The sequence below is a fragment of the Clostridium sediminicola genome, from assembly GCF_050402865.1.
Taxonomy (GTDB): Bacteria; Bacillota; Clostridia; order Clostridiales; family Clostridiaceae; genus Clostridium_AF; species Clostridium_AF sediminicola.
The window spans coordinates 57,672-115,342 of the sequence record NZ_BAABMF010000006.1 but is presented as its reverse complement, the minus strand read 5'-3'; the positions used below and the strand labels follow the sequence as shown (position 1 = coordinate 115,342).

The following is a 57,671-nucleotide window of genomic DNA, read 5'->3' as shown; positions in this document are numbered from 1 at the left end:
GGTTTTAGATATATAGATAGTGTTAATTCTAATTACTGGAATAATTATTCCTATAGAGGAAATTTATTTCAGAGGATTTTTATTTATCTAGTGTTTTAAATGAATGATAGATATAGGAGGCGTTTAATGGTGAATGTTAAGAAATTTTGGAACAAAACATCTAAAAACTATGATTCTATGGTAAATTTAAAATATGCTGAAGCATATAACAAAACTATTAAAATCACAAAGAAATATTTAAAAAACACCGATATTGTCTTAGACTATGCATGTGGAACAGGAATAACTACAATAGAAATATCTAGAAATGTTAAAAAAATAAGTGCTATCGATATATCAGAAAATATGATTAGCGTTGCAAGAAAAAAAACTGAAGAAGAAGGTATTACTAATGTTGAATTCAATATTGCGGATATTTATGATGAAAAATTAAAGAAAGGTTCTTTTGATGTTATAATGGCTTTTAATATACTTTATTTTATCAAGGATATTGATAATGTACTCGCTCGTATAAATGAATTGTTAAAACCTGGTGGAACATTTATATCAGTTACAGATTGTCTTGGGGAAAAGAAGACTTTTTTAACAAGTGCACAATATTTATTAAGTAAATTAGGAGTTATACCATATATAAGAAGATTCAAAGTGTCTGAATTAAGGGAAACAGTCGAAGAAGGTGATTTTTCTATTATTGAAGCTTTTAATTTATATGATTGTCCACCAAATTATTATATAGCAGCAAGAAAAAAATAAAAACTAACAATAAAGATTAGAATTTAACTTAAGAGGAGGATTTTTATGAATGGAATGACATATACAAATTTAATAAATAAAACTATAGAGTTATATTTACAAAAGGATTATTTAAATGCATATAAGTTTATTACAGAAAATGCTGATAAAGTAAAAGGAATTAAAGCGCAAATATATAACTTTAGATACTCTATAGCAAGCAAAGCTGGTTTGAGTGAATTAGCAATGAAAATAATGAGAGAAGCAATCGTTGAAAAAGGGTATTGGTATTCATATGAGTATTTAATGGGTGATGACGATTTAAAACCACTATATGATTATAACGATTTTGATAAGTTAGCTAATATATGTAAAGAAAGAGAAATTGAAGCACAAAAGAATTCTAAGCCTGGTTTGAAAGTATTAATGGGTAATAACTCAGCTGTTAATGAAAAGTATCCTTTGATAATTGCGCTACATGGAAACGAAGAGAACATATTAATAACTGAAGATTATTGGAGTTCATGTGTGAAGAATAGCATATTAGCATTACCGCAATCCTCTGATATTCAATTTTATGATGGATATTACTGGAATGATGTAAAAAAAGGAACTGAAGAATTAAAAGAACACTATAAAGAGATTCTAGGAAATTATAATATAGATTCAGAAAATATCATTATAGGTGGATTTTCGGCAGGAGCTAGAGTATCATTATATGCTACGTTGAATGGTTCTATAAGAGTAAAAGGATTGATACTAGTAGGGCCATGGTTACCAGAAATTCAAGAGTGGGAAGAACTATTGGATGGATTAAAATCACAGGGGGTTAAATGTTATATTATCTGTGGTGATAAAGATGAAGACTGCTATGATGGCTCTAAGAAATTTGTTGATATGTTGAATCAAAGGCAAATACCTAACATATTTAAAGTAGTTAAAGATTTAGATCATGATTATCCAGCAAATTTTAATAAAGAATTAGAAGAAGCAATTAATTATATACTTGTTCTTTAAAGGAGAAAAACATATGGAAATAAAAAATCAAAAAGATTACTTTAATGACCAGTACAAGAATTGGTTAAATACAGTTGATGAAAATAAGATAAAAATCATGGATAAATCTATTAAACAGTTGAATATAAACAAAAATCACAAAGTTCTTGATGTAGCTTGTGGTACAGGAGTATTATATCCATTGTTAATGAATATTCCAGTGAAAAAGTATACGGGGCTTGATATTTCTGAAAAAATGTTAGAGGAATTTTCTAAAGAATATAATGATGCTGAAACAAAATTGGGTGATTTTGATAAGCAAATTAAACTAGAAGAAATGTATGATATTATAATTATTTTTAACAGTATTCCTCATTTTGAAAACTTAGATGTTGTTTTCGAAAACTCAAGAAATAACTTAAAACAAGATGGTAAACTATCAATAGTTCATGGTAGAACACGAAGGGGATTGACTGAACATCATAATAAAATTGGTTATAATCTTGGTAGAGATGCTATTCCCAAAGATGATGTTTTAGAAAAACTTTGTAATGATTATGGGTTTGAAATTGAAGAGATTATGGATGAGGAATTCTTTTTTTTTAGTTGTAGAAAACTAATTAGTGATTGAATATTATAAATTTCAATGATTAATGAACAAAAGTTAGGAGATAAGTGGAAAAATGATATCGAATATTTATTATAAGAAAAAGTTGGGAATTCCATGGATTTCAATGATTTTAGTATTAACTTGCTTTACTGTTTGGATTGCAACATCAGTAGATAACAATCTGTATTATGTTTTTGTAACAGCGTCTAAACCAAAATATTTTTGGCAGTATTTTTCTGGTACTTTTCAGCATACTTTATACCCGCGATGGTTTTTTTATGTCCATTTTTTAAGCAATATGTCTGTTATTTTGCTATTTGGAACAATTATTGAAAGGATTATAGGGTCAAAAAAGTATTTATTATTAAGTTTTGTATCAGGGAGTTTAGTGTTAATAACATATTATATTATTTTTGGGGACAAACTAAATTCTACCTTAGTGGGTATATCCGGGGTAGTTTGGTCATATGGTCCTGTTGTATTTTATATACTAATTCAAATATATAAACAAAATAAACAACAGGTAATACATGATAAATTATTTTATCTTATGATTGTTGAATTATTTTTTATCTGGATATTTATAACTGCATTAAGTTCTATATATACAGTTATTTGGCATTTAGTTGCAACTATTGTTGGTATAGTATTTACCATAATTTTAAAAGAAGATATTAGAGCAAGAATTACTGAAATTATAGAAAAAAATATACCGAACAAAAGATGTGGTTTTAGAAATAATAAAAGAATTATTTCTTTGGTAGGATTAATACCGCTAGGTGTAATTCTGATTATTATTACTTATTTAGGAACAGGGTTAGATAAAATGTTTGTAGATACTGTAAGTATATCACCTTGTAGCACAATAGAAGAAATAAATAATAACCAATCAATGATTGAAATAGAATTTGAAGAAGCCTTTTCAAAAGAAGGAATAACATCAATTGGATCAAGTTTTCATTCATCCACAAATAGTGGGATAAAATTTGAATTATTATATTCTGAGGATAGAAAAAAAGCAATGATTGTTTTTAATGATGAATTACCTAATGATTTTAGTGGAGAAATTCGATTTATTAATGGAAAATTCCAAAACAACAAGAGGTTAAAACAATTTAAAATTAAATTTGACTAGGTTGATATCATAAAAAAGGCTATATTATAGAAAATAAAAAAGTATATTTTTAAGAGAGGTTTTATAGATGTATAACGAAGAAAGATTAATAGAAGTAAAGGAAAAAATGGACACAACAAATTTTTCAGGAGTTGTCTCTATTAAAGTAGAAGATAAAATAGTATTAGAAGAAGCTAGAGGATATTTAGAAAGAGCTAATGAAATCCCTAATAAAGCTACTACTATATTTGGTATTGCATCTGGAGCAAAGTTATTTACTTCGCTTGGAATAATGCGTTTAGTAGAAAAGGAAATGATCAAATTAGATGATTTAGCTTTTGAATATGTACCATTTAATTATCCAACTTACGATAAAACAGTAACCATCAAACAATTACTAACTCACACTTCAGGAATACCTGATTATTTTGATGAAGAATTTATTGCGGATTTTGATAATTTTAGAGTAAGTGTTCCGTGGAACGATTTACTAAAGCCTTCAGAGTATCTTGAAATAATGCCGCATAGAGAAATGAAATTTACACCTGGTACAAAATTTTCATATAACAACAGTGCCTTTGTTTTTCTAGCTGTAATAATTGAAAAATTAACAGGGGATTATCATGAGTGGATTAAAAAAGAAGTATTAGAGCGTGCAGATATGAAAGATTCTGGGTTCTTTATGCTTGATCGACTACCCTCAAATTGTGCAAATGGGTACGTAGAATTAGAAAACGGTAAATGGAGAACAAATATATATAATCTACCTATAATTGGTGGTGGAGATGGTGGGATCTTTACTACAGCAAATGATCTTATTAAGTTCTGGGAGAATTTAATGGATGGAAATATTATAGATAAAGATCTACTTGAACAATTACTTACACCTCATGTAAAAGAAGAAAAGTTTGGATATGGTCTAGGAGTATGGTTAGCTAAAGAAGGTGAAGATTTTGTTCCATATATTATGGGAGAAGATGCTGGAGTATCATTTAAATCTTATCATAATTCGAAAAAAAATATTACATATAGTGTACTATCAAATACAATTGATGGAGCGTGGGAGATTACGCCTTTACTAAAATAAACGTTTAACTATAACCTTTCACTTTTATATTTAGCTTTTTATATGAGCGGAAAGTTAATTCTTGAAATATTTATGAGGAGGATTTACATGAGCAAATTTCATTTAATAAGTGGAAGTATAGAGCTATTGGATTCTGTAGAACCACTATGGAAAAAGTTAAATAAGTATCATGAGATTAATTCAAATCATTTTACTGAGAAGTTTAAAAGTTTTACATTTGATGTTAGAAAGAATAAGTTTATTGATGATAAAAACTTAAAAGTTAAAATTGATTTATTAAAGGATAATGAAAAGGACATAATTATAGGATATTGTATCAGCACAATAAATAAAGAACTATTAGGTGAAATTGACTCACTTTTCATTGAAAAAGATTATCGTAAATATGGTTTAGGAGACAGATTGATGAAAAGAGCAATAGAATGGTTGAACAACTATGGTGTAAAAAAGAAAATTATTGGTGTAGCTGAAGGAAATGAAAATGTTCTTGAATTTTATAAAAAATATGGATTCTTTAAAAAAGTTGTTATATTAGAGGAAATATAAGCAAATTAAATAAGTGATAAGTGACAAATTACAAGTGACAAGTCAAGAATATCTTCCTAAACTTGTAACTTATCACTTGAAACTTGTCACTAAAGACAGGGGTGATTGAACTGAGAGATATAATATTAGAAAAGCTAAATGAAATTGAAGAAAATTACGGAGTTAAAATCTTATATGCAATAGAGTCTGGCAGTAGAGCTTGGGGATTTGAATCATCAGATAGTGACTATGATGTTAGATTTATATATATTCATAAACCTGAGTGGTACTTATCCATTCTTGATAAAAGAGATGTTATTGAATTACCCATCAATGATTTACTAGATATAAGTGGTTGGGATATTAGAAAAGCTCTAGTATTATTTAGAAAATCAAATCCATCACTTCTCGAATGGCTTGGATCACCTATAATGTATAAGCAAGATGATAAATTTGTAGAAAAAATGAGAGAGCTAGTAAATGAGTATTTTTCATCAAAGAAATGTATTTATCATTATATGCATATGGCAGTGAGGAATTATAGAGAGTATCTACAAAAAGATATTATTAAAATAAAGAAATACTTTTATGTATTGCGTCCAGTAATGGCTTGTATGTGGGTTGAAAAGTATGGAACACAGCCTCCAACAGTTTTTCAAGAGTTAATGAATTCTTTAAATCTTAATGAGGAACTAATAAGAGAAATAAATACTTTGCTTATACGTAAAAAACAAGGTGAAGAAATGAATGAAGAGAAACAAAATGGAATAATTAATGAGTTTCTGGAAGATAGATTGAATTATTTTGATGAGTATGTAAAGAATATTCATTCAGAAAAAAATAGTGATATTGATGTTTTAGATGAGTTGTTTAGAGAAATTTTAAAAGAGGCCTGGTATTAAGGGGTACTTAAATGTGGACATTTTACTTAAATCAAATCAAGGAAGAGTATGATAGTATGAAGTTACTAGCAATATTAGGATGTTCAAAAAATGGAAATACAACTGAAATAGTTAAGTATTTTGAAAAAAGGCTTTTAGAAAATATTGAATTTGAATACCTATATTTATCAGACTATAAAATTGATTTTTGTACAGGCTGCCATAATTGTATTTTTACTGGAGAAAAATATTGCCCACATTATTTAGATGTAAGAAAAATTGAAGAGAAAATATTGAACTCTGATGGATTAATATTAGCATCTCCTGGATATATGTTTAGTGTAACTGGAATAATGAAAAATTAAAACCAAAATTTGGTGATATAATAATTTTTCATGTTTTTAGATCGCTTTGTAAGATAGCTCCTAATATATTAAGAGCCGATATAACATATTTTAAAGAAAAAAATGCATATGATAAAAGTACTAAATGGTATGTTCCAGCAAAAATACCTTTTATAAAACATTATTTTGCTAATTTAATGGTAAAAAAAATAGAGAAAGAAGTGTCTAAAATGGTTGATATAGAGGAGCTTGAAAAGGTAGATAAGAGATATATAACTCGTTTATAGTAATCGACTAATAGATTTTTTGTGTCTAATAATTATAAGTGTAACAATTAAATAATTTAATAAGGATAATAGTGTAGTTGAAATTTGGGAGGTTATTTATATGTGTTTATCTAAATTACCCAATATAGGTAAGGAATTAGAAAGATTATTAAATGAGGTTGGAATCACAAGTGAGGACGAATTAAAACGAGTAGGTAGCATTGAGGCAACTGCTAGACTTAATGCTATAGGAGAAGCATGTACTAATAAGTTATATGCTATAGAAGGAGCCATAAAAGAAACAAGATGGCATCAACTTCCAAAAGAATATAGAGAACTCTTAAAGAAAGAGTACTTAGAACGAATAGAATAGAAAATAACAGGTATATAAAATCTAACTAGATAAACTTTAATTTATGTTATATCATAATATGATAGATAACTGATCATATTTTAAAAAATCAAATAACTAAAAAGGGGAGAAAAAGATGTTTAAATACATAGTTAATGAAGATATAGAGCTAAGATTACTACAAATCAAAGATTCAGAAGAACTATTTCAATTAATGGATTCTTGTAGAGAACATTTAAGAGAGTGGCTTCCTTGGGTTGATGCATCAAAGAGTTCAGAAGATACGAAAGTATTTATTCAAAGTACTATGGATCAATTTGCATCAAATAATGGTTTTCAAGCTGGAATATGGTGTAAGGGTCAAATTGCAGGTGTTATTGGGTACCACGGAATGAATTTAGCGAATAAATCAACTTCAATTGGATATTGGCTTAGTGAAAAATTCGTAGGGAAAGGTATTATGACAAAAGCTTGTAAAGTACTTGTTGATTATGCTATTACAGATTTAAATCTTAATAGAGTTGAAATAAGATGTGCAGAAAACAACTATAAGAGCAGAGCTATTCCTGAGAGATTAGGATTTACAAATGAAGGGATGATCAGAGAGGCAGAATGGCTGTATGACCATTATGTTAATCATATTGTGTATGGAATATTAGCAAGTGATTGGAATTTATAGTAGAGGAGTGTTACTATGGCTTTATTTGGACCATCTAAAAAAGAAATTTGGAAGGAATTATCAGAAAGAATTAATGCTAACTATATTGAAGGTAGTGTACTTAAAAAATCACGAGTAGAGTATTCACATAAAAGTTGGACTATTTATTTAGATACTCATACTGTTTCATCAGGTAAAAGCAGTACTACCTATACTAGAATGAGAGCTCCATTTATTAACAATAATAAGTTCTGTTTCAAAATTAACAAGAAAGGTCTTTTATCGGGTATAGGAAAAGCTTTTGGTATGCAAAATATTGAAAGCGGATATGATTCTTTTGATAAAGATTTCATAATTAAAGGTAATGACGAGTTAGTTGTTAAGGATTTACTCCAAGATAAGAATATTAGAAATTTAATGCAAAATCAGCCGAAAATGAATCTCCAGATAAAAGATAGCCAGGGCGTATTAGGTCCAAGCTTCAATGAGAATGAAAGTGAATTATATTTTAAAGTTGTAGGAGTAATTAAAGATATAGATAGATTAAAAAGTTTATTCCAGCTCTTTATAAAAATTCTTGATAATTTTGAATTAAAAGGTATTACTTTGAATCATGCCCCAGAAGTGAAATTGTATAAAGATTAAAATTAATAACACAAAATATTTATTAGAGCATAAGAAATGGAGAAGAATAACATATGCCGTAGTTGCAAATATAGTAAGTTTTGCATTGGGAGTTGATATAATGATAGCTACATAAACCCAGTGCTTATAAATAACTTGAATTGGGATTAGTAATGAAAATTTCTCTGATTAGCGGGTCACCACGAAAAAAAGGTAACACGGAAATATTGTTAAGCTACTGTAAGGACAAGTTAGAAGAAGAAGGGTTAACAACTGAGTCAATCAATTTAGCATGTGAAAAGTTGAACCATTGCTTAGGATGTAATAAATGTACTGGACAGAATAAATGTATTCAGAATGATGATTTTAATAAGGTATATAATAAAGTATTACAAAGTAAGGGGTTAATTCTAGCAAGTCCGGTTTACGTTGGAATGCCAACATCACTTATGATGGCATTTATTCAAAGAGCTACTATGGTATCATTTAATAATGAGAGAACATTAATAGGAAAAATAGGCGGAGCAATAGCTATAGGTGGAGAAGCAGGACAGCTAGCTACTATAAAGGATATGACTCAATTTTATCTTGTAAATGAGATGATTGTAGTTGGTTCAGAATATTGGAATATTGGTGTAGCATCAAAAAAAGGAGATATAAAAATTGATACTAGAGGTAAAGAATATGTAGAGTCTTTTGTGAAAAATGTGAGTAGTATTATAAATAAACTGGAGGGTTAGTATGAAGAAAGGTAATATATTATATGTGAGAACTGATTATAAAATTGATGGAGCAAAAGTAACAAAATTAGATTTTGAAGATCATTTAAAGTATCTTGAAGATATAGCAAAAGAAAGATTTTTTATGGGTGGAGGCTTCACTAAAAAACTGGGTGGTATGATTGTTTTTGAAGCAAATAATATAGAAGAGGCAGAAAAAATATCAAATGGAGACCCTCTTATTTCAAGAAAGCTATATAGATATGAATTAGTAGAATGGGAAATGGTTATTTTATCTGAAGATTTATAAGGATGATTCATAATAAACTTATTGCCATTTTGGTATAAAGTATATATAATAAGTACAAGAATAGAATTAGTCCTAGAAATATAGGCATTTGAGGTGCAGAAATGAAAACACATAATCCTTTTTATGAATTTTCGTCAACAACAAAGAAATTATATAGTCTTATTCAGAAGAATGGACCGTTTACTAAAGGAGAAATTCTAGACAAGACTGGTTTAAAATTAACTACTGTAAATAGAGCAATCAAACCATTATTAGATTATAACTTAATTCAAGAAGTTGGAATCGCTGAATCTAGTGGCGGTAGGAAGCCGTTAATTTTTGGGATAAATACTAAAGGAAATTATGTGATAGGAATAGATTTATCAAGGACATATATTCAAGTAGTAATAACCGACTTTAAAATGAATGTTATCGGCAAAAGAAGTAAAGATATGACTGAAGATTTTAGTCCAGATATGGTTATTAATTATATAGGAAAAATGTTAAATGAATTAAAAAGCCAATATAATATTAAATGTACTGAGATAATAGGAGCTGGCGTTGGAACTGTAGGGCCTTTAGATAAAGAAAAAGGAATAATGATAAATCCTAAAAAGTTTCCATCTTTAGGTTGGGAAGGTTTAAATATTAAAGAACTATTGCAAAATGAATTAGGACTACCTGTAGTAGTAGATAATGGTGCAAATTCAGCAGTTTTTGCTGAACAATACTATGGGGTTGGAAAGGGATTCAATGGAATAGCTTATTTCAACTGTGGTATAGGTATTAGAACAGGGGTTGTTGCTTCAAATAAAATTATAAGAACCCATTTAAATTATGAAGACACTTTTGCCCATATGGTAGTAGACATGGATGGGGAAAAATGCTCTTGTGGAAAATATGGTTGTGTTGAAGCTTATGCAACAATAGCGGCAATTTTTAAAAAATTTATAAAAGAAGTTAAAAAAGGTAAAAAAACAAATATAAATACTGAAGTAGATGAAATTACATATAAAGATATTTGTAATGCAGCTGAAAATGGAGATGAATTATCTAGAGAGATTTTACGAGATGCAGCTACCGTTTTTGGTATAGGTTTAGCAAATTATATCAATATATTGAGTCCAGAAATAGTTATATTAAGTGGGCCATTGATACAATATTCTAATTATTTTTATCAAATTTGTGTAGAAAATGCTGAATCAAATTATACATTAACTCAAAATAATAAAATATTATTTAGCAAACAAGGAAAGTATAAACAGGATGCAATTTCTGTTGGTGCAGCAGCAACAATGATTGAAGAGATTCTAAATTAGCTTTATAAGCTATTTTTAGATATAGACTTTTAACCGTATTGGTTAAAACTATAAAAATTAATCATTTCATAGTTTTTTATTAATAAAAATGTTGAACAAACTTTTGACCAAAATGGAATAAAGATAAAGGAGGATATTACAATATGGAAAATGCTATAATGAAAATTATAAAAGAAGAGCGTGAAGTAAAGGTGTATGATTTTCCAAAAGAAGATTTAATATTAAGAGATTTTCTTGCGTTAGATCGTACTATTTTAGCAAATGAAAGAACTTTTTTAGCTTGGTTTAGAACTGCATTAAGCTTAATTGCAATAGGCTTAACACTTATTAAATTTAGTGATGATAGAATGTTTTTTATTGGTGGATTTATTCTATTGATTGTAGGTTTGCTTGCGGGTATAGTTGGAATAAGAAGGTATTTTAGAATGCGTAAAAGATTATCTGGAATAAAATTTTAAAATATTACGAAAGATTAGCAAACAATGATATAATTGCATTGAAATGATTTTTTTATAAAGTAATTTTATGAGAAGGTAAATAAGACAATGTCAGGAAAACAAAAGAAACTTAAGTTTATTGTTGTTGTAATTGTATGTATTTCATTAGGAATAGGATTTGTAATAAAAAATATTCAAGAATTTAGGTTATTAAAATCAAAAACAGAATCATTAAATGGAAATCATCAGGAAATTTATAAATATGAAAAAGCAAAAGTTACTCTTAAAGTAAAGTTAGAAAATGAATATAATAAAAAAGAATTAGTATCTTTATATAGTAGAAAAAGTATAGAAGAAATTTTAACAAAATTAATACCTAGTAAACAAAATATACTTCCTATTCTGGGAACATCTGAAAAGCTTAGTAGTAAGCAGAAAACAAATATGAGCCAGTGGAGAGATGACATTGTAAAGTTTGCACAAAAGAATCGTAAAGATGTGTTTATAAGTGGATCAAATAAAAAAAAGATAGCTTTAACTTTTGATGATGGTCCGGATAATATAATAACACCTATGATTATAGGTATTTTAAAAGACAATAATATAAAAGGAAACTTCTTTTTCCTTGGAGAAAAGATAGAGAGGTATCCTGAAGTAGTTAAACAAGCATATGAAAATGGGAATATTATTGCAAGTCACGGTTATTATCATAATGAGCTTACTAAGTATGATAATGATAAAATAAATGAGGAAATGCAAAGAACAACAACCTTGATTAAAGAAATAATTGGTAAGAAGCCTCTGTTTATTCGTCCAGCTTATGGAGATATAAATGATAGAGTTTTATCCGTTTTGAATAAAAATCAAGTTAAGACAATTCTATGGTCATTAGATGCTCTAGATTGGTCTTTAAGAGAAAGGGACGCAATTATTAAAAATGTAATAGATAATGTTAGAAATGGTGATATTATATTATTACATTCAAATGCAGATAAAATTGAAACTGCAAAAGCACTAGAGACAATCATTTTAGAATTAAAAAGTAAAAACTATGAAATTGTTGATTTAGAAACTTTATTAAAAATCAAAGCATATGAAAAATAATAAAACAGACCATTGATTGAAGAGCCAATGGTTTGTTTTTATTATTTTAGGACTTAGATCTATAGTCAGATGGACTCATATTTTTATATTTTTTAAATAATCTGCAGAAGTACAATTGGTCATCAATCCCTATCAAATATGAGATTTGACCAATAGACAAGTTGGTATCAGTTAAGAGTTCACATGCCTTTATTAGTCTAAAATTTATTAGATATTTTTTGGGTGTTACACCTGTATGTATTTTGAAAATATTTATAAACCTATTTATACATAATCCAGTTAAAGCAGCTAATTGTGAGATAGTGATTTTTTTAGAATAGTTTATGTGAATATAATTTATAACTAGATTCAATCTAGTACTTTGGTCATCTAAATTATTCTTATGAAGTATATGTTTTCTTGAGAGTATAGAGAATAGTTGAAGTAAAAATGAAGTTGAAAGCATTTCAAAGTTTTCTTTTTTTATTTGGATTTCATCTACTATCATATTTATTAAAGCAGGTACTTCATTATTTACCCCGACGTAAAATGTATTTCCAGTATTAAAATTTATTTTGGTGAATAACTCTGGAACACCATAACCAGTGAAATGTACCCAATAACATTTTATTAGCTGATCTTGTATTTGACCATAGTATTGTTCTTCACCAGGTCTATAGACAAAGATTGTTCCTTTTTGAATCTCATGATTTATACCATTTGATTTAACTATCCCTTTTCCATCATGAACATATACCATGAGATAATCATTTCTTCCATATTTTCTATGTCTTATAGTACGACCTTCATCAAATTCAAAATAACCAGCACTGTTCACTTGTAGATATTCATCTTCAGCTGAAGTTCCAGAATCATTTACTTTGGGGATACGATATGTAGAATAGAATTGCATGAATATCTCTCCTTTCAAATAGTGAAAAAGTCCATAATAATATTAACTTTATTTATTCATTATTTTTAAATTATATACTATGATATTTATATAGTCAAAAGGCATGTCACCTTGTAATTAACAGGAGGGTATATAAATTTATGTATAATAAAAATAAAACACCAAGAGAACGTGTCATGGAAGCATTAAGAGGGGGTTGTTCAGATAAAGTTCCTTTTACAGTATATGAAAATATGATTCCTCAATGTTCAACAGAAAGAGAGCTGAGGAATAAGGGGCTTTGTATAGTTTATAGAAAGCCATCTTATAATATATTACATCCTAATGTTGATATTAAAACTTATGGGTATACGAATGAGGAGGGAGAAAAGTTTGTACGAACTATATATAACACACCTCATGGCGAGTTGAGCACATTACAACAAGCAGGTATTAATACAAGTTGGACATTAGAGCACATGTTCAAATCTCCAGAAGATTATAAGGCTTTACGATTTTTTATAGAAGATAGTGTTATAGTACCAAACTATGCAAGTGTAGTAAAACTGGAAAAGCAGCTTGGGGAAGATTTTGTACTTCGTGATAAAATTTGTCTTGAGCCACTTCAACAATTAATATCTAAATATATGGGAACTGAAACATTTTGTTTTGAATGGATGGATAATCGTGATGAAATCATGAAATTTTATAATTCTTCAGTGAATATAGCTAGAAAAATTTATTCAGTTGTAGCTGATGGACCACTTGAATTTGCAAACTATGGAGGGAATGTGGTACCTCAAATTATTGGAGTAGATAATTTTGAAAAATATTATGTTCCACATTATAATGAAGCAGCAGAAATACTTCATAAAAAAGGTAAAGTTATAGGGTGTCATTTTGATGCAGATAATACTACTATTATGAAGAGTATTGCTAAGACTGAGCTCGACTATATAGAAGCCTATGATGCAGGAATAAGCCCGTCAGTTAAAGAGGCAAGGAAAGCATGGCCTAATAAAGTTTTGTGGTTAAATTGGCCAAGTACTTGGCAATTATATTCACAAGAAGATATTTATAATAGTACATTAAAATTAATTGAAGAAGCAGGTTCAAAAAATGGATTTATTATTGGAATAACTGAAGATGTACCAGAGGAAAGGTGGCAGCAGAATTTTACTACTATAATGGATGCAATTAATAAGGCATAAAAATGATATTAAATAATTTAATATGTTTTCTTATGTTTGATATTTGGGAAAATAGTGGTATAATAAGGATGTTATATGAGTAATATATTAAATTAATAGTGATAAAATGAAATGGAAGGAGTGGTGTATTATGAAAACATTAAATGTGTCTATTTTGATAAATGAATTGAATAAAAGCTACTCTGGGGAAAGTGTTTCATAAATATATATTTTAGAATACTGTATAATATATTTAAAAAACAGATTTATTTTAATGTCTATAAACCTTGGAGTAGCAAAAATGAAAATTTTTGGATTCTGGGGTATTTTTATTATATAGAAAATTTCAATTTTTTATATAATAAAAATGAAGGGGTGCAGGGGAAGTATTCCCCGCTTCTTTCAGGAGGGTGCTCAGATGCGTCAGCATCGTCGAAGGGAAACTAAGGTTCCCTAGCGAAGCGGCTTCGCCGCCCTTTATGCCTAAAATTAATTGGAGGTAAGTATGGATAATAAAATAAATCTTTTTCATTGGGGATTAAATAAATCCTTTATAAAGGAATACGAAGAAAACTACAAAGGTTATTATTTAGGCAGAGTAGTTGAAGAGCAAAAAAACTTATATAAAATAATAACTGCAGAAGGTAAAATGCTAGGGGAAATTTCAGGTAAAATCTCTTATAATGCATCTCAGAGAATTGACTATCCTACTGTTGGAGATTGGGTAGTTGTTGATAGATTAAATGATAATAATGGAAGAGCTATTATCAATGGAATATTAAAAAGAAAAAGCAAGTTCTCAAGAAAAATAGCTGGAACTCGAAGTGAAGAGCAAATCGTTGCGGCAAATATTGATACCTTATTTATTTGCATGGCATTAAATAACGATTTTAATTTGAAAAGATTAGAAAGATATATAAGCTTGACATGGAATAGTGGTGCTACTCCAGTGATTTTATTAACTAAATCTGATTTATGTGAAAATATTGATGATAAATATTCACAGGTTGAAAGTATTGCTTTAGGAATAGATATCTTTGTGGTGTCTTCTGTTGAAATGTTAGGAATTGAGCAGATAAAATTTTATATAAAAGAAGGAAGTACTATTGGATTTGTTGGTTCATCAGGAGTTGGAAAATCAACATTGGTGAATAGTATACTAAATGAGAAAAAGCAACTAACAAAGGAAATTGGAAATGATGATAAAGGACGTCATACAACTACTTATCGAGAACTTATCCCAACGGACTTAGGTGGAGTTATTATTGATACACCTGGGATGAGAGAAGTTGGTATGCTAGGAGATAATGAAAGTATTGATAATTCCTTCAAAGACATTGAAGAAATAGCTACTATGTGCAAATTTGCAAATTGTACTCATAAAAGTGAACCAGGATGTGCAATAAAAGAAGCTATTATTAATGGTGAAATATCTATACAAAGATATAATAATTATTTGAAACTCAAAAAAGAAGCTGAATTTATGGAAAGAAAGTCTAATAAAAATAGTCAACGATCTTTTATTAGGGACATTAAAAAGAAAAATAAAGCAAGACAAAAAATTAAATATTAATATCATCCAACCCCCATTTATGGGGGTTTATGTTTTATTTAGAATATTATGCATAAAAAAGCTATCTAAAATATTTAATCTGATTTATAATAATATTTGTATATTTATCAAAATATTATAATTAAAGATAGATAAATATTAATGAATAATATAATTAATGAAGGTGATTTCATGGAGATATCGAGTTTTGTGAAGAAGTTATTTGTAAAAATACCAGAAAAATATAAAGAAGAATTTGAAAGGGAAACAAGTTTACATAATACAAAAAATTGTATGCAATTTTCAAAAGTTGTTTTTTTATTTGAGGTAATTATTATTGCAGTGTCCTTTATGCCTATGCCGAAAACTTTTTATGGTACAACCTTGGAGTATTATAGAATTATGTATATTTTATTGGGTGTAATAATTTTGTTGTATATGTTTTTATTCAAAACTATACGAAATGGAAAGATAAAAAAACAAATAACTATACAATATATACATTTGTCATATGTAGTAATTGGATTATTATGGGGGTCGGGGATATCAATATTAGATCAAATTTATTATCATCAGATTATTGTTTATTTGACTTTTATTGTTGGTATATCACTTGTTATATTTATTAAACCTTATTTATTACTATATGTTTATACTGTGATACAAGTGCTTTTTATGAGTATGATTTATTTAATGGAAGACTCTAAGCTCCAAATATTTGGACATTGTTTAAATACAACAATTTTTATTACAATTGGTTGGTTTGTTTCTCGTCATCTTTATAAGGATAGATTAGAAAGTTTTATAAAAAGAAAGATTATAGAAGAAAAAAATGTAGAGTTAAATAAAGCTAATAAAAAACTGGAAGAGCTTTCTTCTCATGACTCATTAACTGGATTATATAATAGAAGAAAATTGAATACTATTCTTGATGAACAATGGGAGAATAGTATTAATAAAAATATTAAATTGTTTATGATTATGATTGATATAGATTATTTTAAGAAATTTAATGATACTTATGGTCATATTGAAGGAGATAGATGCATAATTGAAATATCAAATATTCTTAAAAGTTTTTGTAGAGAAAATGGTGGATTCGCAGCAAGGTATGGCGGAGATGAGTTTTGTTTAATTTTTCCGGGGATACAGAAAAATATATTAGAGAGTAAGATAATTTCTTTAAGAGAAAAAGTTAGAGGTTTAAAATTATATAATCAATTATCCCCAATTGATAAATACATTACAATTAGTTTAGGACTATATGTAGGTATGGCTGAAAAAAACATAGATCCGTGGAGCTTTGTAATAAATGCAGATAGGGATTTATATAACAATAAATTGAGAAGAAAATTTAAGTGCCAATAAAAATGCCAAATGGACCGCAAATTTTAGAAATTGTAGGTATATTTTACTGCAAAATAAAGGAATTAATATATTTTTGTGGTATAATTTATTATGTTATATGATTTTATGTAAACATACCATTATCATAAAGGAGTTATCGTCTATGATGGGAAAACGGTTAGAAAAGATAGTGTTTTTAATAATAATATTGATTAATATTTTATTTTTAAATGTAACATCAGTATTTGCAAAAGAAAATGTAGAAAAACATATACTTATTCTTAATTCATACCACCAAGGCTATACATGGACTGATAATATTGTAAAAGGTGTTAATAGTATTTTAAATGATTCCAATAATGTAATCCGTATAGAATATATGGATACAAAGATGATTACAGATGAAGAACACCTTAATAATTTGTATCAATTATACAAGCATAAGTTCAGAGATAGCAATTTTGATGTTATTATTGCTTGTGATAATGATGCCTATGAATTTTTGAAAATATATCATGATGCTTTATTTCAAAATATCCCCATAGTGTGTTGCGGTCTTAATATTTATGATGATTTTATTACAAATAAAAACAATTTATTTACAGGCATAGCAGAAAAAGTCGATGTTATTGCAACAATAGATTTAGCTTGTGATCTTCACCCTGATATAGAGAACATTATCGTGATATCAGATAATTCTACCTTTGGAGATATGAATGAAAAAATTGCAAAACAAGTAGTTCCTTCATATAAGGGTAAACTAAATTTTGATTTCATTCAAATTAGTACTATAGAAGAAATAATTGATAAGGTTAAAAAAATACCGAAAAATAGTATAATTTTGCAGACTGGAATTTTTAAAGATGAATTTGGAGAGCTTATTCCAGTTGAAAAAGGGAATAGGATTATACATGAAGCAGTTGATACACCTATATATAGTTATTGGAAAATGCATCTTGGTGGTGGAGTTATTGGTGGTAAAATATTAGATGGTTATCATGAAGGACAAGTAGTTGCGGGAATGGCAAAATCAATACTTGAGGGTAAAAGCGTTAGTGAAATTCCTTTTGTAGAAGAGAGTAGTACTCAGTATGTTTTTGATGATAATTTATTAAAAGAATACAATATTAAACACAAGGAATTACCAAAAGATAGAATTATTTTAAATTTACCTAATACATTTTTTGAAATATCTAAGATTCTAATGTATCAATTAGTTATTTTATTGATTATATTTCTAGTGTATATAAACTTTGCTAGATTTAGAGATATTAAAAGACTAAGAGTCGTAAAAAAAGAACTCAAGGAAGAAAAGGAAATTCTAAAATCTATTCTAGATTCAACTGGAGATGGTATATTAGTTTTAGATACTGAAAGAAATATTATACATAGAAATGATAAAGTAAATGAAATGTGGCAAATACCAAATGAATTTTTGGATGTAAAAAGAATTTCTTTATTGGAAGCTTATATTAGAGGTGTTGTGAAAAATGCAGACGCATTAATTAGTTGGTTTATCGCAGCTAAAGGAAGTACAAATGATAGTATTTATACTATAAACTTCAAGGATGGAAGGTCGTTTGAGACAGTATCTAAAGCATTTATTATTGATGGGAAATTAAGTGGGGATGTTTTAAATTTTAGAGATATAACTAAGAAAATAGAGCTAGAACAACTTGAAAAAGAAGTTGAAATAAAGGAAAAGTTGTTGGAAGAAGCTAAAAAATATGACCAAATGAAAGATCAATTTTTAGCAACTATATCACATGAATTAAAAACTCCTTTGAATATTATACTAGGAATCATACAATTAATTGAACAAGGTATGGCTGAAAAAAACAAAGTTCCTAATATGGAAAAGCTAAATAATTATAAGAATATATCAAAACAAAATTGTTATAGATTATTAAAATTAATTAATAATCTAATTGATATAACAAAGATAGATTCGGGTTTTATGAGTTTAAACTTAAAAAATTATAATATAGTTAGTGTTGTAGAAGATATTTCGTTATCAATAGTGGAGTATGCACAAAGTAAAGGAATTACAATCATCTTTGACACTGAGACTGAAGAAGAAATAATTGCTGTAGATGCAGAAAAAATGGAAAGAGTTATGTTAAACTTATTTTCCAATGCAGTAAAATTTACAGATGAAGGTGGCGTAATTAAAGTTAATTTATTACGTAAGCAGAATAGTATAATTATAAGGGTAAAGGATTCTGGTATAGGAATACCTGAGGATATGAGGGGAAAAATATTTGATAGATTCAGCCAGGTTGATTCCTCTTTAAGCAGAAATACAGAAGGCAGTGGTATTGGACTTGCTTTAGTTAAATCTATTGTTGAGTTACATAATGGAACAATAACGTTAAACAGTGAAGCTGGTACTGGGAGTGAGTTTATTATAGAAATACCTGTAGTTTTAGTAGAAGAAAGTGGCAGTGCTAAAAATGAGATTGCTGAAACTACAATAAATACAAATGTGGAGAACATAAGTATAGAATTTTCGGATATTTATTCGTAGGCAAAACTATAAAAGCTAGGTACAGTTCACAAAAAATAAATTTCATAAAAAACTATAATTTTATTTATATAAAATTATAGTTTTTTTGTCTTTGATTAATTTACAAATATGCATAAAAGGTGTAATATTACACTATAGATAAATAAAATACACTAAATATTGAGGCGGAGGCAAAGAATTGAATAGAGAAGAATTTATAGATAAAATTGATTCAAAGGTAAAATTAATAAGAAATGAGAAGGATTTTACTCAGGACAAAATGGCAAGAATAATCGGAATATCAAAAAAGACCTTAGTTCAGGTTGAAAAAGGCAGATCAAGTATTGGGTGGATGGGAGCTATTTCTGTTTGTTCAATATTTAAAGATAGTGAAATTTTACAAATGACTTTTGGTGGAGATACACAAGATATAATTCGTTGTCTTGCTTTTGATAACTATGAAGAAAATTATAATAACCTTTTAAGTGCAACGATGGGTGGTAAAATTTGGTGGAAAGAAGTGGAAGGTAACGAAAATTTTAAAATTCAAGTAAATATAGTAAGTAACCATTATAGAATTCTTGATAACAAAAATAGAAGAATTAGCTTTTCTTTTGATATTGATTATATAAAAAAAAGATATAGTGAACTATCTATGGGTGGAGGAGAAATATGATTACAGATTTGTTGAGCAGAATAATATTAGGAAAAAAAGATAAATTTATCTTTAAAGGTTATGAAAGTAGGATGATTGATTTTTCAAGAATTGAAGAAGAAATAGGGATTTATATACATATTCCATTCTGTAAAAGTATTTGCCCGTATTGTCCCTATAATAAGGTTGTTTATGAAAAAAATATGGCTGAAAAATATGTAGAGGCACTTCTAAAAGAATTCAATTTGTACAAAGATGAAATTCAGAATAAAAAAATCACTTCTATATATTTTGGTGGGGGAACGCCTACATTAGTTGCCAAGGAGTTAATAGAATTTATCCAATATATTAAAAAAACTATTAGTTTTGACGGTGATATTGGTATGGAAGTTTACCCTTCCCAAGTCAATACTAATTTACTAAATACATTAAAAGAGCTTGGGGTAAACATGATAAGTTTAGGGGTTCAGACCTTTGATGATGATATATTAAAGTTTTTGGGAAGAAATTACACTGCAAAAGATATAGATATAGCTATAAAATTAATAAAATCTTATGGCTTTAAATGTGTTGATATAGATATAATGAGTAATCTCCCAGGTCAAAGCATTGAGCAAATTGAATATGATTTAAAAAAAGTATATTCTTATGGAATAGATCAACTTTCTATATATCCATTAATAGTATTCCCATTAACTAATATGAGCAAAGTTATAAATGATAGAGGATTATCAAGATTTAATGAATTTCAGGAAATAAATATTCTTAAATTAATTGATGCAATTTCAAGTGAGTATGGTTATAAACGGAATTCTGTATGGACTTATGGAAAAGAAGATAATAACAGATATACCTCAGTAACGAGGGAGAGTTTCATAGGACTGGGTGCTGGAGCAAGTTCATTGTTTGGAGATTATTTTTATCTAAATACGTTTAATGTTGATGAATATATTAAAGCTGTTAATGAAAAAAAGAAGCCTATTAATCTAGTGAACGTAATGAATGAAAAAGAGAAGATGATATTCTGGATATTTTGGAGATGTTACGATGGGGTAATAGACGAAAATAGATTTAAAGAATTGTTTGGTAAAGATATGAAAAAAGAATTTAGATTATTATTTACCGCACTTAAGTTTTTGAGAATGAGTAAACAACAGCAAAATAAATTGGTTCTTACTAACTTTGGGCGATATGCTTATCACTATGTAGAAAAACAATATTCAATACATTACCTTAATAAGCTGTGGCAGTCATCTATGGAGAAGGCATGGATTGAGGAAATTAAGATTTAGTCAAAATTTAGGGATGGTTCACAACTTTTGGAGGGTTAATATGAGAAAAAGAGATTTTATATCATTAGCTAGTTTTGGTATTAAGACAATTTTATTTAAGCAGAAAAAGCCTATTCTTGGAACAATTATTTTGACGGATTATTGCAATTTAACTTGCAAGCATTGTGCTGTGAATAATATTAATAAAGTTATGCATTCATATGAGAGTATTCGAAAAGAGATGGAGGATTTTTATGATGAGGGTATAAGAATTTTGTTTTTCTGTGGAGGGGAAACAATGCTTTGGGAGGATAAAGATAAGAATATCCGAGATTTAATAAAAGAAGCTAGAGAAATTGGGTTTTATATAGTTAATGTTGTTACTAATGGGACTGTTGATCTGGATATTCCAGAAGCGGATGTAATATTTCTGAGTTTAGATGGTATGAGAGAAAAACACAATCTCATCAGAGGTGATACTTTTGATACTATTATGAAGAATTTAGAAAAAGCTAATGATTCTAATATTTGTATTTACATGGCGGTTAATAAGTTCAATTATGAAGATGTTGAGAATGTTGGTAAATTAGCTAATGAGCATCCTAATATAAATTCTATTTCTTTTAATTTTCATACACCTTATGAAGGTACTGAGAGCTTAAGTTTGAGCTTGGAACAGAAAATAAATGTAGTAAATATAATAAAAAAGATGATTAATAACAAGTTGCCAATATTTAATTTAAAAAGTGGTCTTGATGCATATTTGGATAAGCGATGGACAAGTCCATGTTACCAGTGTATAGTTTCTGAAAACGGAAAAAGATATGTGTGTGGTCGTTGCGTTGAGATTGATGGTTTATGCGAAGAATGTGGGTATTTATTTGCTACTGAGTTTTCTTTGTTGTTTAGTGGTAATATCAGAGCTATTTGGGATATGTTGAGAACTTATTTAAAGTATGTGTAGCTCTTTATATATCAGAAGAAGGATTTCTATGTATACGTATTTTGAAAATAAAGAAAGTATAATATAATATAATATAAGTCATAGAATGATAGGAGGATAATATGCTCTATATAATAATAATATTTGCTTTATTTTCTATTGCTATATTGATAAAAGATTATAAAAATAAATACATATGGATATTAATAACTGGGTTTATCGGATTAAGTTTAGCAATTTTTGCAGCAGTATTAGAGATATCAAGAGTTGGAAATTATTTTTATAATAATAATATATTATTTTATTATGATTACTTACTATATATGTATATTATTGAGATATTTAAAATAAGTTTTTCAGACATTACGAGGCTTATGAATATTGGGATATCAATGTACTTGATTACGGTTCCTTTATTTGTTTATGAGTTTATTAAAGGTAGTGATCGAGAAACCATATTCTGCAAGAAGAATATTATAAAAATATTAATTCTATCAGTGTTTCCTATAGCTATTGTTTGGTTATATGATGCAGAAATGGGATACAAAATTTTTATTAAAATTCATCAAGATAATTGGATCATTTCTTCAGGTCACATAAAACAAATAATAAAATTTGTTGATATCATTAATAAGTTGGTTGTAGAACTTTATTTATTTTATCCACTCTATGTACTTTTTCAGTATTTTATTGAAACTAAGATTTCTATGATTAAAAAGCAAGTACTTTCATTGGCAGCAAGCTTTCTAGTATTGAATATATCATTTAATATTTTCTTTCTATTTGGGCCTTTTGAAATAGCCTATACCAATCTATTTGATACAGGTTTTTGGATTTATAATATGAACTTATGTGATATACCTTTTTATTATTTTGATATTGTGCCAATTATATTTATTTTTGTTATGATAGTTTTACTAATAATATTGATGAAATACCGTATGGTAAGTAATTTTGGATTATTTAAAGAGAAGACTATGAATAGAAATATGAGAACAATGAATTCAAATATAAGAGATATGATGCATTCTCAAAAGAATATATTATTTAGTGTAAAAATACTTGCTGAACAAGCAAATAATAATTATGATAATGAGATTGGAAAAGAGGCAGTTAATGAGATTATAAAGCTTAGTAATTTTACATTAAGTAATATTTCAAGGGGGCTTAATTCTTTGAAAGAATTACAATATAGGCCTAGCTATCATAGAATAGTTGATGTTATAGAGATGGCGTTAAATGAAGTTCAGGTCCCTAAAAATATTAAGATTAAGAAAAACTATTATGAATATGAAGCATGTTCAAATATTGATTTTTATCATCTAATGAAGTCAATTGTAAACATAGTTCAGAATTCTATTGAAGCAATAAATTGTACTGATAAAGATGAGGGAATAATACAGATAGAAGTTAATGTAGAGAATCGATGGGTTTACATTGTGATTACAGATAATGGAATAGGCATAAAAAAACAATATTTAAAAAAAATATTTACAGAATATTATTCAACCAAATCAAAACAGAATAATTGGGGCATTGGGCTCAGTTATGTAAATAAAGTAATCAACAAACATTGTGGGCATATTTGGGTAACTAGTAAAGAAGGTGAATATACATCGTTCCATATATTATTAGATAGGGTCAAGGGGGAGCATGAAAATAATGTCAAAAATTAAAATTGTAATAGTAGATGATATGAAAAACATTGTAGATTATTTTAAGATGATTCTTAATAACGAACCTGATATGGAAGTGATAGGTACTGCAAATAGTGGTATAGAAGGAGTTAAAGTAGTTAAGGAACAAAAGCCTGATGTAGTGCTAATGGACATACAAATGGAATCAAGAATGGCAGGAATTGAAGCAATTAAACTTATAAAAGAAGAACTAGCTAATGTAAAAATTATTGTACTTACTATACACCAAGAAGATGAGCTTTTATTTGCAGCATATAGTTCAGGGGCTATGGATTATATAGTAAAAACAAGTTCAGTAGTAAAGATACTCCAGTCTATAAGAAATGTATACAATAATCAATTATCTCTAAGACCCGATATAGCAGAAAAAATACTTGGAGAATTTACTAGGCTTAGAAATGCTCAGAGTTCTTTAATCGAGACACTTAATATTGTGTCTAAACTTACTAATAGTGAATTTGAAATATTAAAAGCTGTATATAATGGTTGTAAATATAAACAAATTGCTAAGCAACGATATGTTGAAGAAATAACAATTAGAGGACAAGTAAATAAAATTCTAAAAAAATTCCAAGAAAAAAAAATGAAAGATGTGGTTAAGAAATTGAAGCAACTTAACTTTTTTGATATATATTATAATGATTAAATAAAGATATTTTTATTTTTGCCTTGATGAGTATATTAGATTTAATAAATCTTAATATTCATCGGGTTTTTTTTATTATACAAGGAATTCGTAAATTAAATTTTTTGGTGGATAGAAGAAGCGTATATAACATTGTTATATACAACATTTGTATAACTTTTTTGTTGAAAGTTCTGAAATGTTGTACAAAAGATGCTACTTACTAAAAGTACGAAAATTCTATAATATTAAGATATGTTTGAATTAATTTTTTAGGTAATTGAAATACTTTGCAATGGGATAGAGATAAAATAAAAATGAGATTAAAACATGAGTATAGAAGAGAATACATTGAAAACGATTCTTTTTGTAGTAGCTTTTATGGTTATAGTAAGGAAGAGATTAACAAATTATAATTATGGAATGAAAAATCTATCATAGATAATCATTCCACTATTTTTAATCACTTGATGGAATGTATTCCACTAAGTGGAATGTAAGATTTAGATAAATATAAATTTTGATAAAGAGGAGGTATAGAAATATTTAGTTTAAAATATTCAAATTTAGTTTACAAAGGTTAAAAAAACAAAAAACGGAAAGGGGATCAAAGTATGAATATGGAAATGGATGTATTAAAAACGATTCTTTTTGCAGTATTTTTATTGCTTTTAGGAGGTAAAATCAAAGGAAAGTTCAAAATCTTCACAAAATATTGTATACCTGCATCAGTTATTGGTGGTCTTTTATTTGCTATATTAGCTTTGCTTTTTAAGAATTTGGGAATTGTAACTTTTGCATTTGATAAAGGAATACAAAAACTATTTATGAATGTTTTCTTTGCTGCTAGCGGATGTGCTGCAGGATTAGGATTGTTAAAAACAGGTGGTAAAAAAGTTGGTATATTTGTTGTTTTAGCAGCGGCTTTAGCCTTTTTACAAAATTCCGTTGCAGTAGGAGTAGGAAAATTACTTAATGTTCAACCATTAATCGCATTAATGACAGGTTCAGTACCAATGACTGGTGGACACGGAAACTCAGCTGCATTTGCTCCAATTGCAGAAGGATTTGGAGCTACAGGTGCAATGAGTGTTGCAATAGCTGCTGCTACTTTTGGATTATGCGCAGGTTCAATTATTGGGGGTCCTGTAGGAAATAGACTGGTTTCAAAATATGGTCTTGCAGAGGCAGGTTCTAAAGATTCTATAGGTAATGCTGCTGCTGAAGTGGCTGCTGACACTCAAAGAGTTTTCTTGGACAAGAAAAGAACTACAGAAGCAGTATTTATAGTATTGGTATCAGTGGGTCTAGGGTCTTATATATTTGATTTAGCTAAAGTTGCGTTACCTAATGTTGTATTGCCAATTCATGTAATGTGTATGTTAGCTGGTGTTATCGTTCGTAATGTATATGATGCTATTAAAAAGCCGACTGATAAAGCTATTTATCAAGAAATTGATGTAATTGGAGAAGTTTCTTTGGGATTATTTGTAACTATGGCAATAATGAGCATGAGATTATGGGAATTAGCTGCATTGGCAGTACCAATGATGGTATTATTATTTGCACAAATCTTATTGGTTTACTTATTTGTTACTCAAGTTACTTTCAGAGCTATGGGTAAAGATTATGATGCTGCAGTTATGGCTGTTGGACATTTAGGATTTGGAACAGGGGCAGTGCCAGTTTCAATGACTACTATGAAAACTGTTTGTGATAAGTATTCATATTCAAGAATTGCATTCTTTGTTGTTCCTATCGTTGGAGGATTAATTAGCAACTTTACCAATTCTGCTATTATAACTGCGTTTTTGAATTTCTTTAAATAATAAAATTTATTTTTAATTTGGGGTAGGAGATACCTACCCTGTTTTTTTGCTAGATGGTTTATTTTTGCTGTTATATTAATTGTAACAATAAAAATAAGCTATCTAGAAAATAGTTAGCTTTAATAGTTAATCCATAAATATTTAGTAAGTTTTGTTATTTTACTGTGGTGCAAATCCACCCTCCTTTGCGCACACCCATGATGTGCAGATGAAAAAATAGCTAGGGTAGTCCAAACTTTACAAGGTATAAGGATTTGAGAAAGTTATCCTGCGTGGTGCCAACTACGTTACCCCTTTAAAATTTAAAATATAAAGCTATTAAAATAGTATTAGATTAATTCTAACATTATTTTTAATAGCTTTTTTAGGTTTTGATTAAAATATATCATTATTAAAGTAATTAGATAATGCTTTTAGTCTTTGTAAAGAAAAATTGTTGATATAGAATAAAGAATATTTTGTAATCTAAACATGGAATATGCGCTATATTTGTAAATAATTACTAAATTTAATCTTTACAGAGGAGTAGGAAAAATGATAATAAAATTTAATATAAAATCATTATTTATTATTTTAACGATTGTTGTATCATTAGCTGGTTGTGGTAAAAAAGACAAGGAACAATCAACTCAAGATTATTTAAATGGTGAAGTTAAAATGGAAACTATTCACTGGTGGGGAAATTATGGTGGTAGTAAGAAATTTTTGATAGAGATAGTAAACGAATTTAATCAGACTATCGGAAAAGAAAAGGGGATATTCATTCAGTTTAGAAACTATGAAGGTACATATTATGAAAATACCATTGAGGTTGCATGTAATGCAGGTGAAGGACCAGAATTGATTAAAGTCAATAATGAAATAAATAAGTTTGCGGAGATAGGATGGATTTTACCTATTGATGATATGCCAGGTGGTAAGGAGTTCTTAGCAACACATAATCAAGATGTTTTGTTACCGATAACTCATGTAGTGGAGGGAAAAACATATAGAGTACCTATAACAAAAATATCTTATAGAGTAATTTATAATAAAGATTTGTTCAAAAAAGCAGGAATTGTTGATGAAAATGGGGAAGCAAAAGAACCTAAAACATGGGAAGATGTTAGAGAATATGCGAAAATTATAACAGAACAAGGTGAAGGTGTTGAATACGGATTAGGAGTTCCTCTGAAATGGGATTATTATATAACTAATGGTATAATACCACAATCTGTTGCTGCACTAGGAATTGACCAAGGATTTAACATGAATACAGGAAGATATGAGTGGAGTAAATATAAACCAGTATTAAAAATATTAAGTGAAATTTATAAAGAGGGAAGCTGGTTTCCAGGAGCAAAATGGAATAGCAATGACGTGGTTAGGGTACAATTTGCTGAAGGAAAAATTGGTATGTTAACAGCTGCTAGCTGGGATGTAGGTGTATTCACAACTCAGTTCACTACAGATATTGATTGGGCAGTCGTAAAACCATTAGTAATTGATTCTAATAAACAATATAAAGAAGTTTTACAAACAGGAAGTCTTGTATGCATAGGGCAAGCTGCTGAATATAAAAAGGAAAAAACAATGGAAGCATATAAGTTTATAGTTAAAGCAGCGTTAGCAAAAGCTTACGAGACAGGAATGCATATACCATATTCAGATGATATTGAAGGGATAGTTATAAAACAACCAGAGACAGAACAACTTAAATCTTTTGCAAATACACCTAATTCATATTTTAGAAAACAGGTACCTACTACAGCTTTAAGACTAGAGGGGGATGACTATTCAGAAGTATTTACCAATATACTACTTGGAAAGATAGATATAGATAGAGGGTTAGATGATTTAGAAAAAAGATATAATGAATCATTAGATGAAGCAATAAAAGAAGGGTTAGATATAAATCTTTATATAGATAAAGATTTTGATATTAAAGTTAAATAATTTTTGTAATAAGTGATTAAAAAAATAGGGAGGATTGATATATCTTGAATCGTCCCTATTTTTTTAGATAACCTGTCTATTTTTCATTAAGCTTCCATGATTTCATAAAACTCCAGCTTACAAAATACAACAATCCAGTCACTATCATTGTAGGAAGGGTAGCCCCTAGTATAAAATCATACCTTATAAATACATAGTATAATGAAACACCTATAATCCATACAACAACAGCACCTATATTCAATAAAAGTTTTTCGTCAACTTTTGTTCTTACCTTGATGATAAAGTAATCAGTTAGTAAAATTGAAAATAATGGAGCAAAAACTGAGCCTATCGCATACAAGAAAAAGTCGTAATTTTCAATAGCAAATACTAATGATATTAATGTACCTATAACTGTCATAAATATAGAAACTTTCTTTTCATTAAGTTTAGGCATAAGATTTAAAAAAGTAACCCCAGCAGAATAAGCATCCATAAAAGTAGTTGTTATTGTAGATAAGAAAACAATTCCGAAGGCTGTAATTCCAAGATTTGCAGCTAACATAATAGCTGATGGATCTGGATTTTGAGTAACAATAGCAGCACCTAGACCAATAACGTACATCCATGAGCTTCCTAAAAAATAACCAATAAAACTACCGTAAGTACCAGCTTTTTCAGATTTTGCAAATCTAGTATAGTCTGCGATTAATGGTAACCAAGAAAGTGGCATTACCACAGAAAGTTCTAGGGCTCCTCCGAATGAAATAGAATTATCACCTATGCTACTAAACAAGCTTTGATTAGAAAATATAACTGATGCAAGCACAAGAGTTAAACCAAACAATAAAACAACGGCTATAACATTTAATTTCTTAAAACTTTTTATTCCAAGGAAAATCCAGAAGCAAATACATAATCCGATTAATATAATCCAAAGGGATATGTTATTAATGTTCCATAGAGTATCGCTTATCACATTTAAAGATAGAGCAGCTGATTTAATCATTATAGCTGTCCATCCCAATAATTGAAGTACATTTAAAATAGAGAATAAATAAGTGCCATATAGTCCAAAAGAAATTCTTGTTGAGGTAATCGCGGGTATTCTCTCACGAGTTCCTATAATTCCACCTAAAGCTAAGATTACTGTACCTATAAGATGTCCAATTATAATAGTTACTAAACCAATTTTAAAACCAAGAGGAGCAATAAATCCCCCAGTTAATATTTCAGCTATTGATATAGAAGCTCCGCACCATAAAAATGCTAAACTCCAAAAAGATAATTTGTTTTCATTATTTGCCATATTATATACCTGCCTTTTTGTATAATCATTAGAAATAATTTGTTTATTAATGTAAGCTATCTTTTAGCTTTAGAATTTTCATTGAATCTAATGTCTTTATCAATATATAAGCAATGATACTTCCAACTGTAGTACTGAGTAGAAAAGGTATAACAAAGAAAAATAAAGCAACTGATTTACCCATAAATAAGGTAGCAACAGGGTATGCGATAATCCCACCAATAATTCCTGTTCCCAGTATTTCACCAAATACAGCAATTAAATATTTTTTAGTATGTTTGTACAACATAGCTGCAAGGAATGCTCCAATCATAGAACCAGGAAAAGCTAAAAGAGAACCAGTACCTAAAATATTTCGCATTAATGAAATGCAAAATGCGATAGATACACTATAGATAGGCCCGAGAGTGATTGCTGAAAAGACATTGATGAAATGCTGCACAGGAAAACATTTTGAGGCACCAACAGGGAAAAAAATTAAACTTCCAGTTACGATGCCAAGTGCAGTTAATAGTGCTGAAAAAACTAATTTTTTGGTTTTCATAAGAAATTCTCCTTTTCAATAACAGGAGTTGAGAGTTAACCTTCAAACAAATATATCAATTAATATTTTAACTAAGGTAATAAGAGTGAAAGAGTTTTTATGGAAGTGAAATAAAAAAACACAAATCCGTAGATTTGTGTTAGAAATTACATTTTCATAAACAACGTCCTACGCTGGCATTATCCAGATCAGGTTAAGGGTCTAAGAATTTAATTCTTACTCTCAGCTGGAATTACCAGCTCCCCTGTGTTAAAATTTACTATTTTATTATAAAATTATCTTAGCATAGCTCATGATTTTAATCAAGAAAAAATTGCGAAGCGGTTCTAAACTATTTTAGTCGTCCAGGACTCACAGTTCCATACGTCGGTTACTATATCGTTATAGAATTCTGGTTCGTGGCAGATTAAAAGAATGCTACCTTTGTATTCTTTTAGTGCACGTTTTAGTTCATCTTTGGCATCTACGTCAAGGTGATTAGTAGGCTCGTCTAGAACAAGTATATTTGATTCTCTGTTTATTATTTTACATAATCGAACTTTAGCTTGTTCACCACCACTTAAGACTAGCACTTTACTTTCTATGTGTTTAGTTGTAAGACCGCATTTTGCTAATGCTGCACGGACTTCGTACTGAGTATATGAAGGAAACTCTTGCCATACTTCCTCTATACAACTATTATAATTAGCTTCTTTTATCTCTTGTTGAAAATATCCAATATGCTGATGGTCGCCTAGTTCAACTTCACCTGAAATGGCAGGAATTTCACCTAAAATACTTCTAAGTAAAGTTGTTTTTCCTAGACCGTTAGCACCAACTAAAGCAATTTTTTGTCCACGTTCCATAAGCAAGTTCAAAGGTTTAGATAGAGGTTCATCATATCCAATTACTAAATCTTTAGTTTCAAAAATTAGTTTATCTGGAGTTCGTGCAGGTTTAAAGTTGAAAGTTGGTTTTGGTTTTTCTTTATCTAGTTCTATAAGCTCCATTTTATCTAATTTCTTTTGTCTAGACATTGCCATATTTCTTGTAGAAACTCTAGCCTTATTTCTAGCAACAAAATCTTTTAAATCTTCGATTTCTTTCTGTTGCTTTTTATATGCTGCTTCTACTTGTTTTTTTCTAGCTTCATAAACTTGTTTGAAGTTATCGTAGTCTCCTACATAGCGATTTAGTTCCTGATTACCCATATGGTAAATTAGATTGATTACACTATTCAGGAATGGAATATCATGAGAAATCAAGATAAATGCATTTTCATATTCATTTAAATAACGTTTTAACCATACAATATGTTGTTCATCAAGGTAGTTTGTAGGCTCGTCCAAAAGAAGTATATCAGGCTTTTCTAGTAGAAGTTTAGCTAATAATACCTTAGTTCTCTGTCCACCACTCAATTCTTGAACTTCTTTATCTAAACCAATATCATTCAATCCTAAACCAGAAGCAATCTCTGTAACCTTAGCATCGATTATATAAAAATCATTATGATCAAGAATATCTTGGATTGTACCCATTTCTTCCATCAATTGTTCAAGTTCATCTGGGTTAGCATCGCCCATTTTGTCACATATAGTTGTAACTTCTTTTTCTAAATCAAAAAGATATTTAAAGGCACTTTTTAGTACATCCTTTATAGTTGTTCCACTTTGTAGTGATGTGTGTTGATCTAGATACCCAACTCTTACACGCTTAGACCATTCGATGGTTCCGTCATCGGGCTCTAATTTACCTGTAATTATATTCATAAAAGTAGATTTACCTTCACCATTTGCACCAATTAAACCGATATGTTCTCCTTTTAAAAGTCTAAAGGATACATTATCAAAAATAGCACGATCTCCAAAACCATGACTTAAATTCTTTACTGTTAAAATACTCATTATTTGATTCCTTTCTTAATTATATTTATGCTTTGCAATAGATTATTTTATTAAATTCTATGATTAACTAATTTAATAGAGATTTTATTAAAAACTATGTTCTACTAGATACTAATAGAAAGACACATATTAAATTATATAATAGTTACTTAGCATTTTAAAGAAGAATATATAGTATAATTTTATATAAAAACTAGTGACTTAAGCTACTTTAAAGTGACATTGGGGTAGTGTATACTAAAAATAGGAAGTATGTAAATTTTCTGGAGGAAGTAAGATGGGTGATGGGAGATATTATTCAACGCATCAATTTTGTACTATTATTTTTTTAACAATACTCATTATTTTTTTAATTATTAGTACAATGCTTAGCGTATATAGAAATTTTGGGAGCAAAGATAGTAAGTACGTTTTATCTATATATATTTTATCAGGAGCATTACTCTTTTTAAGGTTTGTAGAAGAAGTTATTATATCTGAATACATTGCATATATAATAAAAAATATTGAAAGTATGATTTTTTTGGTTATAAATTATATGTTACTTGGTTATTTGCTAAGGTATGTTATTAGTAACTACTACAAAATCACAAAAAAATTTATACAATTAGTTAATATTTTTTCATGTATGTTTTTTTCAATACTTCTACTAATGTCACTTTTAAATAGTAAGTTTATTATAAAAGAATATTCCTTTTTTTCAATTAGGTTTGGAATAGGATATATGATTCTTTTATATGTTGCTTTTTGGTTGATATTGATTTCAACTAGCTTTATTTTCCTTCGAAAGCCAGATAAAGATTTTGATACAAAACTTTTCAATAATAAGAAATTTTCTATTGCTATTTTTATTTTTTGGATAATACCGCTTTCAATTTATATCTTAGGAATATTACTCCATTCTTATAATATTATCGAACTTTTTATGTATTTGCTATTTTTGATAGGGTTTAATCTGATAGCTAATTATTTAAGACCTTATAGAATAACATCATCAATTTTTTATAATGTAAAAGACTTAATTCTTGATTATGTATTTATTATTGATATTAATGGAAGTGTAATTCATAAGAATAATAGTGCAGAATTATCAGAAGTTTTTCAAAATGTAAAGAAAATTGATGTAGATAATTTAGAACCATTATTTAAAAAGAAAATAATGATAAGAAGTTCATATAATAAAAAATTTATTAAATATTTAGATGAAGGAAGTAACAAATATTTTTCTTATAACATTAAAAATTTAAAAAATAAAGATGAAATAGTTGGCAGCATTATAACTTTTATAGATATAACCAAACTTATTAAAATGTTAGATAATTTAAAAAAACAACAATCAGATACAGAGAAAATAAATGAAAAATTGTATCATTACTCAAAAATCGTTTATAGATTAGAAAAGGAAAAAGAGATAAACATGCTTCTCGACCAAATAGCAGTTAATCAAGAAAAGTCAATGCATGAATTGAGAAATCATATACAGGAGTTAATTCAAGAACAGGATAAAGAAAAATTTGCTCTTGATATTGAGCATATAATTTTGGATGCTAAGAAAGATTTAGCAGATGTTAGAAGTGCTGTTTCAGCATATATGCAATATTATGGAGGATAGAATAATGAAAATTATAATAGCTGATGATCAAGTATTGTTAAGAAAATCAATAGGACAATTAATAAGCAGTGATCCTGATATTACTGTAGTGGACATGGTTGGAACAGGTAAAGATGCTATAGAATCTTGTAATAAGAATATGCCTGATATAGTTTTGATGGACATAGAAATGCCACATATAGATGGGATTTCAGCCTTGAAAATGATCAAAGAAAAGCACCCAAATATTAAAGTTATTATTTTAACCACATTTGATAATACGGATAATATAATAGAGTCATTTGTAGGAGAGGCGGATGGATATGTTGTTAAAGATATTGACTGTGAGGAATTAATAGCAACTATAAAATGTGTGAATTATGGACTTACTGTTATACACAACAGTGTAAAAAAAATTATGATTGATAGATTTAAGAAGATGAGTAGCAATAAGAGAGTATATACGGATATTCTTTCTTTAGAAGAAATAGAAATTATTAGATTAATTGTGATGGGAAAAAGCAATAAAGAAATTGGAGGAAGTTTTAATTATACTGAAGGTACAGTAAAAAATAAAGTGAGTAGAATATATGAAAAATTAGGCATAAGTGATAGATTACAGTTGGCAGTATATGCAGTAGAGAATGGTATTGAATAGAGGTATGATTGTGGATTATTTATTAAAGTATGAAATAGCTACTATATGTATTGTGCATATAATCGCTATTATAATTTCTATTATTGCATTTATGATTTTTTATATGAAAGTGAATAGAGACCAATCTTTGAAGGCTTTTTTAGTTATGCAGATTAGTATGATATTATGGATGGTTTTTAAGATATTTAAAACAGTAGCTCCTACTGAAAATTTAAGGTGGAGTTTTATTGTTGGTTATTATGCCTGTGCTTGTGTTTTAGAAATATCATTTTTGGAATTTAGTTATGCTTATTATAAAGGTAATAGAATTCCCAAAATGGTAAGAAAGTTTATTTATATCTTACCTATTATGCAGTTTTTGTTTATTTTAACTAATCCATATCATTATTTGTTTTACAGTAGCTATGATTTTTGGGGAGATAAGTTTGGACCTTTATTTTATGTGCATATGGTTCTTGAATATGGGTTTATAATTGTGGGGACAGTCTTTTGTACTTTTATGTTTAACAAACAGTTTAAAAGTAAGAATAGCTTATCTAAATATTTAATATCAGCTGCAATAATAATTCCGTTAATTATGAATCTTTTATATGTATCAAAGGTAATGCATAGATTTCTTTTTTCTTTAGAAATGTTTGTTATATTTGATATTACACCTATTGTATTTACTTGGTCGACGATACTCTTTGTATATGCAACCTTTAGGCATGATTTTTTTAATATTTCTCCAATTATGCGTCATGAAATCATTCATAAATTAGATACACCTATTGGAGTTCTTAATTCTACATTTGACGTTATTTATATTAATAAGAAGCTAAAAAGTACAATTGGGGATAGCCCTTATGAGAAATTGAATGAAATAATAAATAAATATGAAATAGTTAGTAAATTAAACAATAAAGAACATGAAGAGGAAGTTATTATTAATAATTTACGTTTGTTAATAAGTATAAAAACCATACCATCAATAAAAGAAACTCAACATGTTCTTACTGCAAGAGATATAACACCTTATAGAAGGGTAGAAGCAGAACTTATAAAAAAGCAGTCTGATTTGGTAGAAGCGAATAAAAGATTAGAAAATACTATTGAAACGCTAAAGGAAACTTCAAAAGCTGGTGCAAGAAATTATATAGCAAGAGAGTTACATGATATAATCGGACATTCCCTTGTTGTTACAATAAAGTTACTTGAAGTATCAAAACTTTATCAGAATAAAGATAGAAAAATGAGTATAGATGCATTGAATAATGCTATAAATTCAATTGATATTGGTGTAGCGGATATGAAATCAATTTCTGAAAAGGATAGTATGAAGACTTCGTATAATGGAGAGCTTTTAAAAAAAGATTTAGTTAAAATGCTAGACTATGTAAAAAGTGTAGGAATAAAAACTAATTTTAAATTTAAAGGAGCATTTCATAAAATTGACGAAAAGATATTTGATATTTCAAAGAAAGTGTGTACTGAACTTGTAACTAATGCTTTAAAGCATTCAAGTGCTAATGAAATATTGGTATCAGTTTCTATAAAAAATAGCAGTATAGATATAATGATTGTTGATGATGGTATAGGGTGTAATGAATTGAAAAAGGGAAATGGGCTTAATGGAATTGAACAAAGAATCAATCTTGTAGGAGGATCTGTATATTTTAATACATCAAAAAATGAAGGGTTTATTAGCAAAATAATTATTCCACAAATTTAGATATAGAAAAAATGACTAAGAGCATTTATTTGTTACTTAAGTCATTTTTTTTTTATAAATAAATGGCTGGTGGATTCAATGTAGTAACTCAAGATATATTGTAGTAACCTGGGGTTCTTTCTATAATTTTAGTAACGGTACCTAAATAATCCAAAAAGGAGTGTTACTATGACAATAGCTCATGAAATTGATTACAAAATTTATGGTGATGATATGCAGTTTGTTGAGGTTGAATTAGATGGTGGGGAAAGTGTATTAGCAGAGGCTGGAGCCATGATGTATATGGATCAAAAAATAAAGATGGATACTATCTTTGGTGATGGTAGTGGAAAAAGTCATGGAAAAGGTCTATTCGGAAAATTAATGGGAGCAGGGAAAAGATTAGTTACAGGAGAAGGTCTTTTCATGACAGTATTCTCTAATGGAGAAGGTGGAAAAGCTCATGTAGCTTTTGCAGCACCATATCCTGGTAAAATTGTTCCGGCAGATTTATCAGAACTTGGCGGAAGTATTATATGCCAAAAGGATGCATTTCTATGTGCAGCTAAAGGAGTATCCGTAGGAATTCATCTTCAAAAGAAAATAGGAGCAGGTTTCTTTGGTGGAGAAGGTTTTATTATGCAAAAACTTGAAGGTGATGGCCTAGCATTTTTACATGCTGGTGGAACAATTATGGAGAAAGAACTGGAAGCAGGAGAGATGTTAAGAATTGATACAGGATGTCTTGTTGCTATGTCTGAAAGTATAGTTTTTGATGTTCAGTTTGCAGGAGATATTAAGAGTGGTCTTTTCGGAGGAGAAGGATTATTTTTAGGCACGCTAAGAGGTCCGGGTAAAGTATGGCTTCAGTCATTACCGTTTAGTAGAATGGCAGACAAAGTTTATTCAGTAGCTAAGGGTGGCAAAAATAAAGGTGAAACAAAAGGTATGAGTAGTCCATTGGGAGAGCTTTCTGGTTTGTCTGATTTATTTGGTAATGATTAATTATTTAAAATATTAATTCAGAAAGAAAAGAGGAAAAATAATATGGAAAATGAAAATAAAAAAACAAATAAATGGATTAATGTAGTGGCATACTTACTATTTTTCGTGCCATTGCTAATTGATAGTAATTCAGAAGAATATAAGTTTCACGCTAATCAGGGTCTCAATTTACTTATTCTTAGTATAGCAATTAGTATCATAGGATCTTTTATTCCTATCATTGGATGGTTTATCATACTCCCTATTGGAGGAATACTTTGCTTCATTTTATTTATAATGGGAGTTATAAATGCTATTAATGAAACCAACAAACAATTACCTATGATTGGTAAATTTAGATTGATTAAATAATAATAAGATTGTTATTCTTTTGAACGGAGGAGGGAATTGTGAGAATAAAGTACTGGATTTTAAGCTTTGTAACTATCTTCATACTTTTTTTCACTTGGGCTGTAATGGACAGAAAATAGGAAAACTACAAAGAAGTAGATTATATAATAAATGCTAATGAAAACTTTAATTATATTGATGAAGATCAAATTTAAGGGAGATAATGATGAAGAGTCAAAAGGATTTAAAGAAGGATATAAAGAAGGTGTAGAGTTTTATTTTAAAATGGCAGAATAGTTATTAAAAGTAACAAAAAATGATAAAGCAAATAAAAAAACTGCGAAGATTCGCAGTTTTTTTTAAATCACATATTTATATATCATCAAATAATGAGTAAGACTTCCTATAAGTATAAAAATATGAAAAATCTCATGAAAGCCAAACTTCCAGATTTTAATTCTTTCTGATTTAGTTGCATAGAAAACGGCACCTACTGAATAGGATATACCACCAGCAAATAAAAGCATTAAACCAGCAGTTGGTAAAATTTTATAAAGTGGGTAAATAACAAATATAGCAGCCCAACCTAATATAAGGTAGAAACTTGTATATAACCACCTAGGAGCATTCAACCAAAGAAGTTTAAGAACAATTCCTATAATACCTAAAGACCAAACAACTGTTAATAAAATATATCCCGTTAGTCCTTTAAGAGTAATAAGACAGATTGGTGTATAGGTTGCTGCTATTAAAATATATATCATGCTATGATCAACTTTTCTAAGAATTTCTATAGTTTTTTCTGAAGCAATATACCAATGATAAATGGTAGAAGCAGAGTATAATCCAATTAATCCAAAAGAAAATACTATTGAAGATATAATTTTTATGGAATCCCCTGAATTAATAGAACTTATTAACAAAAATACTAGACCTATAGCGGATAAAACTATACCGAATAGATGTGTTATAGAATTTATTGGTTCCCTAATAATATTTCTCATATAAATACCTCCGAACGTAGTTATGAAAACTATGTGTTATCATATAAATATAATAGCAGTAAAAAATATAAAAGTCAAATAATTAAATACAGAAACTTTGACAGCTAGTATTCAATACTATATAATTTAAATAAGTCTTTCGATGATTTATTATGTGCAATTATAAATATTTTATTTAGATAAACAACTATCAGTTTTTTATGTTTATCTATAGATTATGGAGTGGTTTTATGGAAAAATACGAAAAGCTATTATCCCACGATGCTGTAAAAGTTAAAGATATTCCAAATATAGATTTATATATGGATCAAGTAACGGGTTATATGGATACAGCATTAGAAAAACTAAAAATAGATGAAGAAGATAAAGTACTTACGAAAACAATGATAAATAATTATGTTAAGGCTAAGGTCATTGATAAGCCAATAAAGAAGAAATATAGCAAAAATCATTTGATGGAGTTAATAATGATATACCATCTAAAGAATATTGTTTCTATCAGTGATGTAGATAATCTTTTTAAGATTGAAAAGGAATTATTAAGTGAAAGTAAAGAAAATAAGTTTGACGAAACTATAGTAAATCATACTGAAGATGTTTATAAAATTTTTCTGGATGTACAAGAGGAAGTTATTGAAGAGGCTAAAGAAAATTTTAAAAAATTTATCGAAACTGATATTAATATTAATAAAGATAATAATGTTAGGCATATAATAAAATTAGTTTTAGAAGCTGATATTAATAAACGATTAGCAGAATTGATGTTAAAAGAATTAAAAGTAGATGAATAAAATACTTAAGTAATGTGAAAAATCACACCAGTAAAAGTTTGGTGTGATTTTTTTATTAGAAAAAAACCTTTACAAAAGCCAAACAATATTATAATATATACCTATAGGGGGTAACGGTATATAAAAAACAAGGAGGAGATAAACATGCCGTCATTTTACATAAAAACAAATCGAGTATTTACTATAATCAGAAAATATGGCTTTATTTTTACTTTGGCTGTAGCGATTGGAGGGCTTTGGTATCCAAGGCTTGGATTGCTGGTAATTCCAGTAATGATAGGACTTATGCTTTATTCTTTTTTTAAAGGGAGATTTTGGTGCGGAAATATTTGCGCACATGGAAGTTTGTTTGATTCACTATTAATGCCTATTAGTAGGAATAAGAAAATTCCTAAATTTTTTAAATCTAAAGCATTAGGTATTGTATTCTTCATTCTGTTTTCTTATAAACTAATAAGTAAATTTATAAAAGTAGCTGCACTTTATGGGACTGCATCCTATTTTGATAAAATCGGAATGATTTTTGTAAGTAGTTATTTAATGGTTACTATTGTTGGAGGGTTGTTAGCAATAACTGTTAGTCCAAGAACTTGGTGTAATTTTTGTCCAATGGGATTTCTTCAAAAGATGTCTTATAAATTAGGTAAGAAAGCTGGAGTAACAAAAATAACTGATGAAAAAATCACAGCATCAAAGACAGAAATGTGCCATAAATGTGGTAAATGTGCAAGGGTATGTCCTATGCAATTAACACCGTATACTCAATTTTCAGATAAGAACCAATTTGATCATGAAGCTTGTATTAGATGTTCTACTTGTGTGGAAAATTGTCCTGCAGGAATTTTAACGCTTACTAATGAGACTACTGCATGTGTAATGGAAGAAAATATTGATATTAAAGGTTATGAAAATAGACAAAAGATTCAATCAAGAATTGAAAATATTAGAAATCTAAAAGATGACACTATAGAATATACATTTAAGTTTATTAAACCAGAGAAGGTTGATTATGAAGCTGGACAATTTATATTAGTAAAAATACAGGATAATCCTGAAATGTATAGAGCTTATTCAATATCTTCATATAACGAAGATGGTACAAGTGTAAGCGTAACTATAAAGAAAATGTCTCATGGATACGGAACTAATATGATTTTTGAAAACTTTAAAGTTGGAGATTTGGTACAACTTGAGGGACCAATGGGTAGAGAATTAGTTGTGGATAAAGAAAACGAAAAGATACTTCTTGTTGGTGGGGGTATAGGAATTACTCCATTTATTCCAATAGTAACTGATCTTATTGAGAATGAAAATAATGTCAAAGATGTTAAGTTAATTTATGGAGCAAATTACGAAAATGACTTTATATACTTAGACGAGTTTGAGAAACTCTCTGATGGAAGTGATAAATTTGAACTTGTGCAAGTTGTTGCCTTTGATGATAAATGGAAAGGTGAAAAAGGTTTTGTTACAGATTATATGAAAAAATTAGATCTTGATGGATACAAAATATATATGTGTGGACCGAAACCAATGATAAATGCATCTATGAAAACATTAAAAGATTTAGATGTTAACAAAAAGAATATATATTACGAAAGTGCGTAAAAAATATGAGCCTGTGGATTATAATTCCACAGGTTTTTATTTTTGAATAGGGAAACTTATACTTAAAGAGTTAATATAAATGATAGAATAGATATAAAGATCGAGGTGATTTTATGAAAAAATATGATGTAGCGGTTATAGGAGCAGGAGCTGGTGGTCTTACAGCAGCGTATACATCATTAGGATTTCAGAAGAAAGTTCTTTTGATTGATAAAAACAAACCTGGCGGAGAATGTACTTGGTCGGGTTGTGTTCCTAGTAAGGCCTTGATTAATATTGCTGAAGAAATTTACATGGCCAAAAAAATTAGTCCAAACCTAGAAGTAGATACAACAAAAGTCTTAGAAAGAGTTAGAGAAAGAATTGGAAAGGTTTATGAGGATGAAAATCCAGAAAAATTGATGAAGGATGGTATTGATTATATTAATGGCTTTGCCAAATTTATTGATAACAATACTCTTGAAGTAAATGGACAAAAAATAAGTGCAAAGAAAATAATTATTGCAACAGGTGCTGGACCATTTGTACCTCCTATAAAAGGAATAGATAAAATAAAATATTTAACTAATGAAAATATTTTTGAACTAAAAGAATTACCCAAAAGTATGGTTATATTAGGTGGAGGCCCAATAGGAACAGAATTAGCACAGGCACTAAATAGAGTAGGGGTAAAAATTGAATTAGTTGATAAAAATGATACTGTTCTCGCTAGAGAAGAGCCAGAACTTAGCAAATTGTTAACTGAAAGATTAAAAAATGAAGGAATTAATATACATACATCAACAAGAGCAGTTGATGTGAATTTAGAAGAGGATAAAATTTTGGTGAAAGCAATTAAAGATAATGAAGAATTTATTATCGAAGGAGAAAGTATATTAATAGCCTTAGGTAGACGAGTAAGAATAAGTGGAATGAATTTAGAGAAAATAGGAGTAATAACTAATAAAGGTGGTATTGAGATAAATAAATATTTAGAAACTGGGGTAAATGGAGTATATGCAATTGGGGATGTGACTGGTCCTTATAGATTTTCTCATATGGCAAATTATCAGGGGATATTAGCAGTTCAGAATGCATTTCTTCCATTTAATAAGAAGGCTAATTATGATAATGTTGCCTGGTGTACATATACAGAGCCAGAGCTTGCACGAGCAGGTATGTTAGAAAAAGAAGCAAGAGAAAAGTATGGTGATGAAATAAGAATTTATGAACATAGTTACGATAACATTGATAGAGCAAATACTAAAGAAAATAGCATTGGTCTAGTTAAAGTTATTTTAGATAAAAAAGGTAAAGTTCTTGGAGTTAGTATACTAGGTGATAGAGCGGGAGAAATAATTTCAGAGGTTCAAGTAGTAAAAACTCTAGGAATCAACTTTGCAAAATTAGCGGATGTAATTCATCCATATCCAACTTATGCAGAAGTTCTGAATAAAATAGGTAAGAAAGTGAAAGTGGATAATTTATTGAATAATCCTGTGGTTAAGATGTTTAAGAAAAGCAAATAACTCAACAGTGTCGCTAAAAAGAAATTATTGAAATACTAGAGAAAATTGATAACATAAAAATTGTGAAAAATAATTATAAACAATAAGAATTAAAAACATAAGGAGGGAAAAATAAATGAGCAGAAGTATAATACTTTATATTGCAGTAAGTTTAGATGGTTATATAGCAAAAGCTAACGGTGCAGTTGACTGGTTAGGTGGTGAAAGTGATAATCCAAATATTGATAATGGATACGAGGATTTTTATAAGACGATAGACACTGTTGTAATGGGTAGAACTACCTATGAGCAAGTTATCAATGAGTTATCTCCTGATGTTTGGGTTTATGAAGGCAAAAAGTGTTATGTGGCAACTACAAGAAAATCTGAAATTGATGATCGAGCAGAGTTTATAACAGAAGATATTGCTCTATTTGTTAATAAACTAAAAGAAGAACAGGGTAAGGATATTTGGCTTGTTGGTGGTGGTAAGTTAATTGATCAATTTATTAAGAAAGACCTTATAGATAAGTATGTTGTAACAATAATACCAACTATTTTGGGTGATGGTATTCCACTTTTCTTAAAGGAAAATCCAGAAATTAAACTTAGACTTGTTGAAACAAAAACCACTGATGGTATGGTTGAACTTAGTTATGTTAGAAGATAAGTTTTTATAAATTGCGAAGCAATTTATAGTTGTAAGTTGTAAGGTTTAAATTGTAAGTTAAGGACATCTTTCGTATGCGATAGCAAAAGAAAATCATCTATAACTTACATCTTACAACTGAAATAAGGGAATTCCATAATGGAATTCCCTTAAAATTGTATTACATGGTTAAATCATTATATAAGATAGTTCATTTTACCATTTATCGTAATGTACTGCTTTTTCATTATATTTATCTTTAGTAGTTTTTTCTTCAGCTGGATAACCAATGGATATAATTGAAAGAGGTATAACTTGCTGAGGCAAATCGAAGATTTTGCTTATTCCTTCAACAACATCTGAATCTGGATAAACACCCAACCAAACTGCACCAAGCCCTAATGAATGAGCGGCAAGTAGAATGTTTTCAGAAGCAGCTGAACAATCTTGTATCCAGTAAGCTTGATATTTTACCTTTTTAAGGTTTCCACAAACTATGATTGCAACCTTTGCTTCTTTTAGCATATTAGAATAATGCTGAACTTTTGTGATTTCAAATAACTTTTCTGAATCTCTAACAACAATAAAATCCCAAGGGTGTTCATTTCCAGCAGAAGGAGCACACATTCCTGCTTTTAACAGTTCCTTAATTGTATCGATGGATACATATTGGTCAGTATATTTCCTAATGCTTCTTCTTTCATAAATAGCTTTTAATGTTTCCATATAATCGCCTCCGAAAGTATTGTTTGTCTTTATAATAAGTATATCACGTTGTTATTATTTATGGAATATTATAAGAAAACAGAAATTGGTAAATAATGAAAATCTCGTTTAAAATAGTTACGAGTTAAATGTTTCAATTTGAAGTAAACTCTTTGGCAGTTTTTAACGTCTAATAAGTAAGAGCTTTAAAGTTATGGGAAAAGGAGGACATCCCTTGGATTTAGAAGAAAAAGTTATAAAAGCAAAAAAAGGCGATGATAATGCATTTTATGAATTAATTTCAGAGAGGAAAGAAATATTGTATAGAACTGCTTACACTTATGTAAAAAATCGAGATGACGCAATTGAGATTCTGGATGAAACCATTTATAAAGCGTACCTATCATTAAAAAAATTAAAGGATCCAAAATTTTTTAATACCTATCTCACTAGAATTTTAATAAATACCTCACTTGATTATATGAGAAAAAATAAAAAGGTTAATATCGTAGAACTTCAAGATAATATTCCTATTGAAAAGTCTAATTTAAGTTTTGAAGAAAAACACGATTTAAAGGAAGCAGTTAATAAACTTGATGAAAAATATAAGACTATTATAATACTTAAATATTTTCAGGACATGACTATACAAGAAATTTCAAATGTTCTTTCATGTCCATTAGGAACAATAAAGTCACAATTACATAAAGCTCTTAAATTATTGAGAATTGAATTAAAGGAGGGCGAAATCATATGAATGAATTTAAAGAGTTTGAAGAGTTAAAAGAAGATTTTAATAATATCGAAGTTCCTCCACATGTAGATTTAGTTATTGAGAAATCAATAAAAAGGGCAAAAGATTATAAGAGAAGAAGATTTATAAAAAAATCATTTATTGCCGCATCTTTAATGATTTTTATAGTAGCTGGTGCAATGGGTTTTTTAAAGGCACCTAATTTTAATAAATCTAATATTACATTAAAAGGTAAATCAAATGACTTAGAATTAGCTGAAAGCTTGGATAATTCAACTAAAGAAATAGACCCGTTACCAACAGTAGATACTAAAGAAAATTTAATTGCTTTGTTGGATTCTATACCCAGTAATTACGATATTGGGATGAAGGATATTCTTGAAGAGAGTTCTAATTTAAGGGGAGATATCTCAGCAGATAAGAGCTATGGAACAGCTAGTGATGATGTTTCCTTTTCAAATATATATTCAAAAACCAATACACAGGTAGATGGGGTTGATGAAGAAGATTTATATAAAACTGACGGCAAATATATTTATAAGGTGGTGCCTTTTGGCGATGAATCAAGTTTTAATATTATAAAAGCATATCCAGCGGAAGAGATGGAGAACATCAGTAAGGTTACCTTTGAAAAAGGATTTATTCCTAGAGGGCTTTACTTAGAGAATGATAAGGTTGTAGTAATAGGAGATTATTATATTGAAGAAAAGCATGCTCCCAAACCACCGTCTACCCATAGTCTCAGCGAAATAAAAGCTTATGTATATAACGTGTCGGATAAAAGTAATATAACAAAGATAAAAGAAATTTCCATGGAAGGTTATTATGTTTCTTCTAGAATGGTGGAATCAGTTGTTTATATAATTACAAATAAATTTATTGATAAAGAAAATTTGAATAATTCTACTGGAAGAATAACTCCTGAATTTTATGATAGTGATTCTAATAATCCAATAGTTAAAGATTTTTCTTGCATTAAATATTTACCGGATACAATAACACCGAATTATATTAATATTGCATCCCTTAATTTAAATGCGCCTAATGAAACTATAAAAACTGAAACTATTTTAGGGTATGGTAATGATATATTTTCATCTGCTGAAAATCTTTATATCTCAGGTACAAGTTCTGATAAACAAGGAAATGAAAAAACCAATATTTATAAATTTATTTTAGACAAAGGAGATATAAAATTTATAGTTGAAGGAGAAGTGCCAGGTTCAGTTTTAAATCAATTTTCAATGGATGAATATAATGGGTATTTTAGAATTGCAACAACCAATTATAATTACGGAAAGTTATTAATAGATGAGGATAATCTCATTGATTCTAATAAATCATTAAAGAATGATATTATTACAAATAATTATATGAAGAATAATATGTATGTTTTAGATAATAAACTTGATGTTGTTGGTAAGATAGAAGATCTCGCTAAGGATGAAAAAATTTATTCAGTAAGATTTATGGGAGATAAGGCTTATATGGTAACTTATAGGCTCACTGACCCTCTATTTGTAATAGACATTTCAATACCAACAAACCCAAAAGTTTTAGGGGAACTTAAGGTGCCAGGATTTAGCCAATATTTACATCCATATGATGAGAATCATATAATAGGCTTTGGATATGATACTTCAGCAAGTAATGATAATGGGAGAGAAATCACAAGAACTGAGGGTATGAAAATGACTCTTTTTGATGTAAGTGATCTTAGTAATCCAAAAGTTCAATTCTCCACTAAAATTGGTGATAAAAACACAAACTCAGAACTTAGCTATGACCATAAAGCTTTCTTGTTTTCTAAAGAAAAGAATTTAATTGCCTTTCCTATAAACAATGAATATGGTGATGGTTTCCAAGGTGCATATGTTTATAATGTGAATTTAGAGGATGGTTTTACACTAAAAGGTAAAATCACTCATACTAATGAAAAAGAGTTTAATAAGAAATACTCCAATTCTAAACTTGGAAGGCCTTATTGGGCGCATTTAATTGGAAGGATATTTTATATTGAGGACACACTTTATACTCTTTCAAGAGAGTCAATTAAAGCATCAAATATAGAAACTTTAGAAGAAATTAAGAATTTAGAATTAAATCAATCCCCAGAGGGGAAGCGGGTTATCACAGAAGAAAATTAATTTTATTATCCTATGGATATACAAAAGAAGACCAATCCAATTAATAGATTGGTCTTCTTTTGTAAATTATATATTACAACTCATATATATCAGAATATTTATCATTCAAGTAATCAATAAAGTATTTTGCTTTTAATTCTTCACCAGTGATTTTCTTTATAAGTTCAGCAGGCTTATACACAGAACCGTATTTATGCACATTTTCTGTCAACCAATTGTGGATATCTACCATGTTTCCTTCTGATAATTGTGTATAAATCTCAGGGATATCTTTTTTCATAACACTAAGCATTTGAGCTCCATATAAATTACCCAATGCATAACTAGGGAAATATCCAAAACTACCATCTGACCAGTGCATATCTTGAAGTACACCTTCAGAGTCTGATTTAGGTTCAACTCCTAAATACTCTTTATATTTTTTGTTCCAAGCTTCTGGAAGATTTTCTACCTTTAGCTCATCATTTATAAGCATTTTTTCTAGTTCGTATCTAATAATTACGTGAAGGCTATATGTTAATTCATCAGCTTCTATTCTAATTAGAGAAGGGGTAACTTTATTGATACCTTTATAAAATTGTTCTAGAGATATACCATTAAATTGAGGAAATCTTTTTTGAGCCTCTGGATAAAAATATTCCCAGAATTCTTTTGACCTTCCTAAAATATTTTCATAAAATCTTGATTGGGATTCATGAATTCCCATGGAAGTTCCTTCGGCTAGACCTGTACCTTTTAGTTCATCTGCTATGTCCTGTTCATAAATTGCATGACCACCTTCGTGAATACATCCAAATAAAGCAGATCTAAAATCATTTTCATAATAGTGAGTAGTAATTCTAACATCATCTTTGCCAAAGTTAGTAGTGAAAGGATGCTCTGATTCATCAATTCTTCCTCTATTTCTAAAATCATATTTCATTTTTGTTAAAACATATTTTGAAAATTCTTCTTGATCTTTTTTAGGGAATTCTTTAGTAAAGAAAGCACTATTTATATTAACTTGTGAGTTTTCGATTTTTTTTAATAATTCAACAATAGCATCTCTAACTTCACTAAAAACTTCATCTAGTTTTTTTACTGTGATTCCAGGCTCAAACATATCTAAAAGAGTATCGTATTTGTTTTCTTCAAAACCAAGATATTCTACGAACTTTTTTTTATAGTCTACCATTTTTTCTAAATGAGGTTTGAATACATTGAAGTCATTAGAATTTTTTGCTTCTTCCCAAGCGGCGGAAGAGATAGAAGCATCTATTGTATATTGAGTATATATGTCTTCCGGAATTTTCTTTATTTGATTAAATTCTTTTTCTATCTTTTTAATCATAGCTAGAGTAATGTCATCTAAGTTTTTTTCAGTATTAAAATAATCTATAAATTCTTTTACCTTATCATCTGTGATTAATTTATAATATTCTCCACTTAAGTAACCTAGTATTTCGCCTCTATAAGCTTTTCCCTTTTTAGGAGTGTTAACCATAGCATCCCAACTTAGTACTGCCATAGTACTATTTAAATATTCAATTTTTGTAACATATTCTTTGAATTTTCCTAACATAAATCATTCTCCTAACCAATTTTTTTAGTTCACTGTTAACAGCGCACTGTCAACTAAAGTAGTCATAGTATTATTCTACATCAAAAAAATAAAAAGTAAAATAATAGCGATGTTTTAAAAATTTTAACAATTAAAAATTATGAACTATTCCCTAATTTTTATAAGAATTAAGGGAAAACTAAATAGAAACTAATTTTTAAAAATATAAAAGGAGATGGTATTTTGACAAAGCTTTATCCCTTTAATAGCCAATTCGATTTACCTTATTTTCCGGGTGTTTTAGTAGAGGATAATGAAGGCAGAGAGATTGATAGAGAGGATCATAAATTCTACAATGTATTTGTAAATGGAGATTTTATCGGTAGAAAAATTTTACTTGCTCAAAATGATAACATTACTGACATGAGTAGTTATTTGACAGAAAATAATTTTTCGAGATTTTCAACTACAGTTGACGGAAACAATTATTATATTATAGAACCTGATAGTGTTATGGCAAAACAGATGAAAAAGCAATTAGATGTTTATTTAAATATTAAATAAGTTGCCTAAAAATTGACAATAATATTTAATTTAAGTTATAATTATATTAAATATTATTGTCAATTAACTTGAAAATGATATACAAAAAATGATCATAATTTAGTTCGTAAGTTGATTAGTTTATTTTATGTAAAAAATTGACGTAACGGAGTGTGATTTTATGAATATTATGTTAGCTTTGATAATAGCAGCTTTATGTATTTTGTTATTTATTACGGTTCTTCTTTACATAAGTGATGAAAGTCGCATGAAAAGTTTCACCATATTTGCCATAGGGGGAAGCATAGTTTCTATAACGTGTTTTTTAAAAGTTATAGACATTGAATTGTTAAATATTATATTTTTAGAGCTAATAGAAAAAAAACTATTTCTAGTTGGAGCTTTAGTTGCTTTTTTCGGAGTATATAAATATGGCAAGAAGTATCAAAAAGAGAACAAATTTTTAGACATTTTTATACTATGTACAGCAATAATATTATCTATATTAGAGGTGGCTTTAATTCATAAAAATAATACCTTTGATTTAATATTTGGAATAGCATGTGTTATTGGAACTCCATTCATATATTATTTTTTAAGAAAATCCATAATAGGTAAATATATTTCAGGATTCTCTTGTATGCTTTTAGGGGTTCTTTATATATTTTTTGGAACTCATGAAGTATGGCAAGAATACTATGCTTTACAGTATCTATTAAATGCTATTATATTTATATTAATAGGTTTAGGAATGATAATATCATATTTTGAAGAAGTTAAAATACAACTATCCATAAGTGAACATAGTTTTAAGGTGGCTTTGGAAGCTTTAAACGGAGGATTGTGGGAATGTAACCTTTTAACGCAGACTATAAGTTTACCAAAGGATATATTAGAGTTAATTGGATTTGATAACAAAGAGACAAGCATAAAAGTAAAAAAATTAAAAGAGTTTATTTATAAAGGTGATTTAGAAAAGTTCGAATTTAGCTTGAAAACAAATAAATTAAGTAAACTAAAATATTATAAGGAAGAATTCAGAATTAAAAGCCAAGGTATCGAAAATAAATATTTCTTATTTAACGGAAAAGTTATCCTAAATAAAAATGGGAAACCTATAAAAATATCAGGATTTGTTACAGATATTACAGAAAGAAAAGAGAAAGAAGAAAATAGATATAATTTAGCATATTATGATCAAGCAACTTTACTTCCTAATAGAAATTATTTTGAACAAGAATTCTTTGAAAATATAGATAAAGAAAAATATTTTACTATTTTTTCAATAGGGATTATTGGATTCAAAAATGTAATTAATGACCTTCAAGAAAATAGACAACATGAATTATTGAAAGGTATTATTGATATTATAAAAGAAATTTTACCAACAGACAGTGTAATTGATAGATATCAGGAGAATGAGTTTGTATGTGTGATTTATAATAATAATTATAAAAAATTAGATAAAATAATTAATAAAATTTTAGATAATATAAATAATTCTAGAACAATAATAAATAATGGATTTAAAGTAAAGCCAGTAATAGGAATATCACTTTTTCCGCATGATGGCTCAAATCCTGAAGAAATAGCAAAAAATGCTACTTTAGCTATGCATAAATCTTTAGAAGAGGGAAAAAAATATAAATTCTTTGACCATACAATAAAAGATGATTTGATAACAAAACTAGAACTGCAAGATTTATTATATAAAGCTGTAGAAAAAAAAGAATTTCAAGTATTCTATCAGCTTCAAATGAATAGTAGTGGAAACAGTTTTATGGGTGCTGAAGCTTTGGTAAGATGGAATAATGCTGAAAAGGGTATGATTTCTCCAGGTCAATTCATACCTATTGCTGAGACAAATGGTTTAATAGTGGATATAGGAGAATTTGTACTATGGGAAGCATGTTTCACTGGTAAAAGATTACATCAAAGAGGACATAAAAGTTTTTGTGTTTCTGTTAATATTTCTTTGATTCAACTAAGGGATAATAATTTTGATAAGCTTGTTAAGAGCATATTGAAAAAAACTGGATTTAATCCTAATTGTTTAATACTTGAAATGTCTGAGCGTGTTTTTCTTGAATCTATGGAAGAATGCATAAAAACTTTAGAAATACTGAGAAGCATAGGTATAAGAATAGCAATTGATGATTTTGGTAAAGGTGCTGTACCTTTAAGCTATCTTTTAAGTATCCCTATTGATATTCTCAAAATTGATAAATCTTTTATGTTGGGATTAACGAAAGGTTCTAAAAAAATAGCAATTATAGATTCTATGATAGGTATTGCTAAAAAATTGAACTTGTTGGTAGCAGTACAAGGGATAGAAACTGAAGAGCAAATGAGTATAATACAAAAGTTAGATTGCGATATAATGCAAGGATTCTTATTTAGTAAACCAGGGGTTAGTATTGATAATAAAATGATTTAATGATAATCAATCATTTGCTAAAAGACCATCCAATAAACAGATGGTCTTTATTTTTGGTTATTGAAGCTTATTTAAACCTACATGTATTAATGCCTTTTTAATTTGTTCTAGGTTATTACCAATACTGCTTTGGATTGCAGCAGTAATTGTACCTTCAACTATAGCAGCATCTACAATTGACACTTTTTTCTGTATTTCAGAATCTAAATATTCAATGGCCATTTCTGCATTCATTAATGCGCTACCTAAATCAAATATGATTAATACACCATCTTTTGAATACACTTCATTTATTGAACTAATGATTTTCTCGATATCTGTACCAATTCTGCCATCTAAAGTTCCGCCTGCTGAGGCCATTGGTACATTTGGTGCCATTTGACGTGATAATTCTATCAAACCTTCTGCAATTTTGCTACTATGAGATACTATTACTATACCTACCATGGATACCCTCCCTAATTAAAATACTGAAAAACTATAAAATCATTTTAGGGATTCATATACGGTTTCAAAAATAATATAACTTGAAGTAGCCCCTGGATCTTGGTGACCAATGCTTCTTTCACCAAGATAACTTGCTCTACCTTTCTTTGCAATAATTTCTTTTGTATGCTGTACTCCTTTATATGCTGCTTCTTTTGTAAGTTTAAGTGATTCTGTTGATGAGAGATTATTGTCTACTGCTGATTTTAAAGCTTCAAGGGCAGGTTCTATAGCATCTATCATAGTTTTATCACCTAATTGAGCTTTACCTCTCATTTTTATTCCGGCCAAAGCTTCTTCAAGTATTACTATGAAATCATTTATTGTTAATTCGCTTTTACCAGCAACAGCTACACCAGCTTTCATAAATGCTGTACCATAAAGGGGGCCAGAAGCACCGCCTACGTTTGAAATCAAAGCCATTCCAGTTTTCTTTAGAATATTACCTATATCTTTTCCATCATCATTTTTGATTTTTTCAACTACAGCGGAAAATCCTCTACTCATATTTAACCCGTGGTCACCATCACCTATAGCTGCATCAAGCTCAGATAAGAAAGCTTTATTCTCTATTAACTTGTTATTTACTTGTATCAAAAAATCTATAACTTCTTTGCCTGAAACACTCATTGCAATTCCTCCAGTTTTATTTTATTACTTTGAATGCAGGTGTATTTGCTGTCTCATCTAACAATTCTTTCAACTCGCTGTCTAGTTTTATAATACTTATTGAAAAACCTGCCATTTCTAGTGCGGTCATATACTCACCGACAAAAGTTTTATGAATCTTTATTCCTTTTTCAGAAAATATTTCATTCACTCTCTTGTTTACAATATACAATTCCATCTGTGGAGTAGAGCATAATCCATTTATCAATACAGCTATTTCTTCACCTTTTGAAATAGGCATATCTTCTAATATTTTTCCAACTAGATGGTTTGTGATTTCGTCTGAGGTTTTAATTTCTTCCCTATGAGTTCCTGGTTCACCATGAATCCCCATACCTATTTCCATTTCATTTTCTGTTAATGAAAAGTTTGGCTTTCCAGCAGCAGGTACAGTACAAGAAGTAAGTGCCATACCCATACTTCTTACATTTGAGATTACTTTTTCTGCAACTGATTTTACTTCTTCTAAGGAAGCACCTTTTTCAGCTTTAGCTCCAGCTATTTTATGAACAAATATAGTTCCAGCAATACCTCGTCTACCAGATGTGTATAAGCTATCTTCAACGGCAACATCATCGTTTACGATAACAGATTCAACTTTCATATCTTCCATACTAGCCATTTCTTGAGCCATTTCAAAGTTCATAACATCGCCACTGTAGTTTTTGATTACCAATAATACACCTTCTCCGCTATCTACTCCTTTTATAGCTTCTAAAATTTGATCAGGTGTTGGGGCGGTGAATACTGATCCTGAAACAGCAGCATCTAACATACCTTTACCAATATATCCAGCATGAGAAGGTTCATGACCACTTCCTCCGCCGCTAACTAGCGCTACTTTCTCTTTAATAGGTGAATTTTTTCTAACTAGAACATTTGTATTATCTAATTTTCTAACATATTCATGGTGGGCAGCTACAATACCTTTTAACATATCTTCAACTACTAAATTAGGATTATTGATTATTTTTTTCATTCCAATCCTCCTTAAAGTATTATTTTATATTATTTCTACTGAACAGCATTGATATTAGTAATAATCACAATTGTTTAAATAGTTCAACAATTCCATGTTATCATATAACTTAATTCTCAATCAAGTAAAGAACTATTGAATTAGATAGTAAATTCATGTAGACTTTTCACATAGAAATTATTTTGAATTAATTTGAAGGCAAGGTAAAAAAGCTTTCGTCAGTAATAGTGTGAGGGAAGGAGGGGACCATGCAAAGTGTAGATGATATCATTATAAAAAAAGCAGCAAACGGAGACAAGGATGCTTTCAGGATAATTGTTGAACAGTATAAAAATCTTGTTTTTGGGGCTTGCTATAAAATTGTTCAGGATCCCCATGAGGCTGAGAATCTAGCTCAAGAAACCTTCTTGAAAATATATAAGGCACTTCCTCAGTATCGGTATCAGGGGTTTAAAACTTGGGTGATGAGGATAGCTGTTAATAAGGCTATTGATAGCAAACGAAAGATGAAGAAACTAAAAGAAAGAGAAATGAACAATGTAGAAGTCTTGGAGTATATTGAAGATCCTAAAATGTCAGTAGGAGAACAACTTGTGAAAAAAGAAGAAGCATATCAGCTAGCTTTATGTTGCAAGGAACTTCCAGAAAAATATTCAACAATAATCAATCAATATTATATGGAAAACAAGAGTTGCAAAGAAATATCTATAGAACAGAATATTAATATAAAAACTGTTCAAACGAGACTTGTAAGAGGAAGAAAATTATTAAAAGATAGGTTAGAGGGGGTGATTTCTAAATGAAACAACGTGAAAACTTAAATAAAATACATATAAATGATGGTGTATTGCTTAAATATTTTAGTCATGAAGCAAGTGAGGAAGAAGAATCTATTGTTGAAGAATTGTTGTTAAATGATGATGAAATCCTTGAGAAGTATGTTTCTATGTTAGAATCCTCAATAAATACTGATGAATATCTTTCACATAACTTCACTGATAAAGTAATAGAATCTGTGATTATAAGAGATAGAAATTTGAAGAAAAACAGAAGAGTAAACTTAATTACTTATTATGTAGCTGTTGCTAGTATTACAATCATGTTTTCAGTTACCGGTGTGTTTGATAGAGTTTATTCAGGCATAAATTTTAATGCTGAAGCAATTGAAAATAGTTATGAAACTCAATCAAAAACAGATATTAGTAATAAAAAATGGACTGAAACATTGGCAGACAAAACGACAGTTTTTATAGATAATTTTAAAATAATAGGAGGTAAAGAGGGTGAATAAGAGAAAAAGTAAGTTTTTAACATTTTTATTTTCGTTTATACCAGGATTAGGCCATGTGTATTTAGATCATTCTGCAAGAGGAGCGATTTTTTTCATGGCTGCAGTGGGGGATGTATTGTTAACAATTTTTTTAGGTATAACGGGATATTTTTATGAGCCGATAACATTAGTAGCACTACCAGTGATTTGGTTAATCGGACTAGTTGACAGTTTTATATTAGTAGATAAAATAAATATGTCAGCTGATATTAATAGAGCATCAGGAAATCAAATGAGTGTATTTGATAATAATGGATTTAAGAAAGAATCAAATACAATGAGTACAAAAGTACTTTTATCTACATTGATGTCTGTTGTGCCTGGTTTGGGTCATATGTATTTGGGCTTAATGAAGAGGGGAATTCAATTAATGGCCGCATTCTTTATAGCTTGGTACTTTGTAAATAGTTTAAGGGTATCAGCATTTATGGTCTTAATACCAATCGTTTGGGCATATAGTGTTTTTGATGCAATGCATAAAGCTTCATCAGAAGAAGAATTGGAAGATGAAGATTTATTCGCTACTATACCTGGGCTAACAAAGAATATGAGCAAAATTATTGGTTATATTTTGATTTCAGTTGCCTTTATAATGGTTTTCCAAAGCGTTGCTATACCATTAATATCTGACTATATAGGATATAGGTTGGGTGAATATTTCAGAACAATAATCATAGCACTTGTTTTCTTTATTGGTGGAATCAAGTTATTAAGAGATACGAAGAAAGAAGACAAAAATACTGCAATTTCTGAAAGTGTAATTGAAGAGGAGAGTACTGAAAAAGAAAATGAACCAAATAGTATGAATGAAGAAGATACTGAAATCATAGAGACTATAAATGCGGTAGTGTTAGCAGATTCTCCTGGAGTGGATAGTACTCAAATGATTAATGTTGAAGATATTATGAATAGAATAGAAAATGAATAGACTTAATAAAAAGCTGACGTTGACGTCAGCTTTTTATTAAGTTTTAGGTATTTTAGTTATTGACGCATAAAAAAAAATATGATATTCTTTATTAGACGACCGGTCTAATAGGAGTTGATATTTTGAACAAAAGAGAAGAAATTATTACGATTTCAGCAGATCTTTTTCATAAGTATGGTTATAGCAATGTAGGTTTAAAAAAAATACTTGATACGGCAAATATTCCAAAAGGAAGTTTTTATCACTATTTTAAAAGCAAAGATCAACTATTGATGGAAGTTATCAATTTTTTTGTGGAAGAAATGTTTAGTATTTTAGAACAATTTCCTCAAACGATTGATGGATTAAAAAGTTTTTTTAACGCTTATTTTGACAGATTTGAATCTTTGAATTTTACAAGAGGATGTCCAATAGGAAATTTTGCACTTGAATTATCTGATGTTAATGAAGGGGCAAGAGATTTAATGGAAAAATGGGCTAATAGATTAAAAGAGCATATAAAAAAAATTCTAGTTTCTGAAGGTTATGAAATTGATGAATGTGAAAGTATAGCTTCTTTTATGGTTTCTGCTTTTGAAGGTGTATTATTAAAGGCAAAAATTGAGAAAAATAAAAAGCCTTTAGATGAGTTTACAAAGTTTATTTTCGATAAAATTTTAATTAAAATGGAGGAATAGAAGATGAATATTAAAGAAAAAATAACTAAAATTTTGGATGAGACATCTCTAATGAGAATTGCAACAATTAGTTTAGAGGGAATGCCAAAGGTTAGATCAGTCGATTTTGCAAGAGATTTAGAAGACGAATCTAAAATATATTTTATGACTTTTAAGAACACAAATAAAGTAAAAGAACTTTCTTCTAATAATAATGTGCATATAGTTGTAGATAAAGAAGCAAATTCTATAGAAGAATTAGCACAAGTGTTATATTTAAAAGCATCTGGACAAGCATTTTTGGTTGAGACACAAGAAGAAGCACAAAAAGCTATGGGATTTATTATGAAGAAATATCCATACCTAGCTAATTTGCCAGGAGATCCAAGTATGATGGCATTTTATAGAGTTGATTTGAAAAATGTATTTGTTACAGATAATAATGTACAATTTGGACATACAGAAGAGTTAAGTTATTAATAATTTTTTCCTAAAATATATTTAATCTCAGCAAAACTTTTAGATTACTAATTTTATATATTAAATAAAAGATTTTAAAAATTAACCTTGCAAATGATAACCATTTTCATTTATAATGTAATTAAGCTAATGAATGGTTTATTTTCTAGGAGATGATGAGATGGTAGGTAAAATTATTACATATTTAGTAACGACACTTATTATTATCTATACAATATATATTTTAGTGAAAAATTTAAAACAAAAATTTAAGGGTAAATGTGGAAGCTGCAGTTCATGTCCTCATGAAGATAATTGCCCATCTAAGAAAGAGTAGTTCAAAATGACAAAACACCAAACGGTTATATAATGACCCTTGGTGTTTTTGTTTGCTTTTTATATAAAGTTGAATTATAGTTATCTTATAAATATCATTTCAAAATGGAATTTAAATTTACTATAGTTATCGAATCCTTATCAAACTGGACTAATCCTTCATTTCTCATTTTATTCAACTCTCTGGATAATGAAGTTCTTTGTATACCCATTCTTTCCGCTAAATCTTTTTTTGTCATATTTAATTTTATATTATTAGATTTCTGAAGGTAGTATTCATAAGTCAAAAAATCTGTAATTGATTCTCTGATAGATTTCATATGTATGGATTTGATTTTACTTGTGAGAATAATAGTTTTATCTGATATTTCTTTTAGGTAATTAATTAAGAAATTTTTATTTGCTTGGCAAAAAGTTAAAACTAGTGATTTATCGATATGGAGGATTTTAGTATCAACCTTTGCAATAATGGTCATAGGATAAAAAGGTGATTTGGCATATAGCAAGTTACCTCCGAGTATTTCACTTTGAGAAAATTCAGAAACAGTGAGTACATTTCCGTTAATATCAACTTTCTGAACAGTTATCTTTCCCTTTAATATCACATCTAGTGTTGTACATTTTTCACTTTCGAAATGAATCATAGAGTTCTTTTTATAAAAGGAAATTTTATATTTATCTATATTAAATAAT

58 protein-coding genes and 1 riboswitch (1 of these 59 only partly in view) are annotated in these 57,671 nt (G+C 28.6%); of the genes, 47 read left to right on the top strand and 11 right to left on the bottom strand.

Features of this window, described 5'->3' with window-relative positions:
• Positions 1–126: 126 nt before the first annotated feature.
• The 16 genes from ACQ3F0_RS12210 to ACQ3F0_RS12135 all read left to right on the top strand — a co-directional run bounded on the left by ACQ3F0_RS12210 (position 127) and on the right by ACQ3F0_RS12135 (position 12,057).
• Positions 127–753, top strand: coding sequence for a class I SAM-dependent methyltransferase (locus ACQ3F0_RS12210; protein WP_428865542.1), 627 nt, complete (start codon positions 127–129; stop codon positions 751–753).
• A 45-nt stretch (positions 754–798) separates the two neighbouring features.
• A complete protein-coding gene (locus ACQ3F0_RS12205) occupies positions 799–1,749 on the top strand; it encodes an alpha/beta hydrolase (RefSeq protein WP_428865541.1) in 951 nt (316 codons plus the stop codon).
• 13 nt (positions 1,750–1,762) lie between these two features.
• Complete coding sequence (locus tag ACQ3F0_RS12200) at positions 1,763–2,359, top strand: class I SAM-dependent DNA methyltransferase (RefSeq protein ID WP_428865540.1); 597 nt, start codon at positions 1,763–1,765, stop codon at positions 2,357–2,359.
• Between the two features lie 52 nt (positions 2,360–2,411).
• Positions 2,412–3,473 (top strand): rhomboid family intramembrane serine protease, encoded by a 1,062-nt coding sequence (locus ACQ3F0_RS12195; RefSeq protein ID WP_428865538.1) that lies wholly within the window; start codon positions 2,412–2,414, stop codon positions 3,471–3,473.
• 67 nt (positions 3,474–3,540) lie between these two features.
• Complete coding sequence (locus ACQ3F0_RS12190; protein WP_428865537.1) at positions 3,541–4,539, top strand: serine hydrolase domain-containing protein; 999 nt, start codon at positions 3,541–3,543, stop codon at positions 4,537–4,539.
• Between the two features lie 87 nt (positions 4,540–4,626).
• A complete protein-coding gene (locus ACQ3F0_RS12185) occupies positions 4,627–5,085 on the top strand; it encodes a GNAT family N-acetyltransferase (protein WP_428865536.1) in 459 nt (152 codons plus the stop codon).
• A gap of 101 nt (positions 5,086–5,186) precedes the next feature.
• Entirely contained in the window at positions 5,187–5,966 is a 780-nt protein-coding gene (locus tag ACQ3F0_RS12180; protein ID WP_428865535.1) for a nucleotidyltransferase domain-containing protein, read from the top strand.
• A gap of 11 nt (positions 5,967–5,977) precedes the next feature.
• The gene (locus ACQ3F0_RS12175; protein ID WP_428865534.1) at positions 5,978–6,310 is read left to right on the top strand and encodes a flavodoxin family protein; all 333 of its coding nucleotides are present in this window, start codon (positions 5,978–5,980) and stop codon (positions 6,308–6,310) included.
• A gap of 366 nt (positions 6,311–6,676) precedes the next feature.
• Complete coding sequence (locus ACQ3F0_RS12170) at positions 6,677–6,928, top strand: TfoX/Sxy family protein (protein WP_428865533.1); 252 nt, start codon at positions 6,677–6,679, stop codon at positions 6,926–6,928.
• A gap of 115 nt (positions 6,929–7,043) precedes the next feature.
• Positions 7,044–7,586 carry a GNAT family N-acetyltransferase gene (locus ACQ3F0_RS12165; RefSeq protein ID WP_428865532.1) on the top strand — a complete coding sequence of 181 codons (543 nt, stop codon included), beginning with the start codon at positions 7,044–7,046 and terminating at the stop codon, positions 7,584–7,586.
• Positions 7,587–7,601: 15 nt separating this feature from the next.
• Complete coding sequence (locus tag ACQ3F0_RS12160; RefSeq protein WP_428865531.1) at positions 7,602–8,210, top strand: DUF3137 domain-containing protein; 609 nt, start codon at positions 7,602–7,604, stop codon at positions 8,208–8,210.
• A 152-nt stretch (positions 8,211–8,362) separates the two neighbouring features.
• Positions 8,363–8,929, top strand: a complete 567-nt coding sequence (locus tag ACQ3F0_RS12155; RefSeq protein ID WP_428865530.1) for a flavodoxin family protein — start codon at positions 8,363–8,365, stop codon at positions 8,927–8,929.
• Position 8,930: 1 nt separating this feature from the next.
• Positions 8,931–9,218, top strand: a complete 288-nt coding sequence (locus tag ACQ3F0_RS12150) for a YciI family protein (RefSeq protein ID WP_428865529.1) — start codon at positions 8,931–8,933, stop codon at positions 9,216–9,218.
• Between the two features lie 101 nt (positions 9,219–9,319).
• Positions 9,320–10,516: an ROK family transcriptional regulator gene (locus ACQ3F0_RS12145; RefSeq protein WP_428865528.1), complete on the top strand. Its 1,197-nt coding sequence runs from the start codon at positions 9,320–9,322 to the stop codon at positions 10,514–10,516.
• Between the two features lie 143 nt (positions 10,517–10,659).
• Positions 10,660–10,974, top strand: coding sequence for a DUF202 domain-containing protein (locus tag ACQ3F0_RS12140; RefSeq protein WP_428865527.1), 315 nt, complete (start codon positions 10,660–10,662; stop codon positions 10,972–10,974).
• A gap of 87 nt (positions 10,975–11,061) precedes the next feature.
• A complete protein-coding gene (locus ACQ3F0_RS12135) occupies positions 11,062–12,057 on the top strand; it encodes a polysaccharide deacetylase family protein (RefSeq protein WP_428865526.1) in 996 nt (331 codons plus the stop codon).
• A gap of 46 nt (positions 12,058–12,103) precedes the next feature.
• On the opposite strand, the gene ACQ3F0_RS12130 is transcribed toward ACQ3F0_RS12135, so the two are convergent.
• A complete protein-coding gene (locus ACQ3F0_RS12130; protein WP_428865525.1) occupies positions 12,104–12,949 on the bottom strand; it encodes an AraC family transcriptional regulator in 846 nt (281 codons plus the stop codon).
• A gap of 140 nt (positions 12,950–13,089) precedes the next feature.
• Here ACQ3F0_RS12130 and ACQ3F0_RS12125 point away from each other — a divergent pair, with 140 nt between their 5' ends.
• The 11 genes from ACQ3F0_RS12125 to ACQ3F0_RS12075 all read left to right on the top strand — a co-directional run bounded on the left by ACQ3F0_RS12125 (position 13,090) and on the right by ACQ3F0_RS12075 (position 28,478).
• Entirely contained in the window at positions 13,090–14,139 is a 1,050-nt protein-coding gene (locus ACQ3F0_RS12125) for a uroporphyrinogen decarboxylase family protein (protein WP_428865524.1), read from the top strand.
• Between the two features lie 484 nt (positions 14,140–14,623).
• Positions 14,624–15,691 carry a ribosome small subunit-dependent GTPase A gene (gene rsgA, locus ACQ3F0_RS12120; RefSeq protein ID WP_428865523.1) on the top strand — a complete coding sequence of 356 codons (1,068 nt, stop codon included), beginning with the start codon at positions 14,624–14,626 and terminating at the stop codon, positions 15,689–15,691.
• Positions 15,692–15,862: 171 nt separating this feature from the next.
• The gene (locus ACQ3F0_RS12115) at positions 15,863–17,038 is read left to right on the top strand and encodes a GGDEF domain-containing protein (protein ID WP_428865522.1); all 1,176 of its coding nucleotides are present in this window, start codon (positions 15,863–15,865) and stop codon (positions 17,036–17,038) included.
• A gap of 142 nt (positions 17,039–17,180) precedes the next feature.
• Positions 17,181–19,544 carry an ABC transporter substrate binding protein gene (locus tag ACQ3F0_RS12110; RefSeq protein ID WP_428865521.1) on the top strand — a complete coding sequence of 788 codons (2,364 nt, stop codon included), beginning with the start codon at positions 17,181–17,183 and terminating at the stop codon, positions 19,542–19,544.
• Positions 19,545–19,722: 178 nt separating this feature from the next.
• Positions 19,723–20,199: a helix-turn-helix transcriptional regulator gene (locus ACQ3F0_RS12105; protein WP_428865520.1), complete on the top strand. Its 477-nt coding sequence runs from the start codon at positions 19,723–19,725 to the stop codon at positions 20,197–20,199.
• Positions 20,196–21,470, top strand: coding sequence for a coproporphyrinogen-III oxidase family protein (locus ACQ3F0_RS12100; RefSeq protein WP_428865519.1), 1,275 nt, complete (start codon positions 20,196–20,198; stop codon positions 21,468–21,470). Before ACQ3F0_RS12105 ends, ACQ3F0_RS12100 begins: the two co-directional genes overlap by 4 nt.
• A gap of 40 nt (positions 21,471–21,510) precedes the next feature.
• Positions 21,511–22,413 carry a radical SAM protein gene (locus ACQ3F0_RS12095; protein WP_428865518.1) on the top strand — a complete coding sequence of 301 codons (903 nt, stop codon included), beginning with the start codon at positions 21,511–21,513 and terminating at the stop codon, positions 22,411–22,413.
• Between the two features lie 101 nt (positions 22,414–22,514).
• On the top strand, positions 22,515–24,068 hold the full coding sequence (locus tag ACQ3F0_RS12090; protein WP_428865517.1) for a sensor histidine kinase: 1,554 nt from the start codon (positions 22,515–22,517) through the stop codon (positions 24,066–24,068).
• Positions 24,055–24,735, top strand: coding sequence for a response regulator (locus tag ACQ3F0_RS12085; protein WP_428865516.1), 681 nt, complete (start codon positions 24,055–24,057; stop codon positions 24,733–24,735). Before ACQ3F0_RS12090 ends, ACQ3F0_RS12085 begins: the two co-directional genes overlap by 14 nt.
• Before the next feature lie 593 nt (positions 24,736–25,328).
• A complete protein-coding gene (gene gltS / locus ACQ3F0_RS12080; RefSeq protein WP_428865515.1) occupies positions 25,329–26,543 on the top strand; it encodes a sodium/glutamate symporter in 1,215 nt (404 codons plus the stop codon).
• Positions 26,544–27,077: 534 nt separating this feature from the next.
• Positions 27,078–28,478, top strand: coding sequence for an ABC transporter substrate-binding protein (locus tag ACQ3F0_RS12075; RefSeq protein WP_428865514.1), 1,401 nt, complete (start codon positions 27,078–27,080; stop codon positions 28,476–28,478).
• A 76-nt stretch (positions 28,479–28,554) separates the two neighbouring features.
• Here ACQ3F0_RS12075 and cytX read toward each other — a convergent pair whose 3' ends face one another.
• The 3 genes from cytX to ACQ3F0_RS12060 form a co-directional block, all read right to left on the bottom strand.
• A complete protein-coding gene (gene cytX, locus ACQ3F0_RS12070; protein WP_428865513.1) occupies positions 28,555–29,769 on the bottom strand; it encodes a putative hydroxymethylpyrimidine transporter CytX in 1,215 nt (404 codons plus the stop codon).
• 46 nt (positions 29,770–29,815) lie between these two features.
• Complete coding sequence (thiW, locus tag ACQ3F0_RS12065; protein WP_428865511.1) at positions 29,816–30,313, bottom strand: energy coupling factor transporter S component ThiW; 498 nt, start codon at positions 30,311–30,313, stop codon at positions 29,816–29,818.
• Positions 30,314–30,460: 147 nt separating this feature from the next.
• Positions 30,461–30,569: riboswitch (TPP riboswitch) on the bottom strand.
• Between the two features lie 70 nt (positions 30,570–30,639).
• Positions 30,640–32,196, bottom strand: coding sequence for an ABC-F family ATP-binding cassette domain-containing protein (locus ACQ3F0_RS12060; RefSeq protein ID WP_428865510.1), 1,557 nt, complete (start codon positions 32,194–32,196; stop codon positions 30,640–30,642).
• A 277-nt stretch (positions 32,197–32,473) separates the two neighbouring features.
• Between ACQ3F0_RS12060 and ACQ3F0_RS12055 the strand changes: the two genes are divergently transcribed.
• From ACQ3F0_RS12055 to ACQ3F0_RS12030, 6 genes are all read left to right on the top strand, one after another.
• Positions 32,474–33,808, top strand: a complete 1,335-nt coding sequence (locus tag ACQ3F0_RS12055) for a hypothetical protein (RefSeq protein ID WP_428865509.1) — start codon at positions 32,474–32,476, stop codon at positions 33,806–33,808.
• Between the two features lie 4 nt (positions 33,809–33,812).
• Positions 33,813–34,445 (top strand): response regulator, encoded by a 633-nt coding sequence (locus tag ACQ3F0_RS12050; RefSeq protein ID WP_428865508.1) that lies wholly within the window; start codon positions 33,813–33,815, stop codon positions 34,443–34,445.
• Positions 34,446–34,455: 10 nt separating this feature from the next.
• Positions 34,456–36,156, top strand: coding sequence for a sensor histidine kinase (locus ACQ3F0_RS12045; protein WP_428865507.1), 1,701 nt, complete (start codon positions 34,456–34,458; stop codon positions 36,154–36,156).
• Positions 36,157–36,324: 168 nt separating this feature from the next.
• Positions 36,325–37,140, top strand: coding sequence for a TIGR00266 family protein (locus ACQ3F0_RS12040; RefSeq protein ID WP_428865506.1), 816 nt, complete (start codon positions 36,325–36,327; stop codon positions 37,138–37,140).
• A 42-nt stretch (positions 37,141–37,182) separates the two neighbouring features.
• A complete protein-coding gene (locus tag ACQ3F0_RS12035) occupies positions 37,183–37,491 on the top strand; it encodes a magnetosome magnetite crystal formation protein family (protein ID WP_428865505.1) in 309 nt (102 codons plus the stop codon).
• A 150-nt stretch (positions 37,492–37,641) separates the two neighbouring features.
• Positions 37,642–37,767, top strand: a complete 126-nt coding sequence (locus ACQ3F0_RS12030; protein ID WP_428865504.1) for a hypothetical protein — start codon at positions 37,642–37,644, stop codon at positions 37,765–37,767.
• Positions 37,768–37,829: 62 nt separating this feature from the next.
• Here ACQ3F0_RS12030 and trhA read toward each other — a convergent pair whose 3' ends face one another.
• On the bottom strand, positions 37,830–38,474 hold the full coding sequence (gene trhA, locus ACQ3F0_RS12025) for a PAQR family membrane homeostasis protein TrhA (RefSeq protein WP_428865503.1): 645 nt from the start codon (positions 38,472–38,474) through the stop codon (positions 37,830–37,832).
• 230 nt (positions 38,475–38,704) lie between these two features.
• Here trhA and ACQ3F0_RS12020 point away from each other — a divergent pair, with 230 nt between their 5' ends.
• From ACQ3F0_RS12020 to ACQ3F0_RS12005, 4 genes are all read left to right on the top strand, one after another.
• Complete coding sequence (locus tag ACQ3F0_RS12020) at positions 38,705–39,265, top strand: DUF1836 domain-containing protein (protein WP_428865502.1); 561 nt, start codon at positions 38,705–38,707, stop codon at positions 39,263–39,265.
• A gap of 144 nt (positions 39,266–39,409) precedes the next feature.
• Positions 39,410–40,873: a 4Fe-4S binding protein gene (locus ACQ3F0_RS12015; protein ID WP_428865501.1), complete on the top strand. Its 1,464-nt coding sequence runs from the start codon at positions 39,410–39,412 to the stop codon at positions 40,871–40,873.
• Positions 40,874–40,986: 113 nt separating this feature from the next.
• A complete protein-coding gene (locus tag ACQ3F0_RS12010) occupies positions 40,987–42,381 on the top strand; it encodes a dihydrolipoyl dehydrogenase family protein (protein ID WP_428865500.1) in 1,395 nt (464 codons plus the stop codon).
• Positions 42,382–42,496: 115 nt separating this feature from the next.
• Positions 42,497–43,030, top strand: a complete 534-nt coding sequence (locus ACQ3F0_RS12005) for a dihydrofolate reductase family protein (RefSeq protein WP_428865499.1) — start codon at positions 42,497–42,499, stop codon at positions 43,028–43,030.
• A gap of 195 nt (positions 43,031–43,225) precedes the next feature.
• Here the strand turns inward: ACQ3F0_RS12005 and ACQ3F0_RS12000 are convergent, their stop codons facing one another.
• Positions 43,226–43,735 carry a nitroreductase family protein gene (locus tag ACQ3F0_RS12000; protein WP_428865498.1) on the bottom strand — a complete coding sequence of 170 codons (510 nt, stop codon included), beginning with the start codon at positions 43,733–43,735 and terminating at the stop codon, positions 43,226–43,228.
• A 214-nt stretch (positions 43,736–43,949) separates the two neighbouring features.
• Here ACQ3F0_RS12000 and ACQ3F0_RS11995 point away from each other — a divergent pair, with 214 nt between their 5' ends.
• Positions 43,950–44,471, top strand: a complete 522-nt coding sequence (locus ACQ3F0_RS11995; RefSeq protein ID WP_428865497.1) for a sigma-70 family RNA polymerase sigma factor — start codon at positions 43,950–43,952, stop codon at positions 44,469–44,471.
• Positions 44,468–46,615, top strand: coding sequence for a beta-propeller domain-containing protein (locus ACQ3F0_RS11990; RefSeq protein WP_428865496.1), 2,148 nt, complete (start codon positions 44,468–44,470; stop codon positions 46,613–46,615). Before ACQ3F0_RS11995 ends, ACQ3F0_RS11990 begins: the two co-directional genes overlap by 4 nt.
• Positions 46,616–46,688: 73 nt before the next feature.
• Here ACQ3F0_RS11990 and ACQ3F0_RS11985 read toward each other — a convergent pair whose 3' ends face one another.
• On the bottom strand, positions 46,689–48,176 hold the full coding sequence (locus ACQ3F0_RS11985) for a carboxypeptidase M32 (protein ID WP_428865495.1): 1,488 nt from the start codon (positions 48,174–48,176) through the stop codon (positions 46,689–46,691).
• Between the two features lie 222 nt (positions 48,177–48,398).
• On the opposite strand from ACQ3F0_RS11985, the gene ACQ3F0_RS11980 reads away from it, so the two are divergent.
• Both ACQ3F0_RS11980 and ACQ3F0_RS11975 read left to right on the top strand, forming a co-directional pair.
• On the top strand, positions 48,399–48,719 hold the full coding sequence (locus tag ACQ3F0_RS11980) for a hypothetical protein (protein ID WP_428865494.1): 321 nt from the start codon (positions 48,399–48,401) through the stop codon (positions 48,717–48,719).
• Positions 48,720–48,879: 160 nt separating this feature from the next.
• Positions 48,880–51,135, top strand: a complete 2,256-nt coding sequence (locus ACQ3F0_RS11975; protein ID WP_428865493.1) for a sensor domain-containing protein — start codon at positions 48,880–48,882, stop codon at positions 51,133–51,135.
• Between the two features lie 57 nt (positions 51,136–51,192).
• Here ACQ3F0_RS11975 and dhaM read toward each other — a convergent pair whose 3' ends face one another.
• The 3 genes from dhaM to dhaK are packed head-to-tail and all read right to left on the bottom strand — an operon-like array spanning position 51,193 to position 53,269.
• The gene (gene dhaM / locus ACQ3F0_RS11970; protein WP_428865492.1) at positions 51,193–51,582 is read right to left on the bottom strand and encodes a dihydroxyacetone kinase phosphoryl donor subunit DhaM; all 390 of its coding nucleotides are present in this window, start codon (positions 51,580–51,582) and stop codon (positions 51,193–51,195) included.
• A gap of 39 nt (positions 51,583–51,621) precedes the next feature.
• Entirely contained in the window at positions 51,622–52,251 is a 630-nt protein-coding gene (gene dhaL / locus ACQ3F0_RS11965) for a dihydroxyacetone kinase subunit DhaL (RefSeq protein ID WP_428865491.1), read from the bottom strand.
• A 16-nt stretch (positions 52,252–52,267) separates the two neighbouring features.
• Positions 52,268–53,269 carry a dihydroxyacetone kinase subunit DhaK gene (gene dhaK / locus ACQ3F0_RS11960; RefSeq protein ID WP_428865490.1) on the bottom strand — a complete coding sequence of 334 codons (1,002 nt, stop codon included), beginning with the start codon at positions 53,267–53,269 and terminating at the stop codon, positions 52,268–52,270.
• 248 nt (positions 53,270–53,517) lie between these two features.
• On the opposite strand from dhaK, the gene ACQ3F0_RS11955 reads away from it, so the two are divergent.
• The 6 genes from ACQ3F0_RS11955 to ACQ3F0_RS11930 all read left to right on the top strand — a co-directional run bounded on the left by ACQ3F0_RS11955 (position 53,518) and on the right by ACQ3F0_RS11930 (position 56,979).
• Positions 53,518–54,072: an RNA polymerase sigma factor gene (locus ACQ3F0_RS11955; protein ID WP_428865489.1), complete on the top strand. Its 555-nt coding sequence runs from the start codon at positions 53,518–53,520 to the stop codon at positions 54,070–54,072.
• Positions 54,069–54,560, top strand: coding sequence for a hypothetical protein (locus ACQ3F0_RS11950; protein ID WP_428865488.1), 492 nt, complete (start codon positions 54,069–54,071; stop codon positions 54,558–54,560). Before ACQ3F0_RS11955 ends, ACQ3F0_RS11950 begins: the two co-directional genes overlap by 4 nt.
• A complete protein-coding gene (locus ACQ3F0_RS11945; protein ID WP_428865487.1) occupies positions 54,553–55,527 on the top strand; it encodes a hypothetical protein in 975 nt (324 codons plus the stop codon). Before ACQ3F0_RS11950 ends, ACQ3F0_RS11945 begins: the two co-directional genes overlap by 8 nt.
• 122 nt (positions 55,528–55,649) lie before the next feature.
• Positions 55,650–56,204: a TetR/AcrR family transcriptional regulator gene (locus ACQ3F0_RS11940; protein WP_428865486.1), complete on the top strand. Its 555-nt coding sequence runs from the start codon at positions 55,650–55,652 to the stop codon at positions 56,202–56,204.
• A gap of 3 nt (positions 56,205–56,207) precedes the next feature.
• Positions 56,208–56,663 (top strand): pyridoxamine 5'-phosphate oxidase family protein, encoded by a 456-nt coding sequence (locus ACQ3F0_RS11935; protein ID WP_428865485.1) that lies wholly within the window; start codon positions 56,208–56,210, stop codon positions 56,661–56,663.
• A 160-nt stretch (positions 56,664–56,823) separates the two neighbouring features.
• Positions 56,824–56,979: a FeoB-associated Cys-rich membrane protein gene (locus ACQ3F0_RS11930; RefSeq protein ID WP_428865484.1), complete on the top strand. Its 156-nt coding sequence runs from the start codon at positions 56,824–56,826 to the stop codon at positions 56,977–56,979.
• Positions 56,980–57,073: 94 nt separating this feature from the next.
• On the opposite strand, the gene ACQ3F0_RS11925 is transcribed toward ACQ3F0_RS11930, so the two are convergent.
• A protein-coding gene (locus ACQ3F0_RS11925) for a Crp/Fnr family transcriptional regulator (RefSeq protein WP_428865483.1) crosses the window boundary here: on the bottom strand, positions 57,074–57,671 show its 3' portion. It continues 77 nt past the right edge of the window; only the last 598 of its 675 coding nucleotides appear in the window; its start codon lies beyond the right edge, outside the window — the gene reads right to left on this strand; it ends in the stop codon at positions 57,074–57,076.

What these genes read in the sequence shown, in the direction of transcription:
- ACQ3F0_RS12210 (WP_428865542.1), top strand. Translation starts at nt 127, where the DNA reads ATGGTGAATGTTAAGAAATTTTGGAACAAAACATCTAAAAACTATGAT.
- ACQ3F0_RS12135 (WP_428865526.1), top strand. Translation starts at nt 11,062, where the DNA reads ATGTCAGGAAAACAAAAGAAACTTAAGTTTATTGTTGTTGTAATTGTA.
- ACQ3F0_RS12125 (WP_428865524.1), top strand. Translation starts at nt 13,090, where the DNA reads ATGTATAATAAAAATAAAACACCAAGAGAACGTGTCATGGAAGCATTA.
- ACQ3F0_RS12205 (WP_428865541.1), top strand. Translation starts at nt 799, where the DNA reads ATGAATGGAATGACATATACAAATTTAATAAATAAAACTATAGAGTTA.
- gltS (WP_428865515.1), top strand. Translation starts at nt 25,329, where the DNA reads ATGAATATGGAAATGGATGTATTAAAAACGATTCTTTTTGCAGTATTT.
- ACQ3F0_RS12170 (WP_428865533.1), top strand. Translation starts at nt 6,677, where the DNA reads ATGTGTTTATCTAAATTACCCAATATAGGTAAGGAATTAGAAAGATTA.
- ACQ3F0_RS12115 (WP_428865522.1), top strand. Translation starts at nt 15,863, where the DNA reads ATGGAGATATCGAGTTTTGTGAAGAAGTTATTTGTAAAAATACCAGAA.
- ACQ3F0_RS12020 (WP_428865502.1), top strand. Translation starts at nt 38,705, where the DNA reads ATGGAAAAATACGAAAAGCTATTATCCCACGATGCTGTAAAAGTTAAA.
- dhaL (WP_428865491.1), bottom strand. Translation starts at nt 52,251, where the DNA reads ATGAGTGTTTCAGGCAAAGAAGTTATAGATTTTTTGATACAAGTAAAT.
- cytX (WP_428865513.1), bottom strand. Translation starts at nt 29,769, where the DNA reads ATGGCAAATAATGAAAACAAATTATCTTTTTGGAGTTTAGCATTTTTA.
- ACQ3F0_RS12030 (WP_428865504.1), top strand. Translation starts at nt 37,642, where the DNA reads ATGCTAATGAAAACTTTAATTATATTGATGAAGATCAAATTTAAGGGA.
- ACQ3F0_RS12060 (WP_428865510.1), bottom strand. Translation starts at nt 32,196, where the DNA reads ATGAGTATTTTAACAGTAAAGAATTTAAGTCATGGTTTTGGAGATCGT.
- ACQ3F0_RS11955 (WP_428865489.1), top strand. Translation starts at nt 53,518, where the DNA reads ATGCAAAGTGTAGATGATATCATTATAAAAAAAGCAGCAAACGGAGAC.
- rsgA (WP_428865523.1), top strand. Translation starts at nt 14,624, where the DNA reads ATGGATAATAAAATAAATCTTTTTCATTGGGGATTAAATAAATCCTTT.
- ACQ3F0_RS12140 (WP_428865527.1), top strand. Translation starts at nt 10,660, where the DNA reads ATGGAAAATGCTATAATGAAAATTATAAAAGAAGAGCGTGAAGTAAAG.
- ACQ3F0_RS12085 (WP_428865516.1), top strand. Translation starts at nt 24,055, where the DNA reads ATGTCAAAAATTAAAATTGTAATAGTAGATGATATGAAAAACATTGTA.
- ACQ3F0_RS12090 (WP_428865517.1), top strand. Translation starts at nt 22,515, where the DNA reads ATGCTCTATATAATAATAATATTTGCTTTATTTTCTATTGCTATATTG.
- ACQ3F0_RS12165 (WP_428865532.1), top strand. Translation starts at nt 7,044, where the DNA reads ATGTTTAAATACATAGTTAATGAAGATATAGAGCTAAGATTACTACAA.
- ACQ3F0_RS11975 (WP_428865493.1), top strand. Translation starts at nt 48,880, where the DNA reads ATGAATATTATGTTAGCTTTGATAATAGCAGCTTTATGTATTTTGTTA.
- ACQ3F0_RS12040 (WP_428865506.1), top strand. Translation starts at nt 36,325, where the DNA reads ATGACAATAGCTCATGAAATTGATTACAAAATTTATGGTGATGATATG.
- thiW (WP_428865511.1), bottom strand. Translation starts at nt 30,313, where the DNA reads ATGAAAACCAAAAAATTAGTTTTTTCAGCACTATTAACTGCACTTGGC.
- ACQ3F0_RS12195 (WP_428865538.1), top strand. Translation starts at nt 2,412, where the DNA reads ATGATATCGAATATTTATTATAAGAAAAAGTTGGGAATTCCATGGATT.
- ACQ3F0_RS12110 (WP_428865521.1), top strand. Translation starts at nt 17,181, where the DNA reads ATGATGGGAAAACGGTTAGAAAAGATAGTGTTTTTAATAATAATATTG.
- ACQ3F0_RS12015 (WP_428865501.1), top strand. Translation starts at nt 39,410, where the DNA reads ATGCCGTCATTTTACATAAAAACAAATCGAGTATTTACTATAATCAGA.
- ACQ3F0_RS12100 (WP_428865519.1), top strand. Translation starts at nt 20,196, where the DNA reads ATGATTACAGATTTGTTGAGCAGAATAATATTAGGAAAAAAAGATAAA.
- ACQ3F0_RS12010 (WP_428865500.1), top strand. Translation starts at nt 40,987, where the DNA reads ATGAAAAAATATGATGTAGCGGTTATAGGAGCAGGAGCTGGTGGTCTT.
- ACQ3F0_RS12200 (WP_428865540.1), top strand. Translation starts at nt 1,763, where the DNA reads ATGGAAATAAAAAATCAAAAAGATTACTTTAATGACCAGTACAAGAAT.
- ACQ3F0_RS12055 (WP_428865509.1), top strand. Translation starts at nt 32,474, where the DNA reads ATGGGTGATGGGAGATATTATTCAACGCATCAATTTTGTACTATTATT.
- ACQ3F0_RS12145 (WP_428865528.1), top strand. Translation starts at nt 9,320, where the DNA reads ATGAAAACACATAATCCTTTTTATGAATTTTCGTCAACAACAAAGAAA.
- trhA (WP_428865503.1), bottom strand. Translation starts at nt 38,474, where the DNA reads ATGAGAAATATTATTAGGGAACCAATAAATTCTATAACACATCTATTC.
- ACQ3F0_RS12175 (WP_428865534.1), top strand. Translation starts at nt 5,978, where the DNA reads ATGTGGACATTTTACTTAAATCAAATCAAGGAAGAGTATGATAGTATG.
- dhaM (WP_428865492.1), bottom strand. Translation starts at nt 51,582, where the DNA reads ATGGTAGGTATAGTAATAGTATCTCATAGTAGCAAAATTGCAGAAGGT.
- ACQ3F0_RS12150 (WP_428865529.1), top strand. Translation starts at nt 8,931, where the DNA reads ATGAAGAAAGGTAATATATTATATGTGAGAACTGATTATAAAATTGAT.
- ACQ3F0_RS12190 (WP_428865537.1), top strand. Translation starts at nt 3,541, where the DNA reads ATGTATAACGAAGAAAGATTAATAGAAGTAAAGGAAAAAATGGACACA.
- ACQ3F0_RS12035 (WP_428865505.1), top strand. Translation starts at nt 37,183, where the DNA reads ATGGAAAATGAAAATAAAAAAACAAATAAATGGATTAATGTAGTGGCA.
- ACQ3F0_RS11985 (WP_428865495.1), bottom strand. Translation starts at nt 48,176, where the DNA reads ATGTTAGGAAAATTCAAAGAATATGTTACAAAAATTGAATATTTAAAT.
- ACQ3F0_RS12185 (WP_428865536.1), top strand. Translation starts at nt 4,627, where the DNA reads ATGAGCAAATTTCATTTAATAAGTGGAAGTATAGAGCTATTGGATTCT.
- ACQ3F0_RS11935 (WP_428865485.1), top strand. Translation starts at nt 56,208, where the DNA reads ATGAATATTAAAGAAAAAATAACTAAAATTTTGGATGAGACATCTCTA.
- ACQ3F0_RS12160 (WP_428865531.1), top strand. Translation starts at nt 7,602, where the DNA reads ATGGCTTTATTTGGACCATCTAAAAAAGAAATTTGGAAGGAATTATCA.
- dhaK (WP_428865490.1), bottom strand. Translation starts at nt 53,269, where the DNA reads ATGAAAAAAATAATCAATAATCCTAATTTAGTAGTTGAAGATATGTTA.
- ACQ3F0_RS12005 (WP_428865499.1), top strand. Translation starts at nt 42,497, where the DNA reads ATGAGCAGAAGTATAATACTTTATATTGCAGTAAGTTTAGATGGTTAT.
- ACQ3F0_RS11950 (WP_428865488.1), top strand. Translation starts at nt 54,069, where the DNA reads ATGAAACAACGTGAAAACTTAAATAAAATACATATAAATGATGGTGTA.
- ACQ3F0_RS11930 (WP_428865484.1), top strand. Translation starts at nt 56,824, where the DNA reads ATGGTAGGTAAAATTATTACATATTTAGTAACGACACTTATTATTATC.
- ACQ3F0_RS12075 (WP_428865514.1), top strand. Translation starts at nt 27,078, where the DNA reads ATGATAATAAAATTTAATATAAAATCATTATTTATTATTTTAACGATT.
- ACQ3F0_RS12050 (WP_428865508.1), top strand. Translation starts at nt 33,813, where the DNA reads ATGAAAATTATAATAGCTGATGATCAAGTATTGTTAAGAAAATCAATA.
- ACQ3F0_RS12000 (WP_428865498.1), bottom strand. Translation starts at nt 43,735, where the DNA reads ATGGAAACATTAAAAGCTATTTATGAAAGAAGAAGCATTAGGAAATAT.
- ACQ3F0_RS12095 (WP_428865518.1), top strand. Translation starts at nt 21,511, where the DNA reads ATGAGAAAAAGAGATTTTATATCATTAGCTAGTTTTGGTATTAAGACA.
- ACQ3F0_RS12155 (WP_428865530.1), top strand. Translation starts at nt 8,363, where the DNA reads ATGAAAATTTCTCTGATTAGCGGGTCACCACGAAAAAAAGGTAACACG.
- ACQ3F0_RS11990 (WP_428865496.1), top strand. Translation starts at nt 44,468, where the DNA reads ATGAATGAATTTAAAGAGTTTGAAGAGTTAAAAGAAGATTTTAATAAT.
- ACQ3F0_RS12130 (WP_428865525.1), bottom strand. Translation starts at nt 12,949, where the DNA reads ATGCAATTCTATTCTACATATCGTATCCCCAAAGTAAATGATTCTGGA.